Origin of the sequence: Microbacterium sp. NPDC055910 (genome assembly GCF_042271185.1) — a bacterium.
In the GTDB taxonomy this organism is placed as follows: domain Bacteria; phylum Actinomycetota; class Actinomycetes; order Actinomycetales; family Microbacteriaceae; genus Microbacterium.
In genome coordinates this window covers 1-56,064 of record NZ_JBHJZS010000016.1, presented here as the reverse complement: position 1 = coordinate 56,064, position 56,064 = coordinate 1, and the positions used below count along the sequence as shown (strand labels likewise).

At 69.5% G+C, this 56,064-nt stretch carries 54 protein-coding genes and 2 tRNA genes (1 of these 56 only partly in view); 25 read left to right on the top strand and 31 right to left on the bottom strand.

Features of this window, described 5'->3' with window-relative positions; genetic code table 11:
• Both ACFC3F_RS08880 and ACFC3F_RS08875 read left to right on the top strand, forming a co-directional pair.
• Nucleotides 1-1,010 carry the 3' portion of an ABC transporter ATP-binding protein gene (locus tag ACFC3F_RS08880; protein WP_376128635.1) on the top strand. Its footprint begins 94 nt before the window's first position, so the window shows 1,010 of its 1,104 coding nt (coding positions 95-1,104); its start codon lies beyond the left edge, outside the window; the stop codon is at nt 1,008-1,010.
• Between the two features lie 64 nt (nt 1,011-1,074).
• The gene (locus ACFC3F_RS08875; RefSeq protein ID WP_376128633.1) at nt 1,075-2,379 is read left to right on the top strand and encodes a DUF4032 domain-containing protein; all 1,305 of its coding nucleotides are present in this window, start codon (nt 1,075-1,077) and stop codon (nt 2,377-2,379) included.
• 12 nt (nt 2,380-2,391) lie between these two features.
• Here the strand turns inward: ACFC3F_RS08875 and ACFC3F_RS08870 are convergent, their stop codons facing one another.
• From ACFC3F_RS08870 to cysS, 3 genes are read right to left on the bottom strand one after another with little or no spacing between them, the layout of a single operon-like run.
• Nucleotides 2,392-3,033 carry an NAD(P)-dependent oxidoreductase gene (locus ACFC3F_RS08870; protein WP_376128631.1) on the bottom strand — a complete coding sequence of 214 codons (642 nt, stop codon included), beginning with the start codon at nt 3,031-3,033 and terminating at the stop codon, nt 2,392-2,394.
• A 5-nt stretch (nt 3,034-3,038) separates the two neighbouring features.
• Nucleotides 3,039-4,028 (bottom strand): 23S rRNA (guanosine(2251)-2'-O)-methyltransferase RlmB, encoded by a 990-nt coding sequence (rlmB, locus tag ACFC3F_RS08865; protein WP_376128629.1) that lies wholly within the window; start codon nt 4,026-4,028, stop codon nt 3,039-3,041.
• Nucleotides 4,028-5,464 carry a cysteine--tRNA ligase gene (cysS, locus tag ACFC3F_RS08860; RefSeq protein WP_376128627.1) on the bottom strand — a complete coding sequence of 479 codons (1,437 nt, stop codon included), beginning with the start codon at nt 5,462-5,464 and terminating at the stop codon, nt 4,028-4,030. The genes rlmB and cysS overlap by 1 nt, the downstream gene beginning before the upstream one ends.
• Nucleotides 5,465-5,544: 80 nt before the next feature.
• Between cysS and ACFC3F_RS08855 the strand changes: the two genes are divergently transcribed.
• Nucleotides 5,545-6,471 carry a DMT family transporter gene (locus tag ACFC3F_RS08855; protein WP_376128625.1) on the top strand — a complete coding sequence of 309 codons (927 nt, stop codon included), beginning with the start codon at nt 5,545-5,547 and terminating at the stop codon, nt 6,469-6,471.
• 6 nt (nt 6,472-6,477) lie between these two features.
• On the opposite strand, the gene ispD is transcribed toward ACFC3F_RS08855, so the two are convergent.
• Together ispD and ACFC3F_RS08845 are read right to left on the bottom strand one after the other, a co-directional pair.
• Nucleotides 6,478-7,665 (bottom strand): 2-C-methyl-D-erythritol 4-phosphate cytidylyltransferase, encoded by a 1,188-nt coding sequence (gene ispD, locus ACFC3F_RS08850; protein WP_376128623.1) that lies wholly within the window; start codon nt 7,663-7,665, stop codon nt 6,478-6,480.
• Nucleotides 7,666-7,691: 26 nt separating this feature from the next.
• Nucleotides 7,692-8,174, bottom strand: a complete 483-nt coding sequence (locus ACFC3F_RS08845; RefSeq protein WP_376128621.1) for a CarD family transcriptional regulator — start codon at nt 8,172-8,174, stop codon at nt 7,692-7,694.
• A gap of 131 nt (nt 8,175-8,305) precedes the next feature.
• Between ACFC3F_RS08845 and ACFC3F_RS08840 the strand changes: the two genes are divergently transcribed.
• Nucleotides 8,306-8,809: a DNA modification methylase gene (locus tag ACFC3F_RS08840; RefSeq protein WP_376128619.1), complete on the top strand. Its 504-nt coding sequence runs from the start codon at nt 8,306-8,308 to the stop codon at nt 8,807-8,809.
• 12 nt (nt 8,810-8,821) lie between these two features.
• Here ACFC3F_RS08840 and ACFC3F_RS08835 read toward each other — a convergent pair whose 3' ends face one another.
• Nucleotides 8,822-9,505: a response regulator gene (locus ACFC3F_RS08835; protein ID WP_376128617.1), complete on the bottom strand. Its 684-nt coding sequence runs from the start codon at nt 9,503-9,505 to the stop codon at nt 8,822-8,824.
• Nucleotides 9,502-10,713 (bottom strand): sensor histidine kinase, encoded by a 1,212-nt coding sequence (locus tag ACFC3F_RS08830; RefSeq protein ID WP_376128615.1) that lies wholly within the window; start codon nt 10,711-10,713, stop codon nt 9,502-9,504. Before ACFC3F_RS08830 ends, ACFC3F_RS08835 begins: the two co-directional genes overlap by 4 nt.
• A 185-nt stretch (nt 10,714-10,898) precedes the next feature.
• On the opposite strand from ACFC3F_RS08830, the gene phoU reads away from it, so the two are divergent.
• Nucleotides 10,899-11,591: a phosphate signaling complex protein PhoU gene (gene phoU / locus ACFC3F_RS08825; RefSeq protein ID WP_376128613.1), complete on the top strand. Its 693-nt coding sequence runs from the start codon at nt 10,899-10,901 to the stop codon at nt 11,589-11,591.
• 1 nt (nt 11,592) lies between these two features.
• Here the strand turns inward: phoU and ACFC3F_RS08820 are convergent, their stop codons facing one another.
• The gene (locus ACFC3F_RS08820; RefSeq protein WP_376128611.1) at nt 11,593-12,342 is read right to left on the bottom strand and encodes a phosphoglyceromutase; all 750 of its coding nucleotides are present in this window, start codon (nt 12,340-12,342) and stop codon (nt 11,593-11,595) included.
• A 40-nt stretch (nt 12,343-12,382) separates the two neighbouring features.
• On the opposite strand from ACFC3F_RS08820, the gene ACFC3F_RS08815 reads away from it, so the two are divergent.
• Nucleotides 12,383-13,213 carry a class I SAM-dependent methyltransferase gene (locus ACFC3F_RS08815; RefSeq protein ID WP_376128609.1) on the top strand — a complete coding sequence of 277 codons (831 nt, stop codon included), beginning with the start codon at nt 12,383-12,385 and terminating at the stop codon, nt 13,211-13,213.
• A 13-nt stretch (nt 13,214-13,226) separates the two neighbouring features.
• Here ACFC3F_RS08815 and ACFC3F_RS08810 read toward each other — a convergent pair whose 3' ends face one another.
• The 3 genes from ACFC3F_RS08810 to ACFC3F_RS08800 form a co-directional block, all read right to left on the bottom strand.
• Nucleotides 13,227-14,339 (bottom strand): YgfZ/GcvT domain-containing protein, encoded by a 1,113-nt coding sequence (locus tag ACFC3F_RS08810; RefSeq protein ID WP_376128607.1) that lies wholly within the window; start codon nt 14,337-14,339, stop codon nt 13,227-13,229.
• Nucleotides 14,339-14,944 (bottom strand): FABP family protein, encoded by a 606-nt coding sequence (locus ACFC3F_RS08805; protein ID WP_376128605.1) that lies wholly within the window; start codon nt 14,942-14,944, stop codon nt 14,339-14,341. Before ACFC3F_RS08805 ends, ACFC3F_RS08810 begins: the two co-directional genes overlap by 1 nt.
• 134 nt (nt 14,945-15,078) lie before the next feature.
• Nucleotides 15,079-15,369 (bottom strand): hypothetical protein, encoded by a 291-nt coding sequence (locus ACFC3F_RS08800; RefSeq protein WP_376128603.1) that lies wholly within the window; start codon nt 15,367-15,369, stop codon nt 15,079-15,081.
• 101 nt (nt 15,370-15,470) lie between these two features.
• Between ACFC3F_RS08800 and ACFC3F_RS08795 the strand changes: the two genes are divergently transcribed.
• The 7 genes from ACFC3F_RS08795 to pstB all read left to right on the top strand — a co-directional run bounded on the left by ACFC3F_RS08795 (nt 15,471) and on the right by pstB (nt 23,573).
• Nucleotides 15,471-16,187 carry a DNA-binding response regulator gene (locus ACFC3F_RS08795; RefSeq protein ID WP_376128601.1) on the top strand — a complete coding sequence of 239 codons (717 nt, stop codon included), beginning with the start codon at nt 15,471-15,473 and terminating at the stop codon, nt 16,185-16,187.
• Between the two features lie 42 nt (nt 16,188-16,229).
• The gene (locus ACFC3F_RS08790; protein ID WP_376128599.1) at nt 16,230-18,395 is read left to right on the top strand and encodes an RNA degradosome polyphosphate kinase; all 2,166 of its coding nucleotides are present in this window, start codon (nt 16,230-16,232) and stop codon (nt 18,393-18,395) included.
• Nucleotides 18,392-19,330 carry an NUDIX domain-containing protein gene (locus ACFC3F_RS08785; protein ID WP_376128597.1) on the top strand — a complete coding sequence of 313 codons (939 nt, stop codon included), beginning with the start codon at nt 18,392-18,394 and terminating at the stop codon, nt 19,328-19,330. The genes ACFC3F_RS08790 and ACFC3F_RS08785 overlap by 4 nt, the downstream gene beginning before the upstream one ends.
• Nucleotides 19,331-19,471: 141 nt before the next feature.
• Entirely contained in the window at nt 19,472-20,581 is a 1,110-nt protein-coding gene (locus ACFC3F_RS08780) for a phosphate ABC transporter substrate-binding protein PstS (RefSeq protein WP_376128595.1), read from the top strand.
• A gap of 115 nt (nt 20,582-20,696) precedes the next feature.
• Nucleotides 20,697-21,659, top strand: a complete 963-nt coding sequence (gene pstC / locus ACFC3F_RS08775; RefSeq protein ID WP_376128593.1) for a phosphate ABC transporter permease subunit PstC — start codon at nt 20,697-20,699, stop codon at nt 21,657-21,659.
• Nucleotides 21,660-21,670: 11 nt separating this feature from the next.
• Nucleotides 21,671-22,756 carry a phosphate ABC transporter permease PstA gene (gene pstA, locus ACFC3F_RS08770; protein ID WP_376128591.1) on the top strand — a complete coding sequence of 362 codons (1,086 nt, stop codon included), beginning with the start codon at nt 21,671-21,673 and terminating at the stop codon, nt 22,754-22,756.
• A gap of 37 nt (nt 22,757-22,793) precedes the next feature.
• On the top strand, nt 22,794-23,573 hold the full coding sequence (gene pstB, locus ACFC3F_RS08765) for a phosphate ABC transporter ATP-binding protein PstB (RefSeq protein ID WP_376128589.1): 780 nt from the start codon (nt 22,794-22,796) through the stop codon (nt 23,571-23,573).
• Between the two features lie 146 nt (nt 23,574-23,719).
• Here pstB and ACFC3F_RS08760 read toward each other — a convergent pair whose 3' ends face one another.
• From ACFC3F_RS08760 to ACFC3F_RS08730, 7 genes are all read right to left on the bottom strand, one after another.
• A complete protein-coding gene (locus ACFC3F_RS08760) occupies nt 23,720-24,607 on the bottom strand; it encodes an aminodeoxychorismate lyase (protein ID WP_376128588.1) in 888 nt (295 codons plus the stop codon).
• Between the two features lie 182 nt (nt 24,608-24,789).
• A complete protein-coding gene (locus tag ACFC3F_RS08755; RefSeq protein ID WP_376128586.1) occupies nt 24,790-25,428 on the bottom strand; it encodes a DNA-directed RNA polymerase subunit beta in 639 nt (212 codons plus the stop codon).
• Nucleotides 25,429-25,458: 30 nt separating this feature from the next.
• Nucleotides 25,459-25,863 carry a VOC family protein gene (locus tag ACFC3F_RS08750; RefSeq protein ID WP_376128584.1) on the bottom strand — a complete coding sequence of 135 codons (405 nt, stop codon included), beginning with the start codon at nt 25,861-25,863 and terminating at the stop codon, nt 25,459-25,461.
• Between the two features lie 55 nt (nt 25,864-25,918).
• Entirely contained in the window at nt 25,919-26,326 is a 408-nt protein-coding gene (locus tag ACFC3F_RS08745; RefSeq protein WP_376128582.1) for a helix-turn-helix transcriptional regulator, read from the bottom strand.
• Nucleotides 26,327-26,347: 21 nt separating this feature from the next.
• Nucleotides 26,348-27,703: an anti-sigma factor domain-containing protein gene (locus ACFC3F_RS08740; protein WP_376128580.1), complete on the bottom strand. Its 1,356-nt coding sequence runs from the start codon at nt 27,701-27,703 to the stop codon at nt 26,348-26,350.
• Nucleotides 27,700-28,302 (bottom strand): ECF RNA polymerase sigma factor SigK, encoded by a 603-nt coding sequence (gene sigK, locus ACFC3F_RS08735; protein WP_376128578.1) that lies wholly within the window; start codon nt 28,300-28,302, stop codon nt 27,700-27,702. Before sigK ends, ACFC3F_RS08740 begins: the two co-directional genes overlap by 4 nt.
• 35 nt (nt 28,303-28,337) lie before the next feature.
• Nucleotides 28,338-30,056, bottom strand: coding sequence for a cytochrome c biogenesis protein CcdA (locus tag ACFC3F_RS08730; RefSeq protein WP_376128576.1), 1,719 nt, complete (start codon nt 30,054-30,056; stop codon nt 28,338-28,340).
• Nucleotides 30,057-30,218: 162 nt separating this feature from the next.
• Here ACFC3F_RS08730 and ACFC3F_RS08725 point away from each other — a divergent pair, with 162 nt between their 5' ends.
• From ACFC3F_RS08725 to ACFC3F_RS08690, 8 genes are all read left to right on the top strand, one after another.
• Nucleotides 30,219-30,878: a fasciclin domain-containing protein gene (locus ACFC3F_RS08725; protein ID WP_376128574.1), complete on the top strand. Its 660-nt coding sequence runs from the start codon at nt 30,219-30,221 to the stop codon at nt 30,876-30,878.
• 119 nt (nt 30,879-30,997) lie between these two features.
• Nucleotides 30,998-31,070: transfer RNA gene (locus ACFC3F_RS08720), tRNA-Lys, on the top strand.
• A 195-nt stretch (nt 31,071-31,265) separates the two neighbouring features.
• Nucleotides 31,266-31,502 (top strand): heavy-metal-associated domain-containing protein, encoded by a 237-nt coding sequence (locus ACFC3F_RS08715; protein ID WP_376128572.1) that lies wholly within the window; start codon nt 31,266-31,268, stop codon nt 31,500-31,502.
• 50 nt (nt 31,503-31,552) lie between these two features.
• Nucleotides 31,553-33,583: a heavy metal translocating P-type ATPase gene (locus ACFC3F_RS08710; protein ID WP_376128570.1), complete on the top strand. Its 2,031-nt coding sequence runs from the start codon at nt 31,553-31,555 to the stop codon at nt 33,581-33,583.
• Between the two features lie 15 nt (nt 33,584-33,598).
• Nucleotides 33,599-34,324, top strand: coding sequence for a Crp/Fnr family transcriptional regulator (locus tag ACFC3F_RS08705; protein ID WP_376128568.1), 726 nt, complete (start codon nt 33,599-33,601; stop codon nt 34,322-34,324).
• A gap of 10 nt (nt 34,325-34,334) precedes the next feature.
• Nucleotides 34,335-36,275 carry a heavy metal translocating P-type ATPase gene (locus ACFC3F_RS08700; protein ID WP_376128566.1) on the top strand — a complete coding sequence of 647 codons (1,941 nt, stop codon included), beginning with the start codon at nt 34,335-34,337 and terminating at the stop codon, nt 36,273-36,275.
• A gap of 2 nt (nt 36,276-36,277) precedes the next feature.
• On the top strand, nt 36,278-36,592 hold the full coding sequence (locus ACFC3F_RS08695; protein WP_376128653.1) for a hypothetical protein: 315 nt from the start codon (nt 36,278-36,280) through the stop codon (nt 36,590-36,592).
• A gap of 98 nt (nt 36,593-36,690) precedes the next feature.
• The gene (locus ACFC3F_RS08690; RefSeq protein WP_376128564.1) at nt 36,691-37,923 is read left to right on the top strand and encodes a DUF222 domain-containing protein; all 1,233 of its coding nucleotides are present in this window, start codon (nt 36,691-36,693) and stop codon (nt 37,921-37,923) included.
• A 292-nt stretch (nt 37,924-38,215) separates the two neighbouring features.
• Here the strand turns inward: ACFC3F_RS08690 and ACFC3F_RS08685 are convergent, their stop codons facing one another.
• From ACFC3F_RS08685 to ACFC3F_RS08670, 4 genes are all read right to left on the bottom strand, one after another.
• Nucleotides 38,216-38,794, bottom strand: coding sequence for an isochorismatase family protein (locus ACFC3F_RS08685; protein WP_376128563.1), 579 nt, complete (start codon nt 38,792-38,794; stop codon nt 38,216-38,218).
• On the bottom strand, nt 38,791-41,097 hold the full coding sequence (locus tag ACFC3F_RS08680) for an MMPL family transporter (RefSeq protein ID WP_376128561.1): 2,307 nt from the start codon (nt 41,095-41,097) through the stop codon (nt 38,791-38,793). Before ACFC3F_RS08680 ends, ACFC3F_RS08685 begins: the two co-directional genes overlap by 4 nt.
• A 35-nt stretch (nt 41,098-41,132) precedes the next feature.
• The gene (locus ACFC3F_RS08675; protein WP_376128559.1) at nt 41,133-41,528 is read right to left on the bottom strand and encodes a hypothetical protein; all 396 of its coding nucleotides are present in this window, start codon (nt 41,526-41,528) and stop codon (nt 41,133-41,135) included.
• 84 nt (nt 41,529-41,612) lie between these two features.
• Nucleotides 41,613-41,685: transfer RNA gene (locus tag ACFC3F_RS08670), tRNA-Thr, on the bottom strand.
• Between the two features lie 216 nt (nt 41,686-41,901).
• Between ACFC3F_RS08670 and ACFC3F_RS08665 the strand changes: the two genes are divergently transcribed.
• The 3 genes from ACFC3F_RS08665 (at nt 41,902) to ACFC3F_RS08655 (ending at nt 44,566) form a co-directional block, all read left to right on the top strand.
• Nucleotides 41,902-42,810 carry a MetQ/NlpA family ABC transporter substrate-binding protein gene (locus ACFC3F_RS08665; RefSeq protein ID WP_376128557.1) on the top strand — a complete coding sequence of 303 codons (909 nt, stop codon included), beginning with the start codon at nt 41,902-41,904 and terminating at the stop codon, nt 42,808-42,810.
• Nucleotides 42,811-42,876: 66 nt separating this feature from the next.
• Nucleotides 42,877-43,914, top strand: coding sequence for a methionine ABC transporter ATP-binding protein (locus ACFC3F_RS08660; RefSeq protein ID WP_376128555.1), 1,038 nt, complete (start codon nt 42,877-42,879; stop codon nt 43,912-43,914).
• Entirely contained in the window at nt 43,907-44,566 is a 660-nt protein-coding gene (locus tag ACFC3F_RS08655) for a methionine ABC transporter permease (protein ID WP_376128553.1), read from the top strand. Before ACFC3F_RS08660 ends, ACFC3F_RS08655 begins: the two co-directional genes overlap by 8 nt.
• On the opposite strand, the gene ACFC3F_RS08650 is transcribed toward ACFC3F_RS08655, so the two are convergent.
• The 9 genes from ACFC3F_RS08650 to ACFC3F_RS08610 form a co-directional block, all read right to left on the bottom strand.
• The gene (locus ACFC3F_RS08650; protein WP_376128551.1) at nt 44,567-46,126 is read right to left on the bottom strand and encodes an alpha/beta hydrolase; all 1,560 of its coding nucleotides are present in this window, start codon (nt 46,124-46,126) and stop codon (nt 44,567-44,569) included.
• A complete protein-coding gene (locus ACFC3F_RS08645) occupies nt 46,123-47,289 on the bottom strand; it encodes a DNA polymerase III subunit delta' (RefSeq protein WP_376128549.1) in 1,167 nt (388 codons plus the stop codon). The genes ACFC3F_RS08650 and ACFC3F_RS08645 overlap by 4 nt, the downstream gene beginning before the upstream one ends.
• A 47-nt stretch (nt 47,290-47,336) precedes the next feature.
• Nucleotides 47,337-47,948: a dTMP kinase gene (gene tmk, locus ACFC3F_RS08640; RefSeq protein WP_376128651.1), complete on the bottom strand. Its 612-nt coding sequence runs from the start codon at nt 47,946-47,948 to the stop codon at nt 47,337-47,339.
• Nucleotides 47,949-48,016: 68 nt separating this feature from the next.
• Nucleotides 48,017-50,707 (bottom strand): type I DNA topoisomerase, encoded by a 2,691-nt coding sequence (topA, locus tag ACFC3F_RS08635; RefSeq protein WP_376128547.1) that lies wholly within the window; start codon nt 50,705-50,707, stop codon nt 48,017-48,019.
• A 68-nt stretch (nt 50,708-50,775) separates the two neighbouring features.
• Nucleotides 50,776-51,102, bottom strand: coding sequence for a helicase (locus tag ACFC3F_RS08630; protein WP_376128545.1), 327 nt, complete (start codon nt 51,100-51,102; stop codon nt 50,776-50,778).
• Complete coding sequence (locus tag ACFC3F_RS08625; RefSeq protein WP_376128543.1) at nt 51,102-51,437, bottom strand: TadE family type IV pilus minor pilin; 336 nt, start codon at nt 51,435-51,437, stop codon at nt 51,102-51,104. The genes ACFC3F_RS08630 and ACFC3F_RS08625 overlap by 1 nt, the downstream gene beginning before the upstream one ends.
• Nucleotides 51,434-51,646 carry a DUF4244 domain-containing protein gene (locus ACFC3F_RS08620; RefSeq protein ID WP_376128541.1) on the bottom strand — a complete coding sequence of 71 codons (213 nt, stop codon included), beginning with the start codon at nt 51,644-51,646 and terminating at the stop codon, nt 51,434-51,436. Before ACFC3F_RS08620 ends, ACFC3F_RS08625 begins: the two co-directional genes overlap by 4 nt.
• A 37-nt stretch (nt 51,647-51,683) precedes the next feature.
• On the bottom strand, nt 51,684-52,616 hold the full coding sequence (locus ACFC3F_RS08615) for a type II secretion system F family protein (protein ID WP_376128539.1): 933 nt from the start codon (nt 52,614-52,616) through the stop codon (nt 51,684-51,686).
• Nucleotides 52,613-53,635, bottom strand: coding sequence for a TadA family conjugal transfer-associated ATPase (locus tag ACFC3F_RS08610; RefSeq protein WP_376128537.1), 1,023 nt, complete (start codon nt 53,633-53,635; stop codon nt 52,613-52,615). Before ACFC3F_RS08610 ends, ACFC3F_RS08615 begins: the two co-directional genes overlap by 4 nt.
• A gap of 381 nt (nt 53,636-54,016) precedes the next feature.
• On the opposite strand from ACFC3F_RS08610, the gene acs reads away from it, so the two are divergent.
• A complete protein-coding gene (gene acs, locus ACFC3F_RS08605) occupies nt 54,017-55,999 on the top strand; it encodes an acetate--CoA ligase (protein ID WP_376128535.1) in 1,983 nt (660 codons plus the stop codon).
• Nucleotides 56,000-56,064: the final 65 nt, after the last annotated feature.

Genomic DNA, 56,064 nt, shown 5'->3' with positions numbered 1-56,064 from the left:
AATTCCTCGTCCTGGTCGGTCCATCCGGCTGCGGAAAGTCCACCTCGCTGCGCATGCTCGCGGGCCTCGAAGAGGTCAACTCGGGTCGCATCCTGATCGGCGACCGCGACGTCACCGATGTTCCGCCGAAAGACCGTGACATCGCGATGGTCTTCCAGAACTACGCGCTGTACCCGCACATGACCGTCGCCGAGAACATGGGCTTCGCGCTCAAGATCGCCGGCATCGGCAAGGAGGAGCGCGCGACCCGCGTGCTCGAGGCCGCGAAGCTGCTCGACCTCGAGGAGTACCTGACCCGCAAGCCGAAGGCCCTCTCGGGCGGTCAGCGTCAGCGTGTCGCCATGGGCCGTGCCATCGTGCGTCAGCCCCAGGTCTTCCTCATGGACGAGCCGCTGTCGAACCTCGACGCGAAGCTGCGCGTGCAGACGCGCACGCAGATCGCGTCGCTGCAGCGCCGACTGGGCGTCACGACCGTCTACGTCACGCACGACCAGACCGAGGCCCTCACGATGGGCGACCGCATCGCGGTCCTCAAAGACGGCCTGCTGCAGCAGGTCGGCAGCCCGCGCGACCTGTACGAGCGCCCGAACAACGTCTTCGTCGCCGGCTTCATCGGCTCGCCCGCGATGAACCTGTTCCCCTCCGACCTCGCCGAGGGCGGCGTGCAGTTCGGCACCGAGGTCGTGCCGCTGGACCGCGACACCGTCGGCCGCGCGCACGGCAGCCAGGTCATGGTCGGCGTGCGCCCCGAGGACATCGAGGTCGGACCCGCCGACGGTCGTGGCCTCAGCGTCGTCGTCGACCTCGTCGAAGAACTCGGCGCCGACGGCTACCTCTACGGCCACGCCGAGATCGCCGGCACGCGCACCGACATCGTCGCGCGCGTCGACGGGCGCAACCACCCCGACGCGGGCGAGACGGTGACGCTCGCGGCCAAGCCCGGCCACGTGCACGCGTTCGACCTCGAGACGGGCGACCGTCTCAACGACACGGTGACCGCCTCGATCTGACATTCCACGGCAAAGGCGCGGGCGGTCACAGCGACCCCCGCGCCTTCGCTTACTCGGAGGACCTGTGCCCGACGCCCTCAGCATCACCGCGAGCTCGGTCGACCCGGCCCTGCTCGAACTGCCCTGGGCCACCCCGCTCGCGGACTGGCCCTCGAGCGCCATCGTGTCGCTGCCCAAGGGCCTCTCGCGTCACCTCGTGCGGTTCTCGAGCCTGTCCGGCCGTGTCGTCGCCGTCAAGGAGACGACCGAGGAGATGGCTCGGCGCGAGTACGACATGCTCGGCAACCTCGCGCGGCTCGATGTGCCGTGCGTCACGCGCGTCGCCGTCATCGCGGGCCGGTCGACTCCCGCGGGCTCGCCCCTGCCGGCGGCCCTCGTCACGGCGCACTTGCGGTTCTCACTGCCTTATCGCGCGCTCTTCACGCAGGTGCTGCGCCCCGACACCGCGACCCGCCTCGTCGACGCGCTGGCGGCGCTGCTCGTGCAGCTGCACAACGTCGGCTTCTTCTGGGGCGACGTCTCGCTGTCGAACACGCTGTTCCGCCGCGACGCCGGGGAGTTCGCGGCGTACCTCGTCGACGCCGAGACGGGCGAGCTGCATGAGAGCGGACTGACGCGCGGACAGCGGGAACACGATCTCGACGTCGCGCGCACCAACATCGCGGGCGAGATCATGGACCTCGAGGCCGGCGGCCGTCTCGAGGGCGGCGTCGACGCCGTCGCGATCGCCGACGGCATCGTGAGCTCGTACCGGGCGCTGTGGAACGCCCTGACCGAAGCCGAGACGTTCCGCGCCGACGAGGCCTGGCGGATCACGGAGCGCGTGCGACGGCTCAACGATCTCGGCTTCGACATCGGCGAGATGTCGATCGAGGCGACGAGCGACGGCACGCGGGTATCGATCAGACCGAAGGTCGTGGATGCCGGACACCACCAGCGCCGCCTGCTCCGGCTGACCGGGCTCGACGTCGAAGAGAACCAGGCGCGGCGCCTGCTCAACGACCTCGACGAGTTCAGCGCCCGCATCTCGCGGCTCGGCGCCGATGAGGAGATGGTCGCCCACGAATGGCTCACGCGCGTCTTCGAACCGGTCGTCAAGGCGATCCCGTGGGACCTGCGCGCCAAGCTCGAGCCCGCCGAGGTGTTCCACCAGGTGCTCGAGCACCGCTGGTACATGTCGCAGGCGCAGGATCGGTCGACGCCGCTCGCCGAAGTGCTCGCGAGCTACATCGACACCGTGCTGCGCCACCGCCGCGACGAGGCGACCGTCATGGGCCCGCCGACCGAGACGATGGCGATCCCCGTCATCACGGCCGCGATCCCGCTCGACACCGGAGACGACGGGGTCGACTGGCGCGACCTCGTCTGACGTCCGGCGCGGTCAGTAACCCACCGTGAAGCGCTCACGGCGGTGCTTCGGGTTCTCGATCTCGTCGAGCACGGCCACGCCGAAGTCGGCGCCCGAGATGAAGGACTCCCCCGCGGCATCCGTCACGAGGACGTCACCGCCGTCGCGGTACTCACCCGTCCGCTCGCCCGGAGCCCACGACCCGAAACCGCCGGCGGGATGCACGTAGAACCAGTCGCGCGACGCGGGCGTGGTCTGCAGGTCCTCGAGCACGCCGATCGCCTCGAGCGCCTCGGGCTTGTACTCCTCGGTGAACGAGGGCTGGTCGACGAGCCGCTCGCCACCGGGGGCGATGAGGCTGCCGCCGGCACCGCCGACGACACCCACCCGCACCTCATCGGGAAGATCGGCGACCAGCTGCGCCATCGCCGGACGCACGTTGCCGAGCATGTCGCCGCGGGCGGCGACGGCCGAGACGACGACGTCGACGCCCTGGATCTCGGTGATGAGCGTCGGCACATCGAGCAGGGTGCCCTCGATGTAGGTGGCGCCGTCGACGCGGTCGGACGGAATCGTGCGGGCGACCGATACGACCGTGTGCCCGCGGCGCACGGCCTCGGCGACGATGTTGCTGCCGGCGTAGCCGGTCCCCCCGATGACGGCGATGCGAGCCATGCAGATCAGTCCTTTCCTGCGGCGCGCAGCGTCGCGATCTGGTACAGCGCGACCGAGGCCGCGATGCCGGCGTTGAGTGATTCGGTCGCCCCCGAGATCGGGATCGACACGACCTGGTCGCACGTCTCGGTGACCAGGCGCGACAGTCCCTTGCCCTCGGAGCCGACGACGACCACGACGGGCCGGTCGGCGAGCTCCAGCGCGGGCAGCGAGACGTCGCCGCCGCCGTCGAGGCCGAGCACGAACACACCCTGCTTCTTGAAGTCCTTGAGGGTCGTCGTGAGGTTCGGGGCGAGCGCGACGGGGATGCGCGCGGCGGCGCCGGCACTCGTCTTCCACGCGGCGGAGTTCACGCTCGCCGAGCGACGCTGCGGCAGGATGATCCCCTGCCCGCCGAATGCCGCCGTCGAGCGGATGATGGCGCCCAGGTTGCGCGGATCGGTGATGCCGTCCAGTGCGACGAACAGCGGCACCGCGCCGGTGTCGATGACGTTCTCGAGCAGGTCCTGCGGGTGCGCGTACTCGTACGGCGGCACCTTGAGGGCGACGCCCTGGTGCACACCGTCGAAGCCCGCCATGCGGTCGAGCTCGGGACGCATGACCTCGAGGATCGGGATCTCGCGATGCGTCGCGATCGAGAGCATCTCCTTGACGCGGTCGTCCATCTCGACGCGCTGCGCGATATACAGGGTCGTCGCGGGGATCTTGGCGCGCAGCGCCTCGAGCACCGAGTTACGGCCGGTCACCGTCTCGGTGTCATCGGCCGACTTCGACCGCGACGTGCGGTTCGTGCTGCTCGTGCGCGGCTTGGGCTTGCCGCCCGCCGCTGCCAGCCGCTCGGCCGCGGCCTTGCGCTTGCCCGCGGGATGCCACGCGCGTTCTTCGGCTTTGGGTGTCGGTCCGCGACCCTCGAGGGAGCGCTTGTTCTTGCCGCCCGTGCCCTTCGTGGGGCCCTTGCCGCCCTTGCTCGCGCCGGGGCGCCCTGGCTTGGCCATCAGTTCTCCTTCTCGGGCGCGCGCTCGATGCTCCAGCGCGTGCCCTGCTGTGTGTCTTCGAGGGCGATGCCCGCCGCCGCGATCGCGTCGCGGATGCGGTCGGCCGCCGCCCAGTCCTTCGCCGCACGAGCATCCTCGCGCTGCGTGATCATCGTCTGCACGAGGGCGTCGAGCGCCGCCGTCTCCGCCGTCGTGCCGGTGTCGCGCCACTGCGGGTCGAGTGGATCGAGCCCGAGGACCCCGACCATCCGGCTCACGTCCGTCGACGCGCGTGCTGCCGCGGTGCGGTCGCCGGCGTCGAGCGCCGCGTTCCCGGCGCGCACGGTCTCATGCACGACGGCGAGCGCCTGCGGCAGGCCCAGGTCGTCGTCGAGCGCGTCGGCGAAGGCCTGCGGCACGTCTGCCGCAGCGGTCCCGTCGTCGGCCGCCCCGAGCACGCGCTCGGCGCGTTCGAGGAACGTGCGGATGCGACCGAGCGCCGCGTCGGCTTCGTCGAAGGATGCCTCCGTGACGCTGAGCGTCGAACGGTAGTGCGCCGCGGCGAGCGCGTAGCGCACGACGAGCGGGTCGCGATCGCGCAGCAGGTCGTCGGCGAGCACGAAATTGCCGAGCGATTTCGACATCTTCTGGTCGCCGACGGTCACGAGGCCGTTGTGCACCCAGTACCGCGCGAACGCGTCGCCCGCCGCGGTCGACTGCGCGAGCTCGTTCTCGTGGTGCGGGAAGCGCAGATCGAGCCCGCCGCCGTGGATGTCGAACGACGGTCCGAGGTAGCGGCGCGACATCGCCGAGCACTCGATGTGCCAGCCGGGGCGTCCGGGGCCCCACGGCGAATCCCACGTCGCCGACGCGGGCTCGTCGGGCTTGCCGCCCTTCCAGAGGGCGAAGTCGCGCGGGTCGCGCTTGCCGCGCGGATCCGCGTCGGTCGCCGGCTCCATCGCATCGAGCGACTGGTTCGTCAGGGCGCCGTACTCGGGCCACGAGCGCACGTCGAAGTAGACGTCGCCTGCCGCTGCGGCATCCGTCGACGCGTACGCGTGCCCCGCCGCGATGAGGCGCTCGATCAGCTCGGTCATCTGCGGAATGGATGCCGTGGCCCGCGGCTCGTACGTCGGCGGCAGGATGCCGATGGCCGTGTAGGCACGCGTGAACGCGAGCTCCATGCGGTACGCCAGCGCCCACCACGGCTCGTCGGGCGACGCATTCGCGAGCACCTTGTCGTCGATGTCGGTGACGTTGCGCACGAACGTGACGCGTCCGTAGCGGTGCGCCAGCCAGCGCCGCAGCAGGTCGAAGCTCAGCGCCCCGCGCAGATGGCCGATGTGCGGGCCCGACTGCACCGTCGGACCGCAGACGTACATCGTGACGTTCCCCGGGTCCTCGGGGGTGAAGTCACGCAGCGTTCGTGCGCGCGTGTCGTAGAGCCGGATCGTCACTGCGCCAGCCTACCGGCCGCGCCGCAGAGGCTCGGGGCAGCGCGGCGAGACCGGGCGCCGGGAACCGATAGAACTAGAGAGTGCATGTCCTCGCCGTCCTCGCCGCCGCCGTCCTGTTCGGCACGATCGGAACGGCGAAAGCCCTCGGTCCCGAGGGCGCGACGGCGCTCTCGGTCGGCATGGTCCGGATGGTGCTCGGCGGCATCGTGCTCGCCGTCATCGCCTTCTCGCTCGCGGTGCGGCACGCGCGCCGCGATCCGCTCGCCGCACGGCCCCGGCTCGGAGTGCGCCCGCTCCTGCTCATGGTGCTCACGGGCGCCTGCCTCACGGTCTTCCAGCCGCTGGTGTTCCTGGGCATGGAGCGCAACGGCGTCGCGGTGGGCACCGTCGTCGCCCTCGGGGCGGCGCCCATCCTCGCCGGTCTGATCGAATGGGCCATGACCCGGCGCCGGCCCACCGCGACGTGGCTCACCGCGACGGCGGTGGCGACCGTCGGCGTCGTGCTGCTCGGCTTCGGCGGCGACGCACGCAGCGACGGCGGCACCGACCCGATCGGCCTTCTGGGCTCGCTCGGCGCCGCCGCGGCGTTCGCCGTCATCGCCAACGCGCAGCGTCGACTCCTCGACCAGGGGTGGGACCCCTTCACGGTCGTCGGCTCGATGGGCGCGAGCGGCGCCGTCCTGAGTGCCGCGGTGCTGCCTTTCGTGAGCCTGACGTGGCTCGGTTCCGCGGCGGGCTGGGCTCTCGCCCTCTGGCTCGGGATCGCCACGATCGGCGTCGCCTACACGCTGTTCACGTGGGGGCTCAGCGGGCTCACGGCGGCGACCGCGGCGACGCTCACCCTCGCCGAGCCCCTGACGGCCAGCATCCTCGGGATCGTCGTGCTGGGCGAACGGCTCTCGCCCCTCGCGGTCGGGGGGCTGGTCGTGCTGGGGTTCGGTCTCGCGCTGCTCGCGTGGGGTTCGCGCTCGCCGCGCGACGTGCGTCCGTTCGCCGTCGAAGGCTGACGCGGCTCACACCGGAACGACGAGCGCGACGGCGAACGCCGCGACGCCGTCGCCGGCACCGGTGAAGCCGAGTCCGTCGGTCGTCGTGGCGGCGACCGAGACGGGAGCACCGCCCAGCGCCGCCGACAGCACCGCTTCGGATTCGGCGCGTCGGGCCGCGAAGCGCGGACGGTTGGCCTGCAGCTGCACCGAGACGTTGCCGATCCGCCAGCCCGCCTGCTCGAGCAGGTCGCGCGTGCGGGCCAGGAAGACGTCGGCGTGGGCTCCGGCATACTCCGGATGCGACGTGCCGAAGTGCGTCCCGATGTCGCCCAGCCCCGCGGCCGACAGCAGCGCGTCGACGATCGCGTGCGCCGCGGCGTCTCCGTCGGAGTGCCCCGAGAGCGCGCGTTCCCCCGGCCACTGAAGCCCCGCGAGCCAGAGCGAGCCCTCCCCGCCGTAGCCGTGCACGTCGGTTCCGATCCCGACGCGCGGCATCGCGACGGCGCGCCCGGCCGGAGGCGGCGGAGTGACGAGTGCGCGCGCGCGGTCGAGGTCGGCGGGCGTGGTGATCTTGAACGCGATGTCCTCGCCCGCGACCGCGGCGATGCGGTGTCCTGCGGCGGCGAAGAGCGCGGCGTCGTCGGTGAAGTGCTCGGATGCTGCCGCGTAGACGGCGTCGAGCAGGTCGCGCCGGAATCCCTGCGGCGTCTGCGCCGCGCCGAGCTGCGACCGGTCGACGGCCGCGACGATCTCGTCGCCCGTGACGCGCTTGATGGTGTCGACGACCGCGAGCACGGGGATGGCGGCCTCGGCGCCGCCGTCGATCGCCGCGACGACGCGTTCGAAGACCGCGGGCGGGGTGAGCGCGCGGGCCGCGTCGTGCACGAGGACGATCTCGACGTCGGCCCAGACGGCCGCGAGGCCGGCCGCGACGGAGGCCTGGCGCGTCTCACCACCCGTCACGACCGAGACGAGGTCGCGCGCGTCGTCGAACGCGGCGCGGGCGTCGGTGAGCGCCTCGCCCTCGCGACCGGACGGTGCGACGACGACGATCTGGGCGCCCGCGAGGCCGGCGACCCGGTCGAGCGCATGGCGCAGGATCGTGTGCTCGTCGAGACCGACGAAAGCCTTCGGCGCCGAGGCACCCAGTCGCGAGCCGGAACCGGCCGCGACGACGATGACCGCTACGCGGGGGACGGGCGTGATGTTCACGCCGTCACGCTACCGGAGACGAGTCGTCAGGAGGCGAGGACCTCGTCGAGACGGACTCCGGCCTTCTCTTCGTCGGTCTTCTCGGCGAGCGCGAGCTCGGAGACGAGGATCTGCTTCGCCTTGGCGAGCATGCGCTTCTCGCCCGCGGAGAGTCCGCGGTCCTGGTCGCGGCGCCACAGGTCGCGGACGACCTCGCTCACCTTGATGACATCGCCCGAAGCGAGCTTCTCGAGGTTCGCCTTGTAGCGACGAGACCAGTTCGTGGGCTCTTCCGTGAACGGAGCGCGCAGCACTTCGAAGACCTGCTCGAGGCCTTCCTGACCGATGACGTCACGCACACCCACGAGGTCGACGTTCTCAGCGGGGACCTCGATGATCAGGTCGCCCTGTGTGACATTGAGCTTCAGGTACTTCTTCGCTTCACCCTTGATCACGCGTTCCTTGACCTCGATGATCTTCGCGGCCCCGTGGTGCGGGTAGACAACCGTCTCGCCAACCTCAAAAAGCATGCAGTTATGTCCTTTCGGCAACCTCTATGATATCACAGCCCGACATACGCTAAGGTTCTCCGTCCGCGATGCCGCACACTGCTCGATCGAGGCGCCGATGCGCGCGGCCGCTACCCCATAGGATGGGACGGATGCCGTCATCCACTCTGGGAGGATCCGTGAAATCGCGCCTCATCGCGTCGCTCGCCGTGGGCGCCGCCGTCGTCCTCGGAACCACCGGGTGCACCTTCATCACGCCGCAGTCGTCGACGATCACCTACGCTGCGGCGGAGGGCATCAACGTCTACGAGATGGGTGTCCTCGAGGTGCGCAACGCCTTCATCGTCGCCAATGACGAGGGCGACCTCGGCAACCTCGTCGCCGCCGTGATCAACACGAGCGACGAGATGCAGACACTCAACCTCTCGATCGGCGAGGGCGACTCGATCGACCTTTCGATCCGGGTTCCCGCGGGTGAGACCCTCAGCTTCGGCACCGACGACCTCGAGCCGATCGAGCTCGACGGCATCGAGATGGTGCCGGGCACCGACGTGCCCGCGCAGTTCTCGACCGATGGCGCCGAGAGCCACATCACGGTCCTTCCCGTGCTCGACGGCCGCCTGGACTACCTCACGGCGCTCGTTCCCCGCGACTGATCCGCGCGGGGCTCAGGCCTCGAAGCGATAGCCGAGGCCGCGCACCGTCACGAGCATGCGCGGGCTGCTCGGGCTCTCTTCGATGCGCGAGCGGATGCGCTTGATGTGCACGTCGAGCGTCTTGGTGTCTCCGAAGTAGTCGCTCCCCCACACGCGGTCGATCAGCTGACCGCGCGTCAGGACGCGTCCCGCGTTGCGCATGAGCACCTCGAGCAGTTCGAACTCCTTGAGCGGCATCGCGATCTCGGCGCCGCCCACCGCGACCGTGTGCCGGTCGATGTCCAGCACGACCCGTCCGGCCTCGAGCACGCGCTCGTCGAGGTCGGCATCGGCCTGCGCGAGACGCCGCAGCACGGCCCGCATGCGGGCGAGGAGCTCGCGCGACGAGTAGGGCTTCGTGACGTAGTCGTCGGCGCCGAGCTCGAGTCCCACGACGATGTCGACCTCGGAGTCCTTGGCCGTCACCATGATGATGGGCACGCTCGAGGTGGTCCGGATCTGGCGGCACACCTCGGTTCCCGGCATGCCGGGCAGCATCAGATCGAGCAGCACGATGTCGGCGCCGCGCTCACGGAACGCCTCGAGGGCGGCCGGGCCGTCCTCGGCGATCTCGGCCTCGTACCCTTCCCGGCGCAGCAGATAGGCCAGGGGGTCGGCGAGATCGGGCTCGTCCTCGACGATCAAGACGCGGGTCATGCGGACTCTCCGTTCTGCGACGACGTCTCGATGAGGACGTCTCGCGGGTGGCTCTTCTTGCGCCGGGGGCGCGGCGGGTCGGCCGGCGGCGCGGCGAGGGGAAGCCGGACGGTGAACGTCGACCCCCGCCCGGGTCGCGACCACAGGCGCACCTCGCCGCCGTGTCGCTGCACGGCATGCTTGACGATCGACAGGCCGAGCCCCGTGCCGCCGGTGCGGCGGGCCCGAGCGGGGTCGGCGCGATAGAACCGCTCGAACAGGCGGTCCTGCTCTCCCTCGGGGATCCCCACGCCACGATCGGTCACGGCGACCTCGACGACGTCGTCGGCGACCTTCACTCCGACGCCGACCTTCGACCCGCTCGGCGAGTAGGCGATGGCGTTGGCGAGCAGGTTGCCGACGGCTTCGGCGAGGATCTGGGCGTCGCCGCGCACGTGCGCTCCGCGCTCGCCGCCGCGCACGATCTCGATCCCCGCGGCATCCGCCTGGATCAGGTGCGCGTCCACCGCCGAGGCGATGATCTCGTCGATCGAGATGATGCGGTCCTCGGTCAGCTCATCCGTGGACTGCAGCCGGGACAGGCTCATGATGCGGGCCGTCAGCTGACCGAGACGCGTGGCCTCGGCGGTCAGCCGGCTCGCGAAATGACGCACCTGGGCGGGGTCGTCGGCGGCGGACTCGATGGCCTCGGAGAGCAGACTCACGGCGCCCACGGGCGTCTTCAGCTCGTGGCTCGTGTTGGCGACGAAGTCACGGCGCATCTGCTCGATGCGCTCGCGCTCGGTGATGTCGCGCAGCACGACGAAGGTCAGCTGCGCGGCGACGCGTGTCGCCCGGGCGGCGACGAGACGCGGTTCGAGGTAAGCCGCCCCGCGCCGCAGACGCAGGTTCTCGGTCGCCGGCAGGTCGGTGTCGCGCGCGCGACGGACCAGGTCGCGCAGCTCCTCGGACGGCAGCACGCTCCCCTCGAGCAGCCCGAACGCCGAAGCGGCCGCGGACGCCGCGGTGACCGTGCCCGAGCCGTCGACGACGACGGCGGCATCGTCCATGCCGTGCAGCACTTCGCGCATGCCGCCCGGCAGGCCGGCCGACCGCTGGACGCGGGCGCGGTCGCGGGCACGCAGGGCACCGACGACGACGATGGAAATGACGCCGCCGATGACGACTCCCGCGAAGAGGGCGAGCAGCGCCAGCTGCGTGCGATCCATGCCTCCACAGTACGGCCCGGGCGGGTGCCGTCCGCCCGTTCCGCGACCATCACGCCGTACGACGGGTACTATTCACCGGGTCGGCACCGATCGTTAACCTTTCCCGATGACAATCTTCCGGGATCGTCGTTGTGCCGCCGTGGACGAGCCGGAAGCGGCCGCCACGATCAAGAGAGGGTGCTGTCATGCGCGGAGTGTTCCACCAGTCACTCGAGGACGTCCAAGGACGCCTCGTCGAGATCGCCGACCTCGTCACGGTCGCGATCGACAAGGCCACGCGGGCGTTCGGCACGAGCGATGTCGCGCTGGCCGAAGAGGTCATCGACGCGGACTTCATCATCGATGAGAAGGCCCTCGAGCTCGATGAGCTCGCCATCGAGATCCTCGCGCGTCAGCAGCCGGTCGCCGGCGACCTGCGCATCGTGGTCGGCGCCCTGCGGATGAGCGCGTCCCTCGAGCGGATGGGCGACATCGCCGAGCACATCGCGCAGCTGACGCGCATGCGCTTCCCCGAGCGGGCGATCCCCAAGGGCCTCAAGGGCACGTTCCTGCGCATGGGGGAGTTCGATGTCGCGGCCGCGCGCCACCTCACGGATCTGCTGCGCACGCAGGACCTCGCGATCATCGAGGACATCCGCAACGTCGACGACGAGGTGGACGAGCTGCACGCATCGGTGTTCGAGAAGGTGCTGAGCGACACGTGGAAGGGCGAGGCCGCGGCCACGGTCGACGCGACGCTCGCGAGCCGCTACCACGAGCGATTCGCCGACCACGCCGTCTCGGTCGCGAAGAAGGTCGCCTACCTGTCGACGGGCGACTGGACGGCGCCCACCGATGCCCTCGACATCGTCGCCGCCGCGGCCGACCCCGAGCTGTAGGTCAGCCCTTCCCCTGTGAGGCGACGGCCGCAGCCCCCGCGGCGGCCGCCTCGGGGTCGAGGTACTCCGCCGCGCCGATCGGCTCGAGGTTCTCGTCGAGCCGGTACACGAGCGGGATGCCGGTGGGGATGTTCAGCGTCGCGATGTCGTCGTCGCTGATGCCGTCGAGGTGCTTGACGAGGCCGCGCAGCGAGTTGCCGTGCGCCGTGACGAGCACCGTCTTGCCGGCCTCGAGGTCGGGCACGATCTCGTCGTGCCAGTACGGCAGCATGCGGTCGATGACGATCTTGAGCGATTCGGTGCGCGGCACGTCGCCGTCGATGTCGGCGTAGCGGGGGTCGCCGGCCTGGCTCCATTCGCTGTCGTCGGCGAGGTCGGGCGGCGGCACGTCGAACGAGCGACGCCAGAGCATGAACTGCTCCTGCCCGAACTCGTCGAGCGTCTCGGCCTTGTCCTTGCCCTGCAGCGCGCCGTAGTGGCGCTCGTTGAGACGCCACGAGCGCTTCACGGGGATCCACAGCCGGTCGGCGGAGTCCAGCGCGATGTTCGCGGTCTGGATCGCGCGGCTCAGCACCGAGGTGTGCAGCACGTCGGGCAGGAGCCCCGCTTCGGCGATCAGTTCGCCGCCGCGCAGGGCCTCCGCCCTGCCCCGCTCGGTGAGGCGGACGTCGACCCAGCCGGTGAAGAGGTTCAGCTCGTTCCACTCGCTCTGGCCGTGACGGAGCAGGATCAGCGTGTAGGGCGCACTCATGCTGACAGCTTATCGAGGGCCCGGCTGGGATGATGGAGTCATGCCGTCCGTTCGCCGCCCCGTCGGGCAGGCCACACGTGGCACGACGGGCACGAACCGGCTGCGGCGCGTCGATCGCTGGATCGCGCGGCATCCCGCACTGCGCCGGGCCGAGGATCCGCTCGTCGTCGATCTCGGCTTCGGCGCGAGCGGCGTCACGGCGTTCGAGCTGGCCGCCCGGCTCACCCGGACGCGCGCCGACGTCGAGGTGCGCGGCCTCGAGATCGATGCGGAGCGCGTCGCCCGTGCCGAGGAGCAGCTCGCCGAGGTGCGCGCGGGGCGCTCGTCGTTCCCTCGCGATGCGCGCGTGTCGTTCAGTCGGGGCGGATTCGAGGTTCCGCTGCCGCACGCTCGGCACGCGGCCGTGATCCGGGCGATGAACGTGCTGCGCCAGTACGACGAAGACGACGTCGCGGCGGCCTGGCGGTCGATGGCTGGCCGCCTCGCCCCCGACGGGCTGCTCGTCGAGGGCACGTGCGACGAGCTGGGGCGCGTGTGCACGTGGGTCGCGATCGATCCGGATGCCACGCCTCGCAGCCTGACGATCTCGCTTCGCCTGGCGGGGCTCGAGCGCCCCTCGATCGCCGCCGAGCGGCTGCCGAAGGCGCTCATCCACCGCAACGTCGCCGGCGAGCGGGTGCATGACCTGCTGCGCACCCTCGATGCCGAATGGGATCGCGCCGCCGCCGTCGCGCCCTTCGGCCCCGTGCACCGCTGGCGCACGGCTCTCGAGGCGATGGATGCCGCGGGCTGGCCGCTCGGCCCGCGCGGGAGGTGGTCCCTCGGCGAGGTGACCGTGCCGTGGAGCGCCGTCGAACCGGCGGCCGGCTGACCGGGCGTCTCAGTCAGGCGGGCGGGTCGACGACCTTGCGCCGCGACAGCCGCGTCAGGCGCGGCACGTTCGCCGCCGCCCCCGCCTCGGGCGGCACGATGAGCTCCTGCGCCGCCGCGACGGCTCCGTCGGCGGTCGCGACGCGCAGGTCGGCGTCGGCGGGCGTCGACCGGCGCACGACGGCGAGCGCGATGGGTCCTTCTTCGTGATGGAGGGCGGCCGAGGTCACGGCGCCCACGACGGTGTCGCCGGCCAGCACGTCGGCTCCCGGGGCGGGCAGCACGCTGTCGCTGCCGTCGAGCTGCAGCGCGACGAAGCGCCGCGGCGGGTGGCCCAGGTTGTGCACCTTCGCGACGGTCTCCTGGCCGCGGTAGCATCCCTTGCTCAGGTGCACGGCGGTGCGCAGCCAGTCCAGTTCGTGCGGGATCGTCCGCTCATCGGCATCCGATCGTCGCGGGCGCCACGCCGCGATGCGCAGGGCGTCGACCGCGTCCAGACCCGCGAGGGCGATCTCGCCGGTCTCGGCGGCACGGGCCACACGCGCGTCCTCTTCGCGCGACACGACGGCCTCGGACCAGTCGCGTTCTGCGCCGGGATGCGGATCGGCCAGCGCGTAGGCCCACCCGCCCGGGGCGACACCGGGCCACGGATCGTGCCACACGAGCGGCACACCGGCGGGCGCCGCGGCCGTGACGGCGTCGAGCGCGGCGCGGGTGCCCCCGACCACGGCGACCTCGTCGCTCGCGTCGCGCACCTCGACGCGCAGCCGGAACCGCATGCGCGACAGCCAGGCGAGCAGCCCCGCGGCATCCGCGCGATCGACGATGAGCCACGTCGTCTCGCCGTCGTCGATGACGGATGCCGCGTGCTCGACGCGCCCGTGGGGGTCGAGCACGAGCATCTCGGTGCTCTGCCCGGGGGCGAGGCGGGCGAGCGCCTGCGACGTGAGGGAGTCGAGCCACGAGAGCCGATCGACGCCGGCGACCGCCAGCACCGTCCGGTCGCCGAGCGGTGCGACGGCTCGGCCGGCAGCGAGGGCGCGCTGCTCGCCGAGCGGGTTGCCCAGGTGTCGCAGGCCCCTGTCGTCGACGACGGCGCCCGGAACAGCCGTGTACGCCTCGGACATCAGTCGGCCTTCGCGAGGCGCGCCGACGCGTGCGAGCCGAGGTCCTGTCCGAGCGCGGCGATGTCCCACGCCCAGAGCAGGTGCCCGTCGACCAGGCCGTACATGCGGGACGCCGCGGTGTACTGCTTCGCTCCGGCCGTGCGCACGACGGCATCGGTCGCGATGTCGATGCGCGGGCCGGTGATCCTGCCCAGGTACAGCTCGCTGATGCCGTCGGAGTGCACGAGAGCGACCTCGATCTCGAATCCCCCGTCGGCGGTGCGCAGCGCTTCGATGTCGTCGACCGTCCGCACGACCCGCTCGGATGCCGCCGGCAACAGCCCCGGCCCGGCATCGGCGTCCGTCGCCGGCAGCGCCAGGCGCCAGAAGCCCACCTCAGAGACGAGCGGCGACGGCGGGGCGCCCTCGTCCGTGTCGAGCCACGCGCTGGCGGAGTAGTTCAGATAGCCTCCGCCGTCGTGGCTGAAGCTGACGCGGTGCGTGAACTCGCCCGTCAGCCGCTGATCGCCGACGCTGTAGTCGATGACGCCGGTCCCCTCCCACACGCCGATGAGCCACGACAAGGGCACGAGCTCGGCGGGCAGGTCCGTGGGAAGCTCCAGCACGACGGTGACCTCAGCGCTGGCCGCGGTACAGGTTCTTGAGCACGACACCCGAGACGAAGACGATCGCGAGCGACGCGAGCCCCAGGAGCCCGACGAAGAAGAGTTCGAGCGCGAGAAGATCCATGCGTCACACTCTAGCCGGGAACGACCGTCGCCAGGCCGAAGCCGAGGCTGATGACGCCGAACACGACCAGAGCGCCGAGCGCACTCGCCGCGACGCGGCGCGTGAAGCCCTGGGAGCGGCCCGACACGAGCTGGATGCCGAACGCCAGCACGAGGCATCCGCCCATCCCGACCGCGAGCCACGCGCCCCGCCAGTCGTCGCCCGTGAAGAGTCCGACGACGACGCCGATGACGGCGGCGACGACCCAGACCGCGACGATGCCGCCGACCGTGCGGCGCGGGGCGAGTTCGGGAGCGGACACCGTCCCATTGTCGCGCACGACGCGCATCCGGCGCACGGCCGAGTCGGAACAGGGCTCGGCACGGGCGTACACTGATGCGCACGTCCGGAGGGAGGACGTTCGTGGCAGAGGTACTGGTTCTGAGCTCGACGCAGCCAGAAGATGCCGTCCTGCCCGCGCTCGAGCTGCTCAGTCACCGCGTCCGGCAGATCCCCGCCCAACCGGCGCAGCTCGTCAATGCGCCCCGCGCCGATGTCATCTTCGTCGACGCGCGCGCCGACCTCGTCGCGGCGAAGTCGCTGTGCAAGATCCTCACGACGACGGGACTGGATGCGCCGCTCGTGCTCGTCGTGACCGAAGGGGGCCTCACGGCCGTCTCTGCCGACTGGGGCATCGACGACGTCATCATCACGACGGCGGGGCCCGCGGAGATCGACGCGCGCGTGCGCCTCGCGATCGGACGCGCGACGGCAGAGCATGCGCCCGCGCGCGTGCACACCTCCGGCATCACGATCGACGAATCGTCGTACTCCGCGAAGCTGCGCGGCAAGCCGCTCGACCTGACGTTCAAGGAGTTCCAGCTCCTGCACTTCTTCGCGACGCATCCGTCTCGCGTCTTCACGCGCGAGCAGCTGCTGAGCGAGGTGTGGGGCTACGACTACTTCGGCGGCACGCGCACGGTCGACGTGCACGTGCGGCGCCTGCGTGCCAAGCTCGGCGACCTCGAGCAGCTCATCGGCACCGTGCGCAACGTGGGCTACCGCTTCACCGTCGCCGAAGACGACCAGGTGCCCGCGGCACCCGAGCGGGCGCCGGCAGAGGAACGCGGCATCCGCTGAAACGCGTGCGCAGGGCGGGGGTCGCCCTGCAATGATGAAGGCATGATGCAACACGAGGCCCTGGACGCGGGGCTCGGAGACGCAGACGATGACGACTTCGACTTCCGCGAGACGTTCGACGCGCAGCTTCCCGACAACCGGTATCTCGATCGCGAGCTGAGCTGGCTCGCGTTCAACCAGCGTGTTCTGGAGCTGGCCGAGGATCCGACCCTGCCCGTGCTGGAACGCGCGAACTTCCTCGCCATCTTCGCGAGCAATCTCGACGAGTTCTTCATGGTGCGCGTCGCGGGTCTGAAGCGTCGCATCATCACGGGACTCGCCGTGCCCACGAATGTCGGCCGCGCACCGCAGGAGGTGCTCGCCGACATCTCGGAGGATGCCCACGCGCTGCAGCTGCGTCACGCCGAGGTCTGGGCGCGCCTGGTCAAGCCCGCCCTGACCGACGCCGGTATCGAGATCGTCACGTGGGACGCCCTGGCCGAGGCGGACCGCGATCGGCTGTACGAGTACTTCCAGGAGCAGGTCTTCCCCGTCCTGATGCCGCTCGCCGTCGATCCGGCGCACCCGTTCCCCTACATCTCGGGGCTGAGCCTCAACCTCGCGATCCGCATCCGCAATGCCCGCACGGGGCGGCAGGAGTTCGCGCGCCTCAAAGTGCCGCCCATGCTCCCGCGCTTCGTCGAAGTGTCACGCGCCCGCGACCAGGTCGTCTACCTGCCGCTCGAAGTGCTCATCGCGCACCATCTCGAAGACCTCTTCCCGGGGATGGAGATCCTCGATCACCACGCGTTCCGCCTGACGCGCAACGAAGACGTCGTGATCGAAGAGGACGAGACCGAGAACCTCATCCAGGCGCTCGAGGCGGAACTTCTGCGCCGGCGCTTCGGCCCGCCCATCAGGCTCGAGATCACCGACGACATGGACGACGTGACGCTCGCGCTGCTGCTGGACGAGCTCGACATCACCGAGCAGGAGGTCTACCGCCTGCCCGGTCCGCTCGATCTGCGCGGGCTCTTCGCGCTGGGCGGCCTCGACCGTCCCGAGCTGCGCTATCCCCCGCACGTGCCCACGACGCCGATGGCCTTCCAGCCGGTCGAGCAGAACGGCAGGGCGGACATCTTCGCCGCGATCCGCAAGGCCGATGTGCTCGTGCACCATCCCTACGAGTCGTTCGCGACGAGCGTGCAGGCCTTCCTCGATCAGGCCGCGAAAGATCCGCACGTGCTCGCGATCAAGCAGACGCTGTACCGCACATCGGGCGACAGCCCCATCGTGCAGGCGCTCATCGACGCCGCCGAGGCGGGCAAGCAGGTGCTCGCCCTCGTCGAGGTCAAGGCGCGCTTCGACGAGGCGAACAACATCGTGTGGGCGCGCAAGCTCGAGAAGGCCGGCGTGCACGTCGTCTACGGGCTCGTCGGTCTGAAGACGCACTGCAAGCTCATGCACGTCATCCGCGAGGAAGAGGGCCGCCTGCGCTCGTACTCGCACATCGGCACGGGCAACTACAACCCCAAGACGAGCCGGATCTACGAGGACTTCGGCCTGTTCACGTGCGACGAGCAGGTCGGTCGCGATCTCACGCGCCTGTTCAACGAACTGAGCGGCTACGCGATCGAGAAGAAGTTCAAGCGGCTCCTGGTCGCACCCCTGCACCTGCGCAAGGGGCTCCTGCGCCTCATCGACAAGGAGCGCCGCAACGCCGAGGCGGGCAAGCCCTCCGGCATCCGGATCAAAGTCAACTCGATGGTCGACGAGCAGATCATCGACGCCCTGTATCGCGCGAGCCAGGCGGGCGTGCCCATCGACGTGTGGGTGCGCGGGATCTGCTCGCTCAAGCCCGGCGTCGCGGGCATGAGCGAGAACATCACGGTGCGCAGCATCCTGGGCCGGTATCTCGAGCACTCGCGGATCTTCGCGTTCCACAGCAACGGCGACCCGCAGGTGTACATCGGCAGCGCCGACATGATGCACCGCAATCTCGATCGGCGCGTCGAGGCGCTCGTGCGCGTCGCGGCACCCGCGCACATCGAGGAACTGACCGACCTGTTCGACCTCGCGATGGCCGACACGACGAGCTCGTGGCACCTCGGCGCGGACGGCGTGTGGACCCGCCACCACCTCGGCGAAGACGGCACGCCCCTGGTCGATCTGCAGGACAAGACCATGAGCACGGTGCAGCGCCGGCGCCGGGCGCGCGTGGTCCGATGACGCCCACCGCGGTGTACGCGGCCGGAGGCGTCGTGTGGCGGCTCGTCGACGGCAAGCTCAAGGTGCTCCTCGTCGCGCGTACGCGCTACCGCGACTTCAGCCTGCCCAAGGGCAAGGTGGATCCCGGCGAGATGCTCGCCGAGACGGCCGCGCGGGAGATCTTCGAAGAGACCGGCATCCGCGTCGTGCTCGGCGTGCCCGTCGGCGTCTCGAGCTATCGCCTGCCCAACAAGCGCCGCAAGATCGTGCACTACTGGGCGGCCGAGGCGACGGACGCGGCGATCCGGACCTCGGCCTTCGTGCCGAACAAGGAGATCGCCGGTCTCGAGTGGATCTCGCCCGCGAAGGCCCTCAAGCGCCTCAGCTATCCCGTCGACGTCGAGATCGTCGAGAACTTCATCCGGCTCGTCGAAGAAGGCGTCCTGCGCACCTTTCCGCTCATCGTGCTGCGGCACGCCAAAGCGCTCTCGCGCGACGAGTGGGACGGCGAGGACACGGACCGCCCGCTCTCCCCACGCGGCAAGAAGCAGGCCAAGGCCCTCGTCGGTCCGCTGCGGGCGTTCGGGCCGCGCAGGATCGTGTCGAGCCCGGCCGTGCGGTGCGTCTCGACGGTCGCTCCCCTCGCCAAGGCGCTCGATCGCGACGTCAGAACGTCGGATCTTCTGAGTCAGGATGCGTGGGAGAAGGGCGACTCCGACGCGCGGACGATCGTCGGGCAGCGTGTGCGGTCGCGCAAGCCCGCCGTCCTGTGCAGCCACGGTCCCGTGCTGCCCGAGATCCTGAGCGAGATGGCCCTCGCGACGGGAACCCTGCGGGGGTCGTACCTCGGGAGTGCCTCCGCGCTCGATCCCGGCGCGTTCTCCGTCGTGCACCTGCCGCTGGAGAATCCCGGATCGGGCATCGTCGCGATCGAGACGCACGAGCCGAAAGCCTGAAGCCCGTTCACCTGCTGTTCACCTTCTGAGCGGACTCTCTTAAGAGTCCACTCCTACGTTCAGTGCGTGCCCCGCACCGGGCACCCACCCGAAGCCCCTCATCACGGGCATCCATCTCTGAACACGTGAAGGATTCACACAGTGAAGATCTCCCGCATCGCCCAGGTGGGCGCTGTCGCCGCAGTCGCGGCCCTCGCCCTCACCGGCTGCGCAGCAAACGAGCCCGCCACCGGCGGTGACTCGACCGCGTCCGAGGGCGGCTCGTCGCTCACCGGCACGCTGAACGCCACGGGCGCTTCGTCGCAGGATGCCGCAGAGCAGGCCTGGATCGCCTCGTTCCAGACGGCGAACTCCGACGTCACCATCAACTACCAGGCCACGGGTTCGGGCGTCGGCCGCGACAACTTCCTCGAGGGTGCGAGCGATTTCATCGGCTCGGACCGCGCATACAACGACGATGAGATCTCTGCGGGCGGATGGGCCGGCAACGGCACCTGCACGACGGACGACATCGTCGAGGTCCCCGTCTACATCTCCCCCGTCGCCATCATCTTCAACCTAGAGGGCGTCGATTCGCTCAACATGACCCCCGAGGTCATGGGCGGCATCTTCAACGAGCAGATCACGAACTGGAACGACCCGGAGATCGCGGCGGACAACCCCGACGTCGAGCTGCCGGACCTGGCGATCTCGCCCGTCCACCGTTCGGACCCGTCGGGCACGAGTGAGACGTTCACGTCCTACCTCGAGGCCGTCGCGCCCGACGCGTGGCCGCACGAGGCGTCGGACGAATGGCCGCTCAACTCGGGCGAGGCCGCTCAGGGCACGTCGGGCGTCGTCGCCGCCGTCACGAACGGAAACGGCACGATCGGCTACGCCGACGCATCGCAGGCGGACGGTCTCGGCACGATCGCCGTCGGCGTGTCGGGCGAGTTCGTCCCGTACTCGTCGGAGGCCGCTGCCGCGCTCGTCGACTCCTCGCCTCTCGCGGAGGGTCGCGGAGACGGCGACCTCGTCTTCGAGGTCGACCCCGCCACGGCGCCGGCAGGTTCCTACCCGATCGCGCTCGTGAGCTACCTGATCGCGTGCCAGTCGTACGACGACGCGGCCACGGCCGACCTCGTCCGGGAGTACTTCACGTTCGTCACGAGCGCTGAGGGCCAGGACATCGCCGCGGATGCCGCGGGGTCCGCTCCGATCTCCGACTCGCTGCGCGACCGGCTGACCGCCGCGATCGACCTGATCGGCTGACCACAACTGCACACCGCAACGATGCCCCAGTCGCCGTCATACGGCGGCTGGGGCATCGCCTGGGTCGGCCCCGACCCGACCATCCCCCGACAGATCGTTGCGCGATGAGGAGACGATGACCACCGCAACCAAACCCCCAGCCACCCGGACGGGCACGCCGCGCCCCCGGCGCAGGCTGGGCGACGCCGTCTTCTCCGGGACCGCACTCGGCGCCGGCATCATCATCCTGGCCGTGCTCGCCGCGGTCACGGTCTTCCTGTTCGTCCAGAGCCTCCCGGCCCTGACCGAGGATCCCGCGGAGAACTCGATCCTGCGTGGCCGGAGCTTCGTGGAGTACGTCGCTCCGCTCGTCTTCGGAACCCTGTGGTCGTCCATTCTCGCGCTGATCTTCGCCGCCCCGGTCGCGATCGGCATCGCGCTGTTCATCTCGCACTACGCGCCGCGTCGCATCGCGTCGGTGCTGGGATACATCATCGACCTTCTCGCCGCGATCCCCTCGGTCGTGTTCGGCCTGTGGGGAGCGCTCACCTTCTCGGGGTTCATCCAGCCCTTCTACGTCTGGCTCAACGCCAACCTCGGCTGGATCCCGCTGTTCAGCGGCCAGGCGTCGGCAACCGGCCGGACGATCCTGACCGCGGCGCTGGTCCTCGCGGTCATGATCCTCCCGATCATGACCGCGATCTGCCGCGAAGTCTTCCTGCAGACGCCGAAGCTCCACGAAGAGGCCGCGCTGGCGCTCGGCTCGACGCGCTGGGAGATGATCCGCATGGCCGTCTTCCCGTTCGCACGCGGCGGCATGGTCTCGGCCGCCATGCTCGCGCTCGGGCGCGCGCTCGGCGAGACGATGGCCGTCACGATGGTCCTCTCGGCGTCCGGGGTCATCAGCTTCGAACTGCTCACCGCGACGAACCCGACACCGATCCCCGCGAACATCGCGCTGAAGTTCCCCGAAGCGCACGGCACGGGCGTCAGCGCCCTCATCGCCACGGGTCTCGTGCTGTTCATCGTCACGTTCGCCGTCAACGCCGCCGCGCGCTGGATCGTCAGCCGCCGGGCCGAGTTCTCGGGAGCGAACTGATGGCCGCGCCCATGACCACCGTCCGTGCGACGGCACCCGCGACGGTCAACACGCTGACCGCCGGTCAGCTCCCCAAGTGGTTGCCGTGGACGGCACTGGCCGTCACGATGGCACTGTCGTTCGTCTTCTTCGCCATCCTGAACATCGGCGAGGACGTCGGCGACTTCAACATCGCCGCGGCGCTCTTCGTCGGCTTCGTCCTGTTCGCGATCATCGTCATCGTGATGTCGAGCATCGTCGAAAGCCGCCGCCGCGCCGTCGACCGGCTCGCGACCATCCTGGTGAGCCTGGCCTTCGCGATCGCGCTCATCCCCCTCATCTCGCTGCTGTTCACGGTCGTCGTCAACGGCATCCAGCGCTTCGATCCCACGTTCTTCTCCTGGACGATGCGCAACGTGGTCGGTGAAGGCGGCGGCGGCCTGCACGCGATCTGGGGCACGCTCCTGGTCACGCTCGCCGCGACCGTCATCTCCGTGCCGATCGGTCTGCTCACCTCGATCTATCTCGTCGAGTACGGCCGGGGCCGGCTCGCGAAGGCCATCACGTTCTTCGTCGATGTGATGACCGGCATCCCGTCGATCGTCGCGGGTCTGTTCATCGTCGCGCTGTTCACGCTGATCATCGGACCCGGACGCTACATGGGCATCATGGGAGCCCTCTCGCTGACGGTGCTCATGATCCCCGTCGTCGTGCGCTCGAGCGAGGAGATGCTGCGTCTCGTGCCCAACGAGCTGCGGGAGGCGAGCTACGCCCTGGGTGTGCCGAAGTGGCTCACGATCGCCAAGGTCGTGCTGCCGACGGCGATCGCGGGGATCACGACGGGCATCATGCTCTCGATCGCGCGGGTCATCGGCGAGACCGCCCCGCTTCTGCTGACCGCCGGGTTCACCAACTCGCTGAACCTCAACCTGGTCGATCAGCCCATGATGACGCTGCCGGTCTTCGTCTACTCGCAGTTCTCCAACCCCGGCACCAATATCGACGCGGCCCTCGGGCGCGCGTGGGCGGGAGCTCTGACGCTCATCATCATCGTCATGGTGCTCAACCTGCTCGCGCGACTCATCGCCAAGCGGTTCGCCCCCAAGTTCGGCCGCTGAGCGGCATCCCGACCCGAAAGCCAACTGAGGAACCCACGTGTCCAAGAGCATCGAAGTCAGTGACCTCAACGTCTACTACAGCGACTTCCTCGCCGTCGAAGGCGTCTCGATCGATATCCAGCCGCGCAGCGTGACGGCGTTCATCGGCCCGTCCGGCTGCGGCAAGTCCACCTTCCTGCGCACGCTCAACCGCATGCACGAGGTCATTCCGGGAGCCCGGGTCGAAGGGCGGGTCCTGCTCGACGGCAACGATCTCTACGGACCGCACGTCGACCCCGTGGTCGTGCGCCGCCAGGTGGGCATGGTCTTCCAGCGGCCGAACCCCTTCCCCACGATGTCGATCAAGGAGAACGTGCTCGCGGGGGTCAAGCTCAACAACAAGCGGATGTCCAAGTCGGATTCCGACGCGCTCGTCGAGTCGGCGCTGCGCGGTGCGAACCTGTGGAACGAGGTCAAGGACCGGCTCGAGAAGCCCGGCTCGGGCCTGTCGGGCGGGCAGCAGCAGCGTCTGTGCATCGCTCGTGCGATCGCGGTATCGCCCGAGGTGATTTTGATGGACGAGCCGTGCTCGGCCCTGGACCCCATCTCGACCTATGCGATCGAGGAGCTCATCGGTGAACTGAAGAACGACTACACGGTCGTCATCGTGACGCACAACATGCAGCAGGCGTCGCGCGTGTCGGACAAGACGGCGTTCTTCAACATCGCCGGCACGGGCAAGCCCGGCAAGCTCATCGAGTACGACGACACCCGCACGATCTTCACGACGCCGGCGGTCAAGGCCACCGAGGACTACGTCTCCGGCCGCTTCGGCTGAGCCCCAGGCCCCACCCACACGCTCATCGCGTAGCGCGCCCGCACCCACCCGGTCACCGCCAAGCGCGACCGCACCCACCGCTCATCGCGTAGCACGACCGCACCCACCGGTCATCGAGTAGCGCGAAGCGCGTATCGAGATGCCGGTCAGTCCCGCGGCGACAGCAGGTACGCGTTGAACGCCGCCGTGAGCTCGCCGTCGACCTCGAACTCGACCGCGTCGATCGCGAGCACGGGCACCGCGAGTCGCACGCTCGAGACGAGCCACGCGGCATCCGCTGTGGCGAGGGCTCCCATCGCGATCAGCTCATAGCCCGTCTCGTACCCCTGCCGCTCGAGGTGTTCGAACAGGCTCAGCTGCGTCGTCCCCTGCAGGATCGATCCGTTGGGGGGCGGCGTGAGGAACCGGTCGCCGTGCCGCAGGATGAGCGACGCCGTGGGCGCCTCGAGCACGTACCCGTCGGTCGTGACGAAGATCGCGTCGTCGGCGCCGCGCCTGCGCGCTTCGCGGATCGCCGCCATATTGACGGCGTACGACAGCGTCTTCGCTCCGAGCAGCAGCCACGGAGCGCGATCGGGCACGCTGCTGTCGTATCCGCGGTCGAGGGTCACGACGCGCACACCTCGCTCGCGGACGCCGGTGTTGTCGGGTGCATCGGCCGCCGTGACCCACGCGGTCGGGGCGGGACCGTGCTCGACGCCGCGACTGAGGATGAGCTTGATGACGGCTTCGCCTTCGCTCGGGCAGTGCTCGGCGGCGACCACGACCGCCTGTCGCCACTGGTCGACGTTCGGGTACGGCAGGTCGCACACGTGCGCGGAGTGCGCGAGGCGCTCGAGGTGCGCCGTGACCTCTTGCGGGTGGCCGTCGACGATGCCGATCGATTCGAAGACCCCGTCGCCGCGCTGCGTGCTGAGCTCTCCGATGCTGAGCGCGGGCGCCGATGGTTCGACCTCGCGGAAGGTCGCGGAGAAGTCCGCACGGGTGTCTTCGGATGCCGCGGGGTCGATCACGAGCGCGAATCGCCAGGTCATGCCCTGAAGCCTACGGCCAGGGAATACCCCTCGTCGCGCCTCGGTTACACTTGATCGGCCGGGCCGCAGTAACCCCGGGCTCCATCTTCTGCCGCTACGAGCGGCCTCGCGCCGAGAGGCGTTCTGCGGCCCGGCACTTATCTTCTCCGGCGCCGCTTCGGCCGGCATCCGGTTCGCCGTCGTCAGACGAGTGCGTCGCGCCGCCACAGCGCAGCGGCTGCCACGAGGTCGGTGGCGTACGTCGACAGGCGCAGAGCGCGCGTCGTGAAGGCCGAGGCCCGTTCGGGCTCGGTCTGCTCGTAGTCGTCGGCGAGGTGCGTCGCTCCCGACGCGTGCACGCGGCAGAACGCGGCCGCGCGGTCGAGCGCGACGGCGAAGTCCCCCTCGAACAGGCCGCGCAGGATCGTGTCGATGAGCGCGACGAGCTCGTCGGGACCCGCCGGTGCGGGTGCGCCCGCGACGACCGGATCGGCCGAGCCGATCTCGACCCGTCCGCGGTCGTACAGCAACGCCGCCGTGTGGGGATCGTCGTGGATCATGAGCTGCAGCAGGTACAACCGCCACAGCGCTCCGGGCAGCGACTTCGCGGGAGACCGCGACCACAGCTCGGCGATGTCGTCGATCCCGTGCTGCGCCGTGAACGCCACGAGGCGGTCGACGACGGCGCCCGAGGTGTCGGTGCGCGCCCGCGCGAGCAGGCCCTGCGCGGTCGAATGGGCGACGCGCGAGACCTCGGCGGGGTCTTCCGCGGCGAAGAGCCGGTCGAAGAGCTCGGCGGGCCGCCGCACGGGCTTGTGGAAATCCCTCGACGCGTCGCTCACCCGATCAACGCTACCCGCGCCACCGGGCGGTCAGGTCTGATTGATGCGGATGTGGTTGCCGCTGGGGTCGCGGAACGCGCAGTCGCGCGGGCCCCAGTCCTGGGCGATGGGCTCCTGCAGTACTTCGGCGCCCGATGCCCGCAAGCGCTCGAATGTCGCGTCGAGATCGTCGGTCGAGAAGACGTAGGGTCCCGGCCCCGAGCCCTTGACGACGAGTCGCTGCAGGGCGTCGCCGTCGTCGGGCGAGCGCCCTGCGGTGGGATCGGACACGACGACGGCGACACCGGGCTGGCCGGCGAAGCCGAAGCTCACCCAGCGGTGGCCGTCGTAGGAGACGTCGTTGACGATCTCGAGGCCGAGACCGTCGCGATAGAACGGCACCGCGGCGTCGACGTCGTCGACCGTGATGGGGCAGTAGGCGAGATGGACTGTCATGGATGCCACGCTAGAACCCCTCGCCAGCCGGTGCTTCTCGGATCGTGCTCGATCCTCAGACGTAGCGGGCGGGCCGGGTGAGGATCTTCGCGACGCACAGCGGCATCGCCTCGGCCGCGTCGTGCGGGTGTGCGCGATACGCGCTCGGAGTCTCGCCGACGATCTCGGTGAAGCTCGAGCTGAACGACCCGAGCGATGTCGCGCCGACGGCGGTACAGGCATCCGTCACGCTCGTTCCTCGCCGCAGCAGCGCCATCGCCCGCTCGATGCGGCGTGTGATCAGGTAGGCGTAGGGCGTCTCGCCGTAGGCCGCCTTGAACTCGCGCGAGAAGTGCGCGGGAGACATGTGGGCTCGCGCGGCCATCGTGGGCACGTCGAGGGGCTCGGCGTAGGCACGATCGATCAGGTCTCGCGCGCGGCGCAGGTGCGCGAGCGTGTCGATGGTGAGGACGCCGGATGCCACGCCCCCACGCTAGTCGCAGGGTCAGACCGTCGGAATCGCGACGATCGGGTCGGTCGTCGGCTCGCCGTTCGCGGAGCCGCCGGCCTGCTCGACGGTGACGGCGATCGTGTCGCCCTCTTCCAGGTCTCCCGTGAGGAGCACCGTGGTCTGTTCGCCCTCGGGGTCGAAGACCCCGGCCGAGATGGCCGCCCCGCCTTCGCGGACGAACCAGAGTTCGAACGTGTCGTCGGACTCGATGGGCGGCAGGCCCTCGGTGACGAGCACGGCGCTTCGCAGCGACTCCGACCAGTGCGCCGTCGCGACTCCCCCGTCGACGATGTCGACCGTCGCGGACTGGGCGTCCGGTGCCGCCTTGATCTCGGCGAGCGCGATGACCGCGGGAGGCCTGTTGACCCATTCGTTGATGCTCACGGCGCCGAAGCCGAGCACGACGAGCACGACGAGCGACGCGGCGAGACCCAGCAGGCCACGGGTCCAGTTGCGCCGCGAGACCGTCTGGATCGCAGCTGTCGTCGGCGGAGGCTCGTCCGAGCCGCGCGCGGGCGGCCGATCGGGCCCCGCGGCCTGGAGGAGACCGGTGAACGTCAGGGTGTCCGTGCGCGGCTCCGGCTCCGGTTCGGGCGCGGGCGCCGGTTCGGGCGACGGGACGGCTTCGGCCGTCGCCACGACCTCGGTCTGGGTCTCGATCTCGGCGTTCGGCGCCGCCTCGGTCGCGATCCCGGTCTCCGTCTCGACCCCGGTCTCGGTCTCGACGTCGGGCGCAGCCTCAGTCTCGATCCCGGTCTCAGTCTCGGCGCCGGGCGCCGCCTCGGTCTCGATCCCGGTCTCAGTCTCGACCCCGGTCCCGGTCTCGGCCTCAGCGTCGGCGTCGGTCTCGGTGAACGTCACCGTGTCGGTCTCGGTCGTCGGCGCTGCCTCGGGTTCGCGTACGACCGCCGGTCCGAGCGCGACGTCCGGTCCAAGTGCGACATCCGGTCCAAGTGCGACATCCGGTCCAAGTGCGACATCCGGGCCGAGCGCAGACCCCGGTCCAAGCGCAACCCCCGGGCCGAGCGCGACGTTCGGCCCGAGGCCCGTCTCGAGCTCAGGAGCGGCGACGGACTCGACGACGGCGCGGTGCACCGGCAGGGGCGGGCGCGGCGGAAGCCCTTGCGGCAGGCCGTTGATCCGCGCGAGCAGCGTCGAACGCATCGTCAGCGGCGGTGCCACGGTGTCGGTGTCGCCGGCGAGGGCGGCCGCGGTCGCGGCATCCGCATCCACGATCGAAGACCATTCGGGGTGCTCCGCGAGCGCCGCTCGGAAGGCCGTGAAGTCCTCCCGCGACAGGGCGCCGAGCGCGTAGCCGGCCGAGAGCTCGGCGAATTCCTGCTCGTTCACGACGTCACCCCCAGGTGCATCCTCAGTCGCGACAGGCCGTCGCGCATTCTCGTCTTGATGGTTCCGAGCGGTGCTCCCACGAGCGCCGCGATCTCGCTCTGAGAGTAACCGCCGTAATAGGCCAGGATCAGCGCCTCGCGCTGTGCTTCGGGCAGCTCGGCGAGCGCCGTCGCGACACGTCGACCTTCGAGCCGGAGCTCGACCTGTTCGGCCACCGAGTCGTGGGCGACCCCGAGGTCGCGCAGACCCGCACGCACGTCGCGATCGCTCGACGCCTGCGACGCTCGCACGCGGTCGACCGCTCGGCGGTGTGCGATCGTGAGGACCCACGATCTGCCTTGTCCTCTGTTCGGAGCGAACCGCCCGGCGGATTGCCAGATCTCGAGGAAGACCTCTTGCAGCACCTCTTCGCTCTGCGCGCGGTCGACGAGCACCCGCACGATGAGTCCGAAGACGCGCGGCGACAGCAGATCGTAGAGCCGTGCGAAGGCCGATTGGTCCCCCGCGGCGACGCGCTGCAGGAGCTCGCCGACGCGATCCACGGCGCCCGTGCCACCCTCGGGCACGTCGATACCGTCGATCACCATGTCCACCAGCATGCCGCATTCACCTGCCTCTTCCCCGCCCGGTTGCGTCATCCGAAGGTGAAGGAGTACGCCTGCACTCCCGCCGACACCTCGAGGTCGAGCACGGCTCGGTCGCCGTCCGCGCCCTCGACGACGGCATACGAGCGCGGCGTGCCCGCCACCTCGACGACGCGCACCGCCCCGCCGTCGAGGCGGACGCGCACCTCGCCCTCGCCCGCGAGCACCATCCGCACATCACTCGCTCGGAAGTCCAGCCGGATGCTGCCACCCGAAGCCGTCGCGGGCGTCGCGTACTGCGTCTCGATCCGCCAGTCGCCGTCGAGCGCGAATGAGTCCGCCGGCTGCGCGTCGGGCAGGCCGTACGTGCCCTCGCCCGCGCGGTAGGGCGCGGGTCCGGCGAAGTTGACGTCCTTCGACGAGCCGAGGAACGTCTCTCGCGTGAGTGCGCCGCTCTCGGGCGTCGCATCCTCGACGTCGGTCGACGCGGGCAGTTCGACACCGGGATCGGCCTGGGTCAGCAACTCGCGGATGAGCTGCTCGGTCGCGGCGTAGTTGCCCTCGCCGAACGCGATGTGGCGCACGGTTCCCTCGGCGTCGATCAGGTAGTGGGCCGGCCAGTACCGGTTGCGGTAGTTGGTCCACGTCGACAGGTCGTTGTCGAGGCCGACCGGGTAGCTGATGCCGAAATCCTCTGCGCCTGCCGCAACGTTGGCGGCATCCTTCTCGAACGCGTACTCGGGCGAGTGGATGCCGACGACCCGCAGTCCCGCGTCGCGATACGCGTCGTCCCACGCGACGACGTGAGGGATGCTGCGCTGACAGTTGATGCACGAGTACGCCCAGAAGTCGATCAGCACGACCTCTCCACGCAGGTCGTCGAGGTCGACCGCCGCGCCGCCGGGCGTGTTGAGCCAGGTCTCGATTCCCCGGATGCCGGGGGCCGTGCCGCACGACTCCAGTTCGGTCGCGCCGTTCGAGCACCGGTCGAGGTCTCTGTTCTCGTCGGTGACGAGCCCGCCGAGGTCGAGTGCACGTCGCGCGTCGGGGTTGTCGGTGAGCTCGCGCTGGATGCCCGCCGTGTAGTCGGGCACGAGTCGCTGCAAAAGCTGCGGCACGTTGAAGACGAGGCCGACGGCGAGCGCCAGCATCGCGACGCCGGCCGCGATGCGCAAACCGCGCTCACGGGAGCGGAAGGCACGGATGCGCTCGATCAGGCCCCGGCCGGCGAGCGCGAAGAAGAGGAGCGGCACAGCGACCCCGATCGCGAACGAGATCGTGAGGGCGACGGTGTCGAGGCCGATCCGTCCCGTCGAGCCCGCGACGATGATGGCCGCCAGCACGGGGCCGGCGCACGGCACGAAGACGGCGCCGAGGGCGAGTCCGACACCGTACCCGTTGCCGCGGTTGCGCACTTCGGTGCGGCGCGCAAGCTTCTGGAAGGGCTTCTCGAGCAGCTGCTCGATCCGCGGGACGAGCAGGCCCGTGCCGATCAGCACGAGAGCGGCGATACCGATCCAGCGCAGGACGTCCTGCGGGAGGCCGAGCGCGCCGAGGATCAGCGAGCCGACGAGCGTCACGAGGGTGAAGCTCGTGACGAGTCCCGCGATCACGAAGTACGGCCTCCACCGGGATGCCGGGATGGGCTCGCCGTCGAAGCGCGCCGACTGAGCGCCGCCGGTGAGGAAGATGACCGGCAGCACCGGCAGGATGCACGGCGAGATGCCCGTGATCAGTCCCCCGAGCAGACCGATGATGATGAGCGACATGCCTCTCCCCTGTTCGGGGCTTGTTCGCTCTCGGTGCGCGTTCGGATTGGGTGAATGCACTCAGACGCCGCGGAGGAATTCGTCCCATCCGATGCGCGCAGGGCTGCGAACACTTCATGTACGTCGCCTACCGGCGGCGGGATCAGACACATGGAGGATGTCATGCTCAGCAGCAAGAAGAAGATCTCGGCGGGCCTCGCGTTCGCGTTCGGTGCGGCGATCGCCCTGTCGGGTTGTGCGATGGGCGGCGACACGGCCGAACCGGCCGAAGAGATGTCGACGCCCACGATGGAGGAGTCCGCGCCGGCGATGGAGATGGACCCCGCCGCCAACCTCGTCGGCCCCGGCTGTGCCGATTACGCCGAGGCCGTGCCCTCCGGCGATGGGTCGATCGAAGGAATGTCGATGGATCCGGTCGCGGTGGCGGCATCCAACAATCCCATGCTGACGACGCTCGTCTCGGCCGTCAGCGGCCAGCTCAACCCCGAGGTCGACCTCGTCGACACGCTCAACGGCGACGAGTTCACGGTGTTCGCGCCCGTCGACGACGCGTTCGCGATGATCGACGCGGCAACGATCGAGACTCTCAAGACCGACTCCGAGATGCTGTCGTCGATCCTCACGTATCACGTGGTTCCGGGCCAGATCGAACCTGCCGACATCGCCGGCATGCACACGACCGTGCAGGGCGCCGACGTCGAGGTGACGGGCGAAGGCGACATGTGGATGGTCAACGACGCCAACGTGATCTGCGGCGGCGTCCAGACCGCGAACGCGACCGTGTACCTCATCGACGCGGTGCTGATGCCGCCCGCTGAGTGACGAGCATCCGGCCGCGTGGGTGCGGCCGGGCGATGAAGCCGCCGGTGCGCCTGGAGAGTCCTCGCCGGCGGCTTCGTCGTGCGCGGAAGGGCCTGTCGGCGAAGTAGGCTGGAGGTCACGGGCCTCTAGCTCAGTCGGTAGAGCATCGGACTTTTAATCCGCGGGTCGTGGGTTCGAGCCCCACGGGGCCCACTCTTCTTCGATCGCCGCGATCCCACCCTCGAGGGGATCGCGGCGTTTTCCGTTCCGCATGTCGGTTCGCGTGCCGGTCGTCGTGACTTGATCGACGTCAAGGCGCACCCTCTGCCCACCCCGTAGCCTAGGCATCGAAGACCAGGATAATTCCCTGGTCACACCCCGAGCCGGGGCCAGACGAGAGGAACAATCATGACGGACATGACGCAAACCACCCACACTCTTCTGCGTGCGGAAGGCTTCTCGTGCCCGTCGTGCGTCACCAAGATCGAGAAGCAGATCGGCAGGCTCGACGGCGTCGAGAACGTGACGGTGCACTTCGCGTCGGGGCGCGTGGAAATCGACCATGACGAGACGAAGAGCACGGTCGAGGATCTGATCGCGGCTGTCGACAAGGCCGGCTACACGTCGAAGGCCTCTGCGTTCTGACCGAACAGCCTTCCACACATGTCATCCCCGCGTCGAAAGGCGGCACACTCGTGAACGCGCTGCGCAAATGGCGGTACGGCAACTGGTTCATTCCGGCTGTTTCGGGTCTTCTCATCCTCGTCTCGTTCGGCATCGAGAATCTGCTGGGCGGCGCCTGGAACACGACCCTGAGCCCGCAGTGGTGGATCGACGCGGGTGAGCATGCCCACGGCTCCGGCCACGTATTCACGCTCGCGAACGCATTCATGCTCGCGGCCGCGGTCGTCGCGGGCTACGGCATCGTCGTGAAGGCTGTGCGTGCGCTGCTGGTGAAGTTCATCAGCATCGACCTGCTGGTATCGATCGCGGCGATCGGCGCGACACTCATCGGCAACTTCTGGGAAGCTGCCGCCGTGACCTTCCTCTTCGCGATCGGTCACGCGCTCGAGGCGGGCACGATGAACAAGACCCGTGCCGCGCTCGCTGAGCTCGTCGCGGTCGCGCCCGACGTGGCGGTCGTCATGCGCGACGGAGACCAGGTCGAGGTCGCAGCGCATCAGGTGCGCATGGGCGAGATCGTGCTCGTCAAGAACGGGGCGAAGGTTCCCGTCGACGGGCAGGTGGTGTCGGGAACGGGAGCAATCGACGAGGCCTCGATCACGGGTGAGTCGATTCCGGTGGAAAAGACCAGATCGGACCATGTGTTCGCGGGCACGATCTCGCGGGGCGGGTTCTTGCAGGTGTTGGCGACGGGCATCGGTGCGGACACGACGCTTGCGCGCATCATCCACCGCGTCGAAGAGGCGCAGGATGCGAAAGCGAAGACGCAGGCGTTCATCGACCGCTTCTCGAAGTGGTACACCCCGGCCGTCGTGGTGCTGGCGCTTGCGGCCGGCCTCATCTCGGGCGACGTCGTGCTTGCACTGACGCTGCTCGTGATCGGCTGCCCCGGCGCCCTCGTGATCTCGATTCCGGTGGCGATCGTGGCCGGCATCGGCCGTTCGGCACGCAACGGCATTCTCATCAAGGGTGGCGAATACCTCGAGACGTCCGCCAAGATCTCGGCCGTCGCGGTCGACAAGACGGGCACACTCACCGAGGGCCGCCCGGAACTCACCGACATCATCGTGCTCGACCCTTCCGCGGATCGAGCGGAGGTGCTGCGATGGGCTGCCGCCGCAGAGGCCGGGTCCGAGCATCCACTCGCCCGCCCGATTCTCGACAGTGCGCGAGATGAAGGGGTCGCGCCCGAGGGCGTCCCGGGCTCGGTCACACCGGTCGTCGGGAAGGGGATCGTGGCCGACGTCGAGGGCCGGAGGGTGCTCATCGGCAATGCCCCGCTGCTCGCGCAATACGGTGTGCCCACCGAGGCGGGGGCACGTGCGGCGGCGAACGAACTCGCCACCGCAGGCAAGACCCCGATGATCGTCGCGGTCGATGAAGCGGTGCTCGGAGTGATCGGTGTCGCAGACACCATTCGCGAGGATGCGCCGGAGATGATCCGGCGCTTGCACGCCAGCGGTGTGCACAAAGTCGTGATGCTCACGGGAGACACACGGCTCGTAGCCGAAGCCATCGGCCACGCAGTCGGGATCGACGAGATCCACGCATCGCTGCTCCCCGAAGACAAACTCGACGCCGTGGCGCGGTTGCAACGCGACGGACACACCGTTGCGATGGTGGGAGATGGCGTGAACGATGCCCCCGCGCTCGCCACAGCCGACATCGGGGTGGCGATGGGCGCAGCCGGATCCGCCGTGGCTGTCGAGACCGCCGACATCGCGCTCATGGGCGACAACCTCTTGAAGCTGCCCGAGGCGATCGGACTGGCCAAGCGCACCGTGACCGTGATGCGGCAGAACATCTGGGTTGCACTCGTCACCGTCATCGTGTTGCTCGTCGGCGTCTTCGCGGGTGGTGTCACGATGGCAGTAGGCATGCTCGTGCATGAGGGATCGGTGCTCATCGTGATCTTGAATGCGATGCGGCTACTGCGAAACACCCGCGGAACCACGACCATGCCCAAGAGCGAGCGCACACGATCTGCGCGGACTCGTTCTGAGCACACAAGAGGCACGACAGCACGCAGTTCATCCCGGTGAGAGCAGAAGGCGGATATGTCTGTGAATGGATCAACCGATGAGCATGAGGAACAGCCGGACCTCTGTGTGACGCGTGTCCCGCTGTTTCACGGATTGACCCATGCCCAGCAGGTGGAGGTCGCGGCTTTTGCACGCACGCTCCGACTGGATGCTGGCGAGCAGGCCTACGCGGCAGGTTCCGACGTGTCGCAGCTGATGGTCGTCCACACGGGTGAGGTCAAGGTCTCCCGCACGAGTGCGGCGGGGCACGAGCAGGTGATTCGCGTGCTCGGTCCCGGGGAGTTCATCGGAGAATCGGCGTTCCTCACCGGAGCTTCGCCGGACCATTCAGCACAAGCGCTCGTGGGCACCGAACTCTGCGTCTTTCGTCATGCCGACCTCGGTCGCCTCGTCGAGAAGCATCCGAGTATCGGACTGCGGATGCTGCAGGGGGTGAGCAAGCGCTTGGATGACACGGAAGCACGGCTCGCATCCGTCATATCGGGGAATGTCGGTTCCCGCCTGGCGGACTACCTGCTGTCGCTACCTGCGAAGCCAGGGCCGCGAGGCACCATCGAGGTCACACTGCCCCTGGCGAAGAAGGACATCGCCTCGCTTCTGTCCACCACCCCGGAGTCGCTCAGCCGGCAGCTTCGCAGACTCACCGACGCCGGTGTGATCTCGCAGCAGGATCGGGGTCCGATCACGATCTCTGACGTGACGGCGCTCAGCGCACTGTCCACGCTCACGAAGAAGGACTGAGGGCGTTTCCGTGCCCGCACAGACCGTCAGCCCGCCCACCCGAGAATCGCCGCGTGCAGCTTCACTGACACTGGCGTTCCTGCGCAGTCGCAAGCTCATGATCTTCGTGATGATCGGATTGACCACCGGGGTGGTGCTCTGGGTGGCCGGCCTGACGACAGCGCTCGCCGTCACCGCCTACCTGGTGCTCGGCATCGTGATCGCCATCACTGCGGTCGACATGGTCCGCCATCTGATGCGCGGGCGATGGGGGCTCGACATCCTCGCGGTCATCGCCATGATCGCCACCCTTGCGGTGCAGGAGTATGTCGCGGGGCTCATCATCGCGTTGATGCTCACAGGAGGCGAAGCACTGGAAGACCTGGCCGCGCGCCGCGCAAGCCGTGAACTGGACCAGCTGCTGAACCGAGCCCCCGCGTTCGCAGGGCGAATCGACCCCCGCACCGGCGAAGTCGCACGCGTCGCGGTCGAAGAGGTCGAGGTCGGCGACGAGCTGCTGGTGCGCTCCTCGGAGATCCTCCCCGTTGACGGGGTGCTGTTGTCCGATCACGCCACGATCGATGAATCGTCGGTGACGGGTGAGCCGATCCCGGTGAGCTATCGCTCGGGGGACCCCGTGCTCTCAGGCACGGTGAACGGCACCGCGAGTTTCACGATGCGCGCGCAGAAGGTGGCGGCCGACTCGAACTACGCCTCGATCGTGCGACTGGTCGAAGAAGCCGTGGACTCCCGCGCGCCGATGGTGCGGCTCGCCGACCGGTACGCGGTCCCGTTCACCATCGTCTCGCTGCTCATCGCGGGCATCGCCTGGTTCCTCAGCGGGGACCCGGTGCGATTCGCCGAAGTGCTCGTGGTGGCGACACCGTGCCCGCTGCTCATCGCCACCCCGGTCGCATTCATGGGCGGCATGAGCTCGGCCGCAAAGCTGAACGTCATCATCAAAGACGGTGGAGTCCTAGAGGTGCTCGCCCGAGTCCGTTCGGCCGCGTTCGACAAGACCGGCACGCTGACGCAAGGCAATGCAGACGTGGTGGATATCCACCCGGCATCCCACACGGCGCGCGAGACGCTTCGGCTCGCAGCTGCCGCTGAGCAGTACTCCGTGCACGTGTTCGCTGACCCGATCGTGGCAGCGGCGAAAGCACAGCAGCTCGATCTGCCTGAAGTGGCGGACGCCGACGAGGTGGCGACGAACGGTGTGCTCGCTTCCCTGGCCGACGGCAGCGTGGTGCGCGTCGGGAAACCGGCGTTCATCGAGGAGGTCGCCGGGCCGGTCGTCCGCCCCACGCTGCAGGCCGGGGAGACCGCCGTGTACGTGTCGGTGGGAGCCGAACTGGCGGGGGTCATCATCTTGTCCGACCCGATTCGACCGCACGCGGCAGAGACCGTGTCTCGTCTTCGCGACGGCGGTGTGACAGAGATCGCGATGGTGACCGGCGATGTCGCGGCGACGGCGGAGTCCGTCGCTCATACGGTGGGCATCGACTCGGTTCACGCTGAGACGACGCCACAGACCAAGGTCGAGATCATCCAGGCCATGCGACCGCGGCCCGTGCTCATGGTCGGCGATGGGATCAATGATGCCCCCGTGCTGGCAGCCGCTGACGTGGGTATCGCCATGGCGGGCCGAGGGGCGACCGTCGCGAGCGAGTCAGCAGCGGCGGTGATCACCTCCAACGAGATCGCGCGCGTGGCGGACGTCGTCCATGTCTCACGCCGAACCGTGCACATCGCGTTGCAGTCGATCTGGATGGGCATCATCATCTCGGTCGGCCTGATGCTCGTTGCCGCATTCGGCTACCTGCCCGCGGTGGCAGGTGCCCTCCTGCAAGAGATCGTCGATCTCGTCGCGATCTTGTCGGCCCTGCGGGCACGGCGAGCACACAATGGGACGCAGCGAGACCGTTTGGACTCACGGCGCACGGCAGCACGTGCTGTGATGGACACGTGAACATGCCCCAGAACGCGCTCTCGCTGACCATCGTCGGCACCCCCGACTTCGGCAGCGAGATCCTGAAATCGTTGTACCGTCTCACGGGGCGTTCGACCGTCGAGCTGCGACGAGCGATCCGCGACGGCGAGCCGGTCTACACCGCCGCCCTGTTCGGCAACGACCACATCCACGTCGTGCCCCGGCTCGAGAAAGCCCTCGACTACCTGCAGGGACTCGGGGTGCCCTTCGCCGTGCACGAATGGGTCGACGGTGAGCGCGACGAGATCTCGATCGAGGTCATGCGGGAGATCATCGAAGCGGCCGGCGGCGAATAGTCGAGGGCTTCGACACGGCCCCCGGACGAACGCCCCGGATGCACCTGCCGCTTGGTTCGACGCAGACCGATGTCGGAGGTGTGTTCTAGTGTTGGCGCATGGAAGATGAAGCCGAGCTCGTACATCTGGATCGGGTGGATCGGGTGGTCGAGGTCGATGGGATGGTCGCGGTGTTCACCGCGGAGCGCTATGTGGTGATCGATCGGTTGCGGGTGGCGGCGATGTCGGATGCTGCGCAGTATGGTGCCGGTCTTGCCGGGGTCGCGGAGCGTTCGGTGCGTCTGGAGCTGGCCGCGGCGTTGCGGATCACCGAGCATGCCGCCGAGCGCCTCATGGTCCGTGCCGATGCCCTGGTGCACCGGTACCCGGCCGCGTTGACCTCTCTGGGGGCTGCCCGGATCAGCGAGCAGCATGCCGCGGTGCTGGTGGACCTGCTCGATCCCCTCGACCTTGTCCTGCGTGAGGCCCTCACCGCCCGCGCGGTCACCCTGGCCGAAACACAGCCGGTGGGGGTGTTTCGCCGCAAACTCCGTGACCTCATCGAAACCGACCGGCACACCACGTTGACCGAACGGCACACGGTCGCGCTGCGGCAACGGCATGTGCGTGTGGAGACCGTTGATGACGGGATGGCGTGGTTGACCGCGTACCTTCCCGCCGTCGAGGCCCACGCCATCCACGGGCGGGTCACCGCGATCGCCAAGACCCTGGGCGGTGATAACGATGACCGGTCCCTGGATGAGCGCCGCGCCGATGCGCTGTGCGACCTCCTCATCGACGGGGACACCACCACCCACCCCGACAGTGCCCGCGGGATCCGGCCCACCGTCGTGGTGACCGTCCCGGCGTTGGCGCTGCTGGGCACCGGGGAGGACAGCGTCCCGGCGACCGTGGAGGGAATCGGGCCGATCCCGATCGAGCGGGCACGCGAACTGTGCGGGAGCGCGGACGGGTGGATGCGGGTCCTCACCCACCCCGAGACGGGCATGGTGCTCTCCGTCGGTCGCCGGCAATACCGGCCCCCGAAATCACTGCGGAAGCTGGCCGCGTGGCGAGCGGACCGCTGCATGGCCCCCGGATGCGGGATCCCCGCCTGGCGATGCCAGATCGACCACTCCATCGCTTGGGAACACGGCGGAACCACCGCCCTGACCAACCTCGCCCCCCTATGCACCGGCCACCACACCATCAAGCACCACGGCCGATGGGCCCTCACCCAGAGGTGCAACGGGACCATCGAGTGGACCTCACCCACCGGCCGAAAATACCTCGTCGAACCCGAACGACGCACCCCCACCTTCCACCCGAACAACGAACCCGCCCCCTTCTAACGCACGACCCCCGAGCCTGCCGAAGGGTCGGTCCCCGAGCCTGCCGAAGGGTCGGCCCCCGAGCCTGCCGAAGGGTCGGCCCCCGAGCCTGCCGAAGGGTCGGCCCCTGAGCCTGCCGAAGGGTCGGCCCCTCAGCCTGCCGAACGGCCGGCCCCTGAGCCTGCCGAAGGGTCGGCCCCTGAACCCGCCGAAGGGTCGCTCCCCGAGCTGCCGAAGGGTCGCTCCCCGAGCCTGCCGAGAGCCGACCCCCGAGCCTCCCGAAGACCAGCCGCTGAGCGCGCCGGCCCGCGCGTCACGCGCCCGATTCGGCGAGCTCAGCCCCCGCGTGCGCAAGCTCCGCGAGCGCGGCTTCGGTCGATTCCGGCGCGACGCCCGCGACGAGATCGGTGAAGATCCGTACGCGGCGCCCGACGGCGATCGCGTCCAGCGCAGAGGCCCGCACGCAGTGATCCGTCGCGATCCCCGTGACATCCACCTCGAGCACACCGTGCTCCTCCAGCAACCGCGCGACGGTGTGGCCGTCCTCGGTCTCGCCCTCGAAAAGGCTGTAGGCCGGGCGGCCCTGCCCCTTCTTGACGTGGTGGGTGACAGCATCCGTCGTCAGCCCGGGGTCATAGTCCGCACCCGCCGTGTCCGCCACGCAGTGCACCGGCCACGAGTCGACGAAGTCGGGTTCGGCTCCGAAGTGACCCCCGTTGTCGCTGTCGGCATCGTGCCAATCGCGCGAGGCGACGATCAGGGCGTACTCCCCCGCGTGTGCGGCGAGATGTCGGGAGATGCCCTCGGCGACGGCGTCACCACCGGTCACGCCGAGGGCGCCTCCCTCCGTGAAGTCGTTCTGAACGTCGACGATGAACAGCGCCTTGCTCATGAGTCGAGCGTACGCCGGTACTCCTCGCGTGTCAGGGCATGCCCGTCATCGCCCACGAGTTCGTCACCCGCCTGCTCGGCATCGACCGACGCTGCTCCCGACCCGCCGACGCCCACGGGCTCCGGCTTGCGCGACAGCTTCGACGGCCACCAGATCGCCGGCCCGATGTCGTACGACAGGGCGGGCACGAGCAGCGAGCGCACGATGAAGGTGTCGATCAGCACACCGAATGCCACGATGAACGCGATCTGCGCGAGGAACAGGATCGGGATGACCCCGAGCGCCGCGAACGTCGCCGCGAGCACGAGCCCGGCTGAGGTGATGACGCCACCGGTCGCCACCAGCCCGCGCAGGATGCCTCGCCGTGTCCCATGCACGAGAGACTCCTCGCGCACCCTCGACATCAAGAAGATGTTGTAGTCGATCCCGAGGGCGACCAGGAACACGAATCCGAACAGCGGCACCGCCGGATCCGCGCCGGGGAAGTCGAAGATGCCGTTGAAGACGAGCGCACTGACACCCAGCGCCGTACCGAACGACAGCACCACCGTGGCCATGAGCAGCACGGGCGCCAGGATCGACCGCAGCAGCAGGATCAGGATCCCCAGCACGACCAACAGGATCACGGGGATGATGAGCGTCCGGTCGCGAATCGACGTGTCGTTCGTGTCGATGTCTGTCGCGGTCTCGCCTCCGACGACGGCGGCACCCTCTCCGAGCGCGTCGTTCAGCGCGACGCGGATCTCGCGGACGGTGTCTTCAGCCTCGACCGAGTCAGCCGAATCGGTGAGCGTCGCGATGATGAGCACATCGCCGCCGGCAATCGTCGGCTCCGGCACGGGCGTGCCGGGAGGGCCCGCCGCGGCGAAGACGACCTCGCCGTCCTCGAGCGAGACCGACGCCTGTCCGGTCGGCGAATCCTCCGACGCCGCCGAGACCGAGTCGATGCCCGCGTTGTCTTCGAGCAGTCCGATCACTTCGGCGAGGTCGCCGTCGGGCGCGATGACGTATACGGGGCTCCCCGATCCTGCCGGGAAGTGCTCTGCGAGCGCGACCTGACCGTCTCGAGCCTGCGACTCACCCAGCACGAGGTCGCTCGAGGCGACGCCGTCGGCCTTGAGCTGCGTCAGGCCGAAAGCACCGGCGAGCAACACGAGCGTCGACACGATCCACACGATCCGCGCATGGCGAGCGACGAAGCGCGCCTGACGCGGCCAGATCCCCTTGACGGGCTTGCTGAGATCGTCGGGAACCATCACGAGAGCCTCCTTCGGCGCGAACGGCCAGAAGGCCGCTCGACCGATGAGCGCGAGCAAGGCGGGAAGGAACGTGAGCGCGGACAGCATCGAGAACGCGATGCCGATCGAGGCGATCGGACCGAGCGCGCGGTTCGTGGCGAGGTCGGACAGCAACAGGCACATGAGCCCGGCGATGACCGTTCCACCCGAAGCGAGGATCGGCTCCCAGGCGCCGCGCCAGGCTCGGATCGTGGCATCCCATCGCTTCGCACCCTCGGCAACGGCTTCTCGATACCTCGCGACATAGAGCAGCGCATAGTCCGTGGCCGCGCCGATCACGAGGATGAACAGAATGCCTTGCACCTGGCCGTTCAGCACGACGATGCCGGCGAACGCGAGCCACCACACCGTGAGCAGCGCGACGCACAGCGCGAACACGCTCGTCAAGAGCACGACGACCGGAAGCAGCGGCGAACGGTAGACGATGATGAGGATGATGAAGACGGCGATGAGCGCCACCGCGAGCAGCAGTCCGTCGATGCCGAGGAAGCCCTCGACGAGGTCGGCGGTGAAGCCGGCCGGCCCGGTCACCCATCCTTCGAGGCCGTCGGGCAGGCCCTCGGCCAGGACCGCGCGCATCTCGGCGACGGTCTCACCGATGTCGGCGGACGAGTCGATCGGCACGAAGATCTGCGCAGCATCCCCGTCTTCGGAGGGGATCGGCGGCGAGATCTCGTCCTGCACGCCGCTGAGCGCGGCGATGTCGTCGGCGAGCGTCTGCAGATCGGCGAACTGGTCGTCGGTGAGCGCCTCGTTCGACTCGACGATCACGACGGCCGGGATGGTGTCCCCGCCCAGGAACTCCGAGAGGCGCTCGTTGACCTGCGTAGCATCGGCGCTGCTGGGAAGGAAGCTGGACCGGTCGTTCGTGGAGACTTCGTCGACCTTGCCGAAGTAGGGACCGCCTATCGCCCCACCGACGGTCCAGAGAAGGACGAGAAGCACCGGAATACCGATGCGGAGCCAACGTGACGGAGAGAATTTCGCATGATGGGGCGAAGACATATAGCTAGCTTATCTAGCAAAATGCCGACGCGTGTTCACCGGGACATCAAAAAGACGATGGATGCCGCCGTCGCGACCACGCCGAGGGCGAAGAACCCGACCGTGAGCCATCCCAGAAACCGCACCGTGGGCGACCCTTTCGTGAGGCGCACCCGGTCATCACTGCCGACACGAACGTAGACCTCTGCCGTGTCGCGGCCGTCGAGCGCGACCTGCTGGTCGGGGGTCAGCCACGCGTGTCCGACTCGTCCGCTGCTGCCGAACCATCGAGCACTCCGCTGACCCTGCTCGTCGGCGAGGACGACCTGAGTGAGTGACCACGAGCCGTCGGCGAGCCAGACGACGAGGGTCGCAAGAGCCAGCACGACCGCTGCCCCGAAGCCGACCCACGTGAAGATCTCGGCGATGGCATCTATCGCGCGCTCGTTCACGATCTCAGGCTAGTGGAGCACTCCGAACGACGACGAAGGCCCTCGACCCCGTGTTCCCACCGGATCGAGGGCCTTCGCTCTCGGAGCCACCTAAGGGAATCGAACCCTTGACCTATTCATTACGAGTGAATCGCTCTGCCGTCTGAGCTAAGGTGGCGCGTGCTTCGCGTACGCGATGCACGATCAACAATCCTACAGGGTCGTCGAGCTCCTCGCGGACACGGCCCGCATGACGGCGTGTTACGACGGAATCGGATGCCGCGACCCGGCGGACGTACAGTCGGAGGCGTTCCGCGGTGAGGCGAGCGCGGTAACGGCTCCGCGCTTGCGGTCAGCACGCCCCCGCGGCGCCTGACACCAAGGAGCCACTCGCATGTCCAACAGATTCGTCACCGCGGCCGCACTCGCCCTTCCGATCGCGCTGCTGCTCACAGCCTGCGCATCCGGCACGTCCGACACCGCCGACGCGGGCTCCGGCACCGCCACCGAGGACGGCGGCGTCGTGCGCATCGGCGTCGTGGGTGCCGGCGACCCGTACTGGCAGACATACGCCGAAGCGGCCGCCGCGGAGGGCATCGAGGTCGAGATCGTCGACTTCACCGAGTACACGCAGCCGAACCCGGCCCTGTCGGCCGGTGAGCTGGACCTCAACCAGTTCCAGCACATCGTCTATCTCGCCACCTACAACGTCAACGCGGACGACGACCTCCAGCCCATCGGTGCGACCGCGATCTATCCCCTCGGGCTCTACTCGACGCAGTACGACTCCGTCGCCGACATCCCCGAGGGCTCGACCGTCATCGTGCCCGACGACGAGAGCAACCAGGCCCGCGGCCTGCTCGTGCTGCAGTCGGCCGGCCTCATCGAGCTCAAGGGCGGCGGGTCGATCTTCTCGACGGTCGCCGACGTCGAGCCCGACTCGAAGGTCGTCGTCGAAGCACTCGATGCCGCCCTCACGCCCACGTCGCTCCCCGATGTCGCCGCCGCGATCGTGAACAACGACTTCGTCGAAGACGCGGGGCTGCAGTTCTCGGATGCGATCGCGCAGGACGACCCGGCCGACCCGAACGCCCTGCCCTACGTCAACGTCTTCGCGGCGCGCGCGGCCGACGTCGACAACCCGACCTACCTCAAGCTCGTCGAGATCTACCAGAACACCCAGGCGGTCCTCGACGGCGTGCAGGAGGCATCGGGGAACACCGCCGTGCTGCTGAAGACGCCTCTCGCAGACCTCGCCGAATCGCTCGTCACGGTCGAGGAAGACATCCGCGCCAACCAGTGACCTTCCCGCGTGTGCGGCCCGTTCTCGGACGGGCCGCACACGCGCGCCGTCCACGAGGAAAAGCCCATGACGCTCATCCGACTCACGCAGGTCTCGAAGACCTTTCCCGCCGCCGCCAAGAACGCACCGCCGGTGGCCGCCGTCGACGGTGTAGACCTCGAGATCGCGGCGGGCGAAGTGTGCGGAATCGTCGGCTACTCGGGCGCGGGCAAGAGCACCGTGCTGCGCCTCGTGAACGCCCTCGAGACCCCGACGTCGGGCACGGTCGAGATCGACGGACGCGACATCACGCGCCTCCGCGAGCGGGAGCTGCGCGACCTGCGCGGCGACATCGGGATGATCTTCCAGCAGTTCAACCTCTTCGACTCGCGCACGGTGGCCGGGAACGTGGCGTACCCGCTCGAGATCGCCCGCCGTCCCCGGGGCGAGATCGCGGCGCGCGTCGCCGAGATGCTCGACTTCGTCGGACTCTCCGACAAGGCGCGCAATCACCCCGAGCAGCTCTCGGGCGGACAGCGCCAGCGCGTGGGCATCGCCCGAGCGCTCGCGACGAGCCCGCGCATCCTGCTCGCTGACGAAGCCACCAGCGCGCTGGACCCCGACACGACGGCCGAAGTGCTCGACCTGCTCGGCCGGGTCAACCGCGAACTCGGAGTCACGATCCTCGTCATCACGCACGAGATGGACGTCATCCGCACTCTCGCCGACCGCGTCATCGTCATGGAACGCGGGCGCATCATCGAACAGGGCGAGGTCTTCGACGTGCTGTCGGCACCGCAGCACGCGGCCACGCGACGCTTCGTGTCGAGCATCATCGACGACGTACCCCGCGGAGACCAGTTGCAGACGCTGCGTCAGCGCCACCCGGGCAGGATCGTGACGTTCACGATCCGCGACGGCGACGTCACGCAGTCCGACGTCTTCGCCGCCCTGGCCGCGCACGGCGTGCGCTTCGAACTCATCCACGGCGGCATCAACGACATCAGGGGCCGCGTGTTCGGACACCTCACCCTGACCCTCACGGGGGAACAGGACGCCGTCGAACGGGCGATCGCCGCGGCATCCGCCTTCGCACCGCTGATCGAGGAGGACGTCCGTGGATAGGCTCATCGAACTGCTGCCGCAGTTGTGGTCTGCGACGGCCGAGACGCTCTACATGGTGACGCTGAGCCTCGTCTTCGGCGGCATCGCGGGGCTCCTCCTGGGCCTCGCGCTGTACGCGACGCGCGCGGGAAGCCTCTTCCCGAATCGGGCGGTGTTCGGCGTGCTCAACGTCGTCGTGAACACATTCCGCCCGATCCCGTTCATCATCCTGCTCGCCGCCGTGCAGCCCCTCGCGCGCGGCCTGGGCATCCGCGGGATCGGCATCGAATTCGGCGTCTTCGCGATCTCGCTCGCGTCGATGTTCGCGATCGGCCGCATCGTCGAGCAGAACCTCGTCACGGTGCGCCCCGGTGTCATCGAGGCCGCACGCGCCGCGGGCGCGAGCAGATCCCGCATCCTCTTCCGCCTCGTGCCGCGCGAAGCGCTCGGCCCGCTCATCCTCGGCTACACGTTCATCGTCGTCGCGCTGGTCGACATGACCGCGATGGCGGGCGTCGTCGCCGCCGGCGGGCTCGGCCAGTTCGCGATCGTGAACGGGTTCCGCCAGTTCAACCCGTGGGTGACCTGGGCCGCCGTCGTCGTCATCGTCGTCATCGTGCAGGGCGTGCAGTTCCTCGGCAACGCCCTCGCGCGCCGCGTGCTGCGGCGCTGACTACTCGCAGCGCACGTCGGACGCCGGCACCGTGCCGTCGAGGAAGTACGCCAGAACGGCATCGTCCACGCACGCGCTGCCCTTGTTGAAGCCCGTGTGCCCCTCGCCGACGCGCGTGATGAGTACGCCCGACGACAGCTGCTCGGCCAGCGACACCGACCACTCGTACGGAGTCGCCGGATCGTTGGTCGTGCCGATCACGAGGATGGGCGCGGCGCCCTCGGCCGCAATCGGTTCGCGCACGCCCGTCGGGGCATACGGCCACGTGGCGCACGGGTCCGGACCCGACCAGTACGGCGCGATGGTCGGTGCATCCGCCGCGATGCGGGCCTTCGAGGCGTCCGCCTCGGCCTCGGTCGTGTCATCGGGATAGTCCATGCAGTTGTACGTCGAGAACGCCTCGGTCTGGTTGTCCAGATACTCCCCGGCCTCGCGGTTGTAGTAGAAGTCCGCGAGCAGGAACGCCGTCTGCGCGTCACCCTCGAGCGCAGCCGTGAGCGCCTGCGTCAGGAACGGCCACGAATCGGCGGAGTACAGCGCGGCGATGATCGCCGTCATGAGCGAATCCGCGCCGAGCATGCGACCGTCGGCGTTCTCGATCGGCCGCCGGTCGGCGCTCGCCAGCAGCGTTCCGAGATCTGTCATCGCCTCATCCAGCGTCCCCCGGAACGGGCAGTCCCCGCCCTCCAGGCAGTCGGCCATGTAGGCCCGCAGCGCCGATTCGAAACCGAGAGCCTGCGTCGTCGAGACGTCGAGACCCGACACCGCCGGGTCGATCGCTCCGTCGAGCACGAGTCGCCCGACCCGGTCGGGGAACAGCTTCGCGTACGTCGCACCGAGGAACGTGCCGTACGAATAGCCGAGGTAGTTGAGAGTGCGATCGCCGAGGACCGCGCGCAGCAGATCCATGTCGCGCGCCGAATTGTCGGTCGTGATGAACTCGAGGATGCCGTCGCTGTTGGCCTCGCACGCGTCGGCGAAGCGCGCGTTGGACTGCGCCAGAGCTGCCTCCCACTCGGCCGATCCGCGCGCGCCCGGCGTGATGCCGAACAGGTACTCGTCCATCTCGGACGCATCGAAGCACGTCACGGCGGTGGACTCCCCCACGCCGCGCGGGTCGAACCCGATGACGTCGTACGCCGCCGCCAGGTCGTTGCCGACCGCGTAGGACACCGCGTCGCGCACGAGCGCGACACCGCTCGCCCCGGGACCGCCCGGATTCGTCAGGAGCGACCCGAGGGGCTCGTCGCCGCCCGTCGCACGCTGGCGGATGACGGACAGCTCGATCTCGGCAGCCTCGGGGTTCTGCCAGTCCAGCGGCGCCGTCACCGTCGTGCAGTCCAGCGCCCCGCCGCAGTCGGTCCACGTCAGCGTCTGCTCATAGAACGGCAGCAGTTCGGGGGCGATGCCCTGCGTGTCCGGCGACAGGCTCGTCGTGGGGCGGGCTCCCTGCTCGGGGATCGCGCTGTACAGACAGCCCGACAGAGCGAGGGATGCCGCGACCACGACGGAGACGACGGTCAGGGCTCGACGGAGGCGGGCGGGGGCGGTGCGGGTCACGGGGTCCTTCCGCTCGCGACGGTCACGAGCATGCTCTCGAGGGCGAGGGCGGGGGCGACGTTCTGTTGGAGATTGCGGCGCGTCTCGGAGATCCGGTCGAGCACGACGAGCGTCCGCTCGATCGACCACGCCCGGGCGAGCGCGTGCAGGTCGTCGACGAGTTCACGGTTGACGAGGTCGTCGGTGCGCGCGTACTGGATCATGAGCACGTCGCGGAAGAGCGACTGCAGATCGGTGAGCACCCGATCGATGCCGTCGCGGAGGCTCCGCGTCGCGCGGCGCTTCTGCTCGTCCTCGAGCGCCGACAGCTGCGCGCGCACGGCCGGGGGCACGCTCGCGCCCGGCGCGATGCCGAGCGTGCGTCGCAACCCCTCGCGCTCGGCCTCGTCGCGCTCGACCGTGAGCGCCTTGGCGTCGTCGGTCGCGAGCTGCACGACGCGGCCGGCCACCTCGACGGCGTCGCCGACCCCGCGCACCGCGAGCACGGACCGCAGCGTCTCGTCGCGCCGCTCGCGCGCGGCAGCATCCGTCGCCAGACGCTGCGCCATGCCGATGTGCCGTTGCGCGTGGCGTGCCGACTGCTCGGCGAGCTCCGCGTCGGCGCCCGTGCGCTGGGCGATGAGCCGCGCGACGTCGGCGATGTCGGGGTCGCGCAGACGCAGCGTGCGCACGCGCGAGCGGATCGTGGGAAGCAGGTCGGCATCGCTCGGCGCGCACAGCACCCAGACGGTGCGCTCGGGCGGCTCTTCGAGGGCCTTCAGCAGCACGTTCGACGTGCGCTCGGCCATCCGATCGGCATCCTCCATCACGATGACGCGATACCGGCCGAGCGACGGCGCGAAGTACGAGCGCTCGACGAGCGCACGGGCGTCTTTGATCGAGATGATGACGCCCTCGGTGCGCAGCGTCGTCAGGTCGGGATGCGTTCCCGCAAGCACCTGCCGCATGGCCTGCTCGTCGCCCGGCTCGGCGATGAGCGCCGCCGCGAAGGCGTACGCGAGCGTCGAACGCCCCGAGCCCGGCGGACCCGTGATGAGCCACGCGTGGGTCATGTCGGCCGGATCGGATGCCGCCGCTCGCAGCGCCGCGAGGGCATCATCCTGGCCCCACACCGCACCCCAGGGGACATCGCTCGCGGCGGTCGCGATCGCCGTGGCATCCATGCAGTCAGCCTAACCGGGGGTTCCGACGGGACTCGTCCGGACAACGCTCACGCGAGCAGCGCCTCGACGCGCTCACGGACGAACCGCGCGATCTCGTCGGGGGCGAGAGCCGCATCGACGACGAGGAAGCGCTCGGGTTCGGCCGCCGCGAGGGCGAGGAACTCCTCGCGCACGCGGGCGTGGAAGGCGTGCTTCTCGGCTTCGAGCCGATCGAAGGGCTTGTCGTCGGCGACGAGTCGCGCCCGGGCGACCTCGGGATCGAGGTCGAGCAGCACCGTGAGATCGGGCAGCAGACCCCCCGTCGCCCACAGCGAAAGGTCGCGCACCTCGTCGCGCCCGAGCACCCTGCCGGCGCCCTGATACGCGACCGACGAGTCGAGGTAGCGGTCCTGGATGACGACGTCGCCACGATCCAGCGCGGGACGAACGAGCGTCTCGATGTGATGCGCGCGGTCGGCGGCGTACAGCAGCGCCTCGGCGCGCGGCGCGATCTCGCCCCGGTGGTGCAGGACGATGTCGCGCACGAGCACGCCCACCTCGGTCCCGCCCGGTTCGCGTGTGCGCACGATGGTGCGACCGCGCTGCGCGAGCCATTCCTCCAGCAGCGCCGCCTGCGTCGTCTTGCCGACGCCGTCACCGCCCTCGAGCGTGACGAACAGGCCCCGTGCGGTCGGTCCCGGTCCCGGTCCCGGAGCCTCGCCCCCCGGTCCCTGAGCTTGCCGAAGGGTCACTTCTTCTTCGCCGGCGCCTTGCGCGTCGTCGTCTTGCGCTTCGGCGCGGGGCCCTTCGCGCGCTTGTCCGCGATCATCTGCACCGCGATCTCGTACGTGATGTCGTCGGGCATCTGACCACGCGGAATCGTCACGTTCGTCTCACCGTCGGTGACGTACGCGCCGAACCGGCCGTCGCGGATGCGGATCGGCTTGCCGCTGACCGGATCGTTCTCGAACTCCTTGAGGGCGCTCGAGGCGCGACGCGCACCGTACTTCGGCTGCGCGTAGATCGCCAGAGCCTGCTCGAGCGTCATGTCGAAGATGAGCTCCTCGCTGTCGATCGTGCGCGAGTCGGTGCCCTTCTTGAGGTACGGGCCGTACGGACCGTTCTGCGCCGTGATGACGTCGCCCGACTCGGGATCGGTGCCGACGACGCGCGGCAGCGCGAGCAGCTGGAGCGCCGTGTCGAGCTCGATCGTCTCGGGAGACATCGACTTGAACAGCGACGCGCGGCGCGGCTTGGGCGCGGCATCCTTCTTGGTCGTCTTCTTCTTCGGAGCCGTGACCTCGCCCGTCGCCTCATCGACGGCGACCTCGGGCTCGGGGATCTCCTCTTCGAGGTACGGACCGAAGCGGCCGTCCTTGACGACGATGAGCCGGCCGTTCTCGGGATTCTCGCCGAGCACGCGGTTGCCCGCGACGGGAGCGTCGATGAGCTCCTGCGCCTTCTCGGGTGTCAACTCGTCGGGGGCGAGGTCGTCGGGCAGGTTGACCCGGCGCGGATCGGCCTCGGGGTTCTCGGGGTCGATCACATCGAGGTACGGCCCGTAGCGGCCGAACCGCACGGTTGCGGCATCCGTGATCTTCGTCGCATTCAGCTCACGCGCGTCGATCTCGCCGAGGTTGTCGATGATCTTGCGCAGGCCCGTGTGGGACTCCGAGCCGAAGTAGAACGAGTGCAGCCACTCCGCCCGCTTCTGCTCACCGCGCGCGATCGCGTCGAGGTCGTCTTCGAGCGCCGCCGTGAAGTCGTAGTCGACGAGGTCGGCGAAGTGCTGCTCGAGCAGACGCACGATGCTGAACGCGAGCCAGCTGGGCACGAGAGCCTGGCCGCGCTTGGTGACGTAGCCGCGGTCGAGGATGACATCGATGATGCTCGCGAACGTCGAGGGGCGACCGATGCCCTTCTCTTCGAGCGCCTTGACGAGGCTCGCCTCGGTGTAGCGCGGCTTGGGGCTCGTCGCGTGGCCCTTGGGCTCGACGTCCTTCAGCCGCAGCGTGTCACCGACCGCCATGACGGGCAGCGATTGGTCGTCGGCCTTGTGGGCGTCGGCGCGCTTCTCGTCGCGCCCCTCTTCATACGCCTCGAGGAAGCCCTTGAACGTGTAGACGGTGCCCGACGCCGTGAACTCGGCCTGCTCGCCCGCGGCGTCGACCGTGAGCGTCACGGTCGTCGTCTCGTACTTCGCGTCAGCCATCTGGCTGGCCATCGTGCGCTTCCAGATGAGGTCGTACAGGCGTTGCTCATCGCGATCGAGCTGCGCGGACACCGACGACGGCGTGCGGAAGTCATCGCCCGAGGGACGGATCGCCTCGTGCGCCTCCTGCGCGTTCTTGCTCTTGCTGCGGTAGACGCGCGGGTTCAGCGGCACGGCCTTCTCGCCATACAGGGCGACGGCCTGCGCGCGCGCAGCCTGCACGGCCTGCGCGCCGAGCGCCGTCGAGTCGGTGCGCATATAGGTGATGAAGCCCTTTTCGTACAGGCGCTGCGCGACGCTCATGGCGTGCTTCGCGCTCATCGAGAGCTTGCGACCGGCTTCCTGCTGCATCGTCGAGGTCGTGAAGGGGGGCTTGGGGCTGCGCGTTCCCGGCTTGGCTTCGAGGTTCGACACGGATGCCGCACCCACAGCGGCCACGGCTTCGGCGAGCGAACGGGCGCGGGCCTCGTCGAGGACGACGACGGCCTTCTTCAGCTCACCCCGGTCGTCGAAGTCGGTGCCGCGCGCCAGCGCCGCACCACCGAGGCGGGCCAGACGCGTCGTGAACGACGCCCCCTGCGGCTCGTTGATGGCGGCGAGCGCCTCGAGGTCCCAGTACGAGGCCGAGATGAACGCCATGCGCTCGCGCTCCCGGTCGACGACCAGACGCGTCGCGGCGGACTGGACCCGGCCGGCCGAGGTTCCCTGGCCGACCTTGCGACGGGTGACGTCGGAGACATCCCAGCCGTAGAGGCGGTCGAGGATACGGCGCGTCTCCTGCGCGTCGACGAGCGCGACATCGAGTTCGCGGGTGTTGTCGACGGCTGCGCGGATGGCATCTTTCGTGATCTCGTGGAAGACCATGCGCTTGACGGGAACCTTGGGCTTGAGCGTCTCGAGCAGATGCCACGCGATGGCTTCGCCTTCGCGGTCCTCATCGGTGGCGAGCAGGAGCTCGTCGGCGCCCTTCAGAGCGCGCTTGAGTTCGGCGACGGTCTTCTTGCCGCGCTCGGACTCCACATAGAAAGGGGTGAACCCGTTCTCGATGTCGATCGAGTACTTGCCGACCGACGTCTTCTTGAGCTCGGCCGGAATGGCTTTGCGATCCGCCAGGTCGCGGATGTGCCCTACCGAGCTGAGCACCTCATAATCGTCGCCGAGGTATCCCTGGATCGACCGCATCTTGGTCGGGGACTCGACGATGACGAGCTTCTTGCCTTGTGCCAATGCAGCCGTCCTTTCTACGTCGCACACCATACACGCCGCAATACCCAGTGCACGCTGGGAGCCGCGCGTCACGGGCTCTGGGAAGGAGGCCCCGCGCGCGCCGCGGCGGTGCCGGTGAACACGCCGAAGCGCCCCGTGACCGACACCGTCGCGATGAGCCCGTCGACATCGCACGTCGCCAGCATCGCGCCGCCGAGAGCCGCGAGCTGTGCGGCCCGTTCGCACGGAACGCCCGCCGCAGCACCGGATGCCGCATCCGCAGCCGCGAGCGCCGCGGCATCCGCCGCACCCGCCAGGCGCTGCCCGAACACCGCAGCTCCCCCGGCCGCGGCGAGCCCCGTCGCGAGCAACGCGACGGCCGCGACGACCCCGACGACGGCGGGGACCGCCGCCATCAGCGACCGCCCGCCAGGGCGCAGCCCGTCGCCGTCAGCGTGAGGGCGAGCAGGGCGGGCGCCGTCGCCGTGACGCAGACGACATCACCGTCCTCGTGCACGGCGACCCCCGCACCCGGCACCGCCGACGCGACGGCCGAAGTCGCGCGCGAGGCGGGGTCGCCGCGCGCGAGGATCCGCGCGGCGTCGGCGGCGGCATCCTGCAGTCGCACGTGCCGCGACGCGGCACCCAGGGCGCCCGCCGCGAGCAGCAGCACGAGCACGATCGCCGGAAGCGCGACGGCGAACTCGGCCGCGACCGCGCCCGTGTCGTCACGGATCGCGCGCGCCCTCATGCCACGGTCAGCGCACGTCGCACGAGATCGGTCAGGATGCCGCGGACTTCGTCGCTGCGCATGATGACGACGAGCAGTCCCGCGAACGCGACAGCGGCCATCGTCGCGATCGCATACTCCGCGGTCGCCGCGCCCGTGTCGTCGGCGAAGAGCCGCGCGGCACGACGGCGAGTGAGGCGGGGCGGACGGGCGATTCGGGTGGAGGTCATGACGACTCTGCTTTCTCGAGGCGGACGGTGGGCACGATCAGAGACTGAGCGGCAGCGCCGAGCCGACGCTCAGGAGCATCGGCGCGACGCCGAGCAGAAGGAAGGCGGGCAGGGTGCAGACGCCGAGCGGGAGCAGCAGCCGCATCGACAGCCGAGCCGAGCGCAGGCGCCCCTCGACCCGCGCGCGATGCCGTGCGAGCGCCGCGGACGCCCGCAGGAGCTCGACGGCGGGAACACCCGCCGACGCGGACAGCGCGAGGATGCCCTCGGTCGTCGCCGCCGTCGGCTCGCCCGACGCGCGCTCGACGAGCCGGCGCCCCCGCTCGATCGAGACGCCGCCGCTCAGCGCGATCGCGAGCAGATCGGCGTCGAGCCCGGGAATGCCGTCCGCCCCGCCGGCCGCCCGAACGAGTGCCCCGCTCCAGCGGTGGGCGATCACCATCAGGACGACGCCCGCGACGAGGCATCCGATACCGAACGGGTTCGTCGCGAGCGTCGCGACGGTGTCGAACCCGAGGGCGACGCCGAGCACGACGGCGACGAGCGGCAACCAGGCCATGAGCTTCGCCGTGCCGGTGGGCTCGGCCAGCGCGACGCGCACGTCGTCGGCGGCCTCCTGCGCATCGCGCAACGCCACCGCGAGCCCGCGCAGGGTCTCGGCCAGCGGCGCTCCGACCGTCGTCGCGATGGTCCACGCCGCAGCGACGTCTCGCCACGCGCGTGCCGCCCCGGACGCGGACGGATGCCGCCGAGCAAACCGCCGACGCGGCTCGGGCGGCGTCTCGCCCGCCGCCGCGATCGCCGCCGCCGGCGACGCGGCGTGCTCGAGCGCACGATGGACCGACAGCGCGTGCGGGTCGCCCGCCTCGGCGAGATGGCCCCACGCGCGGGCGGGGGCGACGCCGGCCTGCAGCAGCACGGCGAGCCGCAGCACCGTGTCGGCGACCGCCGCGGCATCCGCGCCCTTCACGTCAGCTCCATCATCGTGATCGCGAGACGTCCGTCGGCGACGACGGGGCGCCCCGCCCCCGCGAGCACTCTCGTGCCGTCGGCGCGGCGCGTCACGTGCAGCACGACGCCGATGGCGCTGGCCACTTGACGCGCCAGCGCCTCATCGCCCAGGCCCGCCAGAGCGCCGAGCGCTTCGAGACGGGCAGGCACGTCGGCCAGGCTGTTCGCGTGGAGCGTGCCCGCTCCGCCGTCGTGGCCCGTGTTGAGCGCCGACAGCAGCTCGCGCACTTCGGCCCCGCGGCACTCCCCCACGACGAGTCGGTCGGGGCGCATCCGCAGCGCTTCGCGCACGAGACGTGCGAGGTCGACACCGCCGGCGCCCTCGAGATTGGGCTGCCGTGCCTCGAGCCGCACGTGGTGCGGATGCGCGAAGCGCAGCTCGGCGACGTCTTCGACCGTGACGATGCGCTCGGTCGCCGGGGCACCGGCCAGCAGCGCGGCGAGGAGCGTCGTCTTGCCGGCGCCCGCGGCCCCCGTCACGAGCACGTTCTCGCGCCGTGTGACGAGCGACTCGAGCAGCGCACGGCCCACGGCGTCGAACATGCCGCGCGCTTCGAGCGACGGCAGGGTCGGATCCTCGACGCGCGGCACCCGGATCGAGATCGTCGTGCCTTCGGCCACGGGCGGCAGGACGGCGTGCACCCGCAGGCCGTCACCGAGCCGCACGTCGACGCACGGCGTCGCGTCGTCGATGTGGCGGCCCCCGAGGCCGATGAGAGAGACGGCGAGTTCGCGCACGTCTTCTTCGGCGGCGCGCCAACCGCCCACCGCGACGGGGCCGTCGCCCCGGTCGACGAAGAGCCCCGCCGCACCGTTGACGAACAGGTCGGTCACATCCGGATCGTCGAGGTACGGCGCGAAAGGAGCGAGAACGGGATGCTGCGCCCGTGCCGCGGCACGCCGGGCGACCGGCCGCTCGCGTGCTCCGTCGTCGACCGCGACGTGCGATCGCGGCTGGACGACGAAGGCCTGCGGCATGCATCGACGCTACGAGCGCGGAGCGGCGCCGCGGCCCGTGGTGGCGGCATCCGTGGACAGTCTCACCGGCTCCCACGTCTGTGGAGGAGCCGGAGAGACGGAGTGGCGGCATCCCATGGGGGGAATGGGATGCCGCCACCCCAGACACCGCTCGTCGGGGGATGTGCGGTGTCGAATGCCAGAATCGAATGTTCGGCCGGTCCCGAGCATAAGCGACGCGTCGGGCCGCACCCAACACCTGGAGAAGTATTCAGAGTGATATATCGGTCGTGTCCGCCACCCACTATCGGAGGTAGTGGGTCCGCAGCACCGCCGGTAGATTGCCTCGTCGAGGTCACCGGTGTCCGGAACGACCCCCACCGCAGCAAAGGAGCGCGACCGATGAGCGACATCACCACGGGCAGCCAGATCGACCACCTGCTGAACGAGACGCGCCGATTCGCCCCCTCCGAGGCGTTCGCCGCCGACGCCGTCGCGACACGGTCGCTGTACGACGAGGCCGCCGCCGACCGCGACGCCTTCTGGGCGGCACGGGCGCGCGAACTGCACTGGCACAAGCCGTTCACCGACGTGCTCGACTGGTCGAACCCGCCGTTCGCGAAGTGGTTCGACGACGGTGAGCTGAATGTCGCGTACAACTGCCTCGACCGGCACGTCGAGGCCGGCAACGGCGACCGCGTCGCACTGCACTGGGAGGGCGAGCCGGGCGATTCCCGCACCGTGACGTATGCGGAGCTCACCGACGAGGTCAAGCGCCTCGCGAACGTGCTCGGCGACCTCGGCGTCGGCGCGGGCGATCGCGTCGCCATCTACCTGCCGATGATCCCCGAGGCGATCGCCGCGATGCTCGCCGTCGCGCGGATCGGCGCGATCCACTCCGTCGTCTTCGGCGGGTTCTCGGCCGACAGCCTGCGCTCGCGCATCGACGACGCGGGCGCCAAGCTCGTCATCACCGCCGACGGCGGATATCGCAAGGGCAAGGTCTCGCCGCTCAAGCCCGCCGTCGACCAGGCCCTCGCCGACCGCAACGGGTCGGGCGTGCAGGAGACCGTCGAGCACGTCCTCGTCGTGCGCCGCGGCGAGAACGACGTGGACTGGACCGAGGGCCGCGACCTGTGGTGGCACGACGTCGTGCCGCAGGCTCCGGCCGAGCACGAGGCTCAGGGCTTCCCGTCCGAGAACCCTCTGTTCATCCTGTACACCTCGGGCACGACCGGAAAGCCCAAGGGCATCCTGCACACGTCGGGCGGCTACCTCACGCAGGCCGCCTTCACCAACAAGGTCGTGCACGACATCCACCCCGAGACCGATGTGTTCTGGTGCACCGCCGACATCGGCTGGGTCACCGGTCACACGTACGTGACGTACGGGCCGCTCGCCAACGGCGCGACACAGGTGCTCTACGAAGGCACGCCCGACACGCCGCACCCCGGCCGGTGGTGGGAGATCATCGAGAAGTACGGCGTCACGATCTTCTACACCGCTCCCACGGCCATCCGCTCGTTCATGAAGATCGGGCGCTCCGTGCCCAAGAAGTACGACCTCTCGTCGATCCGCCTGCTCGGCTCGGTCGGCGAACCCATCAACCCCGAGGCGTGGATGTGGTACCGCAAGGTCATCGGAGGCAAGGCGGCGCCCATCATCGACACGTGGTGGCAGACCGAGACGGGCGCGACGATGATCTCGGCGCTGCCGGGCATCACCGAGACCAAGCCGGGGTCGGCGCAAGTGCCGATCCCCGGCATCTCGATCGACGTCGTCGACGAGGACGGCTCGCACGTCGGCAACGGCAACGGCGGACTGCTCGTGGTCACCGAACCCTGGCCGAGCATGCTGCGCGGCATCTGGGGCGACCCCGACCGATTCGTCGAGACGTACTGGTCGAAGTTCCAGGACCAGGGCTACTATTTCGCCGGCGACGGGGCGCGTCTCGACGACGACGGTGACGTGTGGCTGCTCGGACGCGTCGACGACGTCATGAACGTGTCCGGCCACCGCCTGTCGACGACCGAGATCGAGTCGGCCCTCGTGGGCAACGAGGCCGTTGCCGAGGCCGCCGTCGTCGGGGCGGCCGACGAGACGACCGGTCAGGCCGTGGCGGCGTTCGTCATCATCAAGCAGAGCTACCTCGCCGAGCATGCACCCGAGGGCCTCGCGCAGTTGCTGCGGCAGTGGGTCGGCGAGCAGATCGGCCCGATCGCGCGACCGCGCGACGTGTACGTCGTCGACGAGCTGCCCAAGACCCGCTCGGGCAAGATCATGCGGCGCCTGCTGCGCGACGTCGCCGAGGGCCGCGAGGTCGGCGACACGACGACCCTCGCCGACACCGCCGTGATGTCGGTCATCAGCGCTCAGGTGCGCTGACCCCCGGCGTCCCCTCGCCACTGACGCCGAGACTGCAACGGGGCGCCGAGACAGCGGGGTAACCC

What these genes read in the sequence shown, in the direction of transcription:
- ACFC3F_RS08845 (WP_376128621.1), bottom strand. Translation starts at nt 8,174, where the DNA reads ATGCTTTTTGAGGTTGGCGAGACGGTTGTCTACCCGCACCACGGGGCC.
- ACFC3F_RS08680 (WP_376128561.1), bottom strand. Translation starts at nt 41,097, where the DNA reads ATGTCTTCGCCCCATCATGCGAAATTCTCTCCGTCACGTTGGCTCCGC.
- ACFC3F_RS08820 (WP_376128611.1), bottom strand. Translation starts at nt 12,342, where the DNA reads ATGAGTGCGCCCTACACGCTGATCCTGCTCCGTCACGGCCAGAGCGAG.
- ACFC3F_RS08660 (WP_376128555.1), top strand. Translation starts at nt 42,877, where the DNA reads ATGACGCTCATCCGACTCACGCAGGTCTCGAAGACCTTTCCCGCCGCC.
- ACFC3F_RS08815 (WP_376128609.1), top strand. Translation starts at nt 12,383, where the DNA reads ATGCCGTCCGTTCGCCGCCCCGTCGGGCAGGCCACACGTGGCACGACG.
- sigK (WP_376128578.1), bottom strand. Translation starts at nt 28,302, where the DNA reads ATGCTGGTGGACATGGTGATCGACGGTATCGACGTGCCCGAGGGTGGC.
- ACFC3F_RS08695 (WP_376128653.1), top strand. Translation starts at nt 36,278, where the DNA reads ATGCCCCAGAACGCGCTCTCGCTGACCATCGTCGGCACCCCCGACTTC.
- ACFC3F_RS08690 (WP_376128564.1), top strand. Translation starts at nt 36,691, where the DNA reads ATGGAAGATGAAGCCGAGCTCGTACATCTGGATCGGGTGGATCGGGTG.
- ACFC3F_RS08620 (WP_376128541.1), bottom strand. Translation starts at nt 51,646, where the DNA reads ATGACCTCCACCCGAATCGCCCGTCCGCCCCGCCTCACTCGCCGTCGT.
- acs (WP_376128535.1), top strand. Translation starts at nt 54,017, where the DNA reads ATGAGCGACATCACCACGGGCAGCCAGATCGACCACCTGCTGAACGAG.
- pstC (WP_376128593.1), top strand. Translation starts at nt 20,697, where the DNA reads ATGACCACCGCAACCAAACCCCCAGCCACCCGGACGGGCACGCCGCGC.
- ACFC3F_RS08835 (WP_376128617.1), bottom strand. Translation starts at nt 9,505, where the DNA reads ATGACCCGCGTCTTGATCGTCGAGGACGAGCCCGATCTCGCCGACCCC.
- ACFC3F_RS08610 (WP_376128537.1), bottom strand. Translation starts at nt 53,635, where the DNA reads ATGCCGCAGGCCTTCGTCGTCCAGCCGCGATCGCACGTCGCGGTCGAC.
- ACFC3F_RS08730 (WP_376128576.1), bottom strand. Translation starts at nt 30,056, where the DNA reads ATGTCGCTCATCATCATCGGTCTGCTCGGGGGACTGATCACGGGCATC.
- ACFC3F_RS08715 (WP_376128572.1), top strand. Translation starts at nt 31,266, where the DNA reads ATGACGGACATGACGCAAACCACCCACACTCTTCTGCGTGCGGAAGGC.
- ACFC3F_RS08810 (WP_376128607.1), bottom strand. Translation starts at nt 14,339, where the DNA reads ATGTCCGAGGCGTACACGGCTGTTCCGGGCGCCGTCGTCGACGACAGG.
- ACFC3F_RS08630 (WP_376128545.1), bottom strand. Translation starts at nt 51,102, where the DNA reads ATGGCGGCGGTCCCCGCCGTCGTCGGGGTCGTCGCGGCCGTCGCGTTG.
- ACFC3F_RS08685 (WP_376128563.1), bottom strand. Translation starts at nt 38,794, where the DNA reads ATGAGCAAGGCGCTGTTCATCGTCGACGTTCAGAACGACTTCACGGAG.
- ACFC3F_RS08830 (WP_376128615.1), bottom strand. Translation starts at nt 10,713, where the DNA reads ATGGATCGCACGCAGCTGGCGCTGCTCGCCCTCTTCGCGGGAGTCGTC.
- ACFC3F_RS08760 (WP_376128588.1), bottom strand. Translation starts at nt 24,607, where the DNA reads ATGACCTGGCGATTCGCGCTCGTGATCGACCCCGCGGCATCCGAAGAC.
- pstA (WP_376128591.1), top strand. Translation starts at nt 21,671, where the DNA reads ATGACCACCGTCCGTGCGACGGCACCCGCGACGGTCAACACGCTGACC.
- ACFC3F_RS08790 (WP_376128599.1), top strand. Translation starts at nt 16,230, where the DNA reads ATGATGCAACACGAGGCCCTGGACGCGGGGCTCGGAGACGCAGACGAT.
- ACFC3F_RS08645 (WP_376128549.1), bottom strand. Translation starts at nt 47,289, where the DNA reads ATGGATGCCACGGCGATCGCGACCGCCGCGAGCGATGTCCCCTGGGGT.
- ACFC3F_RS08840 (WP_376128619.1), top strand. Translation starts at nt 8,306, where the DNA reads ATGCCGTCATCCACTCTGGGAGGATCCGTGAAATCGCGCCTCATCGCG.
- ACFC3F_RS08725 (WP_376128574.1), top strand. Translation starts at nt 30,219, where the DNA reads ATGCTCAGCAGCAAGAAGAAGATCTCGGCGGGCCTCGCGTTCGCGTTC.
- ACFC3F_RS08625 (WP_376128543.1), bottom strand. Translation starts at nt 51,437, where the DNA reads ATGAGGGCGCGCGCGATCCGTGACGACACGGGCGCGGTCGCGGCCGAG.
- ACFC3F_RS08705 (WP_376128568.1), top strand. Translation starts at nt 33,599, where the DNA reads ATGTCTGTGAATGGATCAACCGATGAGCATGAGGAACAGCCGGACCTC.
- phoU (WP_376128613.1), top strand. Translation starts at nt 10,899, where the DNA reads ATGCGCGGAGTGTTCCACCAGTCACTCGAGGACGTCCAAGGACGCCTC.
- ACFC3F_RS08750 (WP_376128584.1), bottom strand. Translation starts at nt 25,863, where the DNA reads ATGACAGTCCATCTCGCCTACTGCCCCATCACGGTCGACGACGTCGAC.
- ACFC3F_RS08870 (WP_376128631.1), bottom strand. Translation starts at nt 3,033, where the DNA reads ATGGCTCGCATCGCCGTCATCGGGGGGACCGGCTACGCCGGCAGCAAC.
- ACFC3F_RS08785 (WP_376128597.1), top strand. Translation starts at nt 18,392, where the DNA reads ATGACGCCCACCGCGGTGTACGCGGCCGGAGGCGTCGTGTGGCGGCTC.
- rlmB (WP_376128629.1), bottom strand. Translation starts at nt 4,028, where the DNA reads ATGGCCAAGCCAGGGCGCCCCGGCGCGAGCAAGGGCGGCAAGGGCCCC.
- ACFC3F_RS08665 (WP_376128557.1), top strand. Translation starts at nt 41,902, where the DNA reads ATGTCCAACAGATTCGTCACCGCGGCCGCACTCGCCCTTCCGATCGCG.